Genomic DNA, 57,671 nt, shown 5'->3' on the forward strand with positions numbered 1-57,671 from the left:
CTGGTAGTCCGTCAGGCGCTTGGCCCGCATCACCGGTTCGACCAGTCGCGCCGGCAGCACCAGCCAGGCCAGGCGGACGCCCGGCGCCAGCGTCTTCGCCGCCGTGCCGACGTAGACGACGGAGTCCGGCGCGGTGCCCTGGACCGCGCCGACCGGCTGGCGGTCGTAGCGGAACTCGCCGTCGTAGTCGTCCTCCACCACCACGCCGGAGGCGTCCCGCGCCCAGGCGATCAGAGCGCGGCGCCGTTCGGGGGGCAGGGTGACGCCGGTCGGGTACTGGTGGGCGGGGGTGACCACGGCCGCCGCGACGTCCGACCCCGCCAGCGACGAGGGGTCCGCGCCGAGACGGTCCACCGGCAGCGGGACGACCTCCCGGCCCGCGAAGCGCGCGACCTCCCGATGGAACGGCAGCCCTGGGTCCTCCATCGCGAAGGCCCCTGGCGGCAGCACGCGCGCGAGGAGACCCAGCGCCTGGACGTAGCCGGAGGTGATCACGATCCGGCCCGGCGCCGCGTCCACGCCGCGTGCGCGGCCGAGGTAGTCGGCGAGCGCGGCGCGCAGCTCCGGGCGGCCGCGCGGGTCGCCGTAGCCGAACGCGGCGGGCGGGGCCTCGCCGAGCGCGCGGCGGGAGGCCCGCAGCCACTCGGCGACCGGGAAGGAGCCCATGTCGGGCCTGCCGGGCCGCAGGTCGTGCCGTGGCGGCGCGGGCGTGCCGCGGGTCGCGGGGCGCTCGGCGCGGGCCACGTCGGCGACGCGGGTGCCGGAGCCGTGACGGGCGATCAGATAGCCTTCCGCCGCCAGCTGGTCGTATGCGGCGCTGACCGTGCCACGCGCGATGCCGAGCTCGGCGGCCAGCGCCCGCGTGGCGGGCAGCCGGGTGCCCGCCGCGAGGCGGCCCGCGCGGACGGCCTCGCGCAGCGAGCGTTCCAGCGCGGTGCGGACGCCCTCGCCGGGGTCGCGTCCGGCGGCGAGGTCGAGGTGGAGATCGACTCCGAAAGTGGACCAGTCATTGTCCATGGAAATGGACCTTATCAGCGGTCCACTGCGCTTCTAAAGTCATACACATGACGACAACGACGAAGTCCCAGACCGCAACCGACGCCCCCCAGATCACCGTCCGCCTCGCCGCGGACAAGCTGGCCCCGGCCGCCATGCGCGCCATGTCCGGCCTGGACCGCGCCACTGCGGGCAGCGACCTGGAGGCCGGCCTCAAGGAGCTGGTCCGCGCCCGCGCCTCGCAGATCAACAACTGCGCCTACTGCGTCGACACCCACACCACCGACGCGCTGGCCGCCGGTGAGACGCAGCGCCGCCTCTTCCTGCTGCCCGTCTGGCGGGAGACGGGCCTGTTCAGCCGCCGCGAGCGGGCCGCCCTGGCGCTGACCGAGGCGGTCACCCGGCTCTCCGAGGGCCCGGTCACCGACGAGGTGTGGGCCGAGGCCGCCGAGCACTTCGAGGAGACCGAGCTCGCCGAGCTGCTCTGGCTGATCACCACGATCAACGCCTGGAACCGCATCAGCGTCGCCGCCCAGGCCTGGCCCGTCAACGAGTGACGGGCACCGTGCGCGGGCCGGCGTCCGTCGGGTCCGAGGCCTGAGCCGAAGGCCCGGCGGGTGCTTCACGGAAGGTCTTCGTGTGCCGCTCGTCCGGTCGGCCCTCGACCGAGAGGGGCATGGCACCGAGGCCGATCGCGCTGACGACGGTGTCGCCGATACGGCGCTCGCTCATGCGCGGGCCTCCTTGGCGACGGCGGGCAGCCAGTCGGCGGTCCGGGAGAAGGTGAAGCCGAGCCGCTCGGCGCGGGCGGTGTCGACGGCGTATGCGCGGTCGAACGAGAAGGGCGAGGCGGGCTCGCCCGCCGGGGTGATCTCGTAGCGCACACCGTCGCCGCCGCGGCCGCCGAGTACCGCGCACAACTCCCTGACGTCCAGCGCGCCGTGGGAGGCCGCGTTGACCGGGCCGGTGAAGTCGGCGGCGGCGGTCCAGGCCAGGAAGCGGGCGATCTCCGCATCGTGGATGAACGAGGCCGGTTGCGGCCGCGCGTGGACGAGCACCGACAGGCCCGCGTCGATGCGTTCGACGTAGTGGGCCAGCCGCCCGGTGAAGTCCGCGCCGCCGAGCACGTGCGCGGTCCGGACGGCGGCGAAGTCGAACGCCTGCTGCGCGGCCAGCACCGCCTCTGCCTGGCGCTTGCCCTCGCCGTAGTGGGTGCCCAGGAACTCGTCTTCATCCCAAGGCAGTTCGAGGTCGACCGGCTGCGACGACAGATCCACCACCGCCTCGGCGAGCGGTGCGCCGCCGGGGCGGCCGCGCTCGGCGTAGACCTCGACCGTCGAGGTCATCACGTAGCGCCGGGTCCGGCCCGCGAAGACGCGGGCGGCGATCCGGGCCTGACGCGGGGTGTAGCAGACCTGGTCCACGACGACGTCGAAGCGGCGGTCGGCGAGGGCGGCGCGCAGGGCGGCTTCGTCATCGCGGTCGGCCAGCAGTCGGGTGACGCCGGGCGGGGGCGGCGTCGAGCCGCGGTTGATCACGGTGACTGCCGCGCCCGCCTCGCGCAGCTCCTCGATCAGGCGTGGCCCGAAATAGCGGCTGCCGCCGATGACACCCACGTGCTTGCCGTTCAGGCTGATCGGACTGTTCATACAGGCCAGCCTGCCGGGCACAGGGCACAAGCAGTAGTGTCGAGATCAACATCTCGTCATCAGGAGAACTGTTGATCGACGTCCAGCGGCTCGCCGTGCTCCGTGAGGTGGCCCGGCAGGGCAGCTTCAACCGCGCGGCAGCGGAGCTGCGCTTCACGCCCTCCGCGGTCTCGCAGCAGATCGCCGCGCTGGAGCGGAGCTTGGGCGTCCCCGTCGTCGAACGCAGCACGCGGGGCGTGACGTTGACCGAGGCGGGCCGGCTGCTGGTCGAGGCCGCCGACGCGATCTCCGCCGAACTGGTCGACGCCCAGCAGCGCATCGACCGGCTGACCGCCGAGCGCGCCACGCTGACGGTCGCCAGCTTCGCGAGCGGCGGCCGCCACCTGCTGCCGCCCGCGCTGGCCGGGTTCGTCTCCTGCCACCCCGAGGTGGAGCTGACCATCCTGGAGTTGGAGCCCGAGGAGAGCCTGCCGCTGGTCCGCGAGGGCCGCGCGGACCTGGCCCTCGGCTACCACTTCGACGGCCCGCCGCCCGCTCGCCCCGGCGACCGCTCCGGCCTGGACTGGATACCGCTGCGCGCCGACCCGCTCCGCGTCGTCCTGCCCCGCACCCACCCCGCCGCCGATCGCACCGAACTGCACCTGGCCGAACTGGCCGACGAACGCTGGGTTCTGGGCTGTCTCAAGTCCGCCGCCCAGCTCGCCCACTACGCGGATCTGGTCGGCGTCGAGCTCGGCATCTCCTGCAATTCCACCGACTACGCCTTCGCTCAGTCCCTGGTCGGCGCGGGCGTCGGCATCGCCCTGATCCCGGAGATCGCCCTTTCCCATGCCCCGGACCTGGCCGTCGTCCCCCTCGCCGCTCCCAGCCCGGTCCGCCACCTCGGCCTCGCACTGTCCCGCCGCCGCCGCGGCTCCTCCGCACGCCTCGCGGACGAGCTGGCCGTACGAGTCGCCGGGGTGACGGCAGGTCAGCGGGAGGTCGTCACCAGCCCGGCCTCGTAGGCGAGGATGACGAGGTGGACGCGGTCGCGCGCGTCCAACTTGGAGAGCAGACGGGTGACATAGGTCTTGACCGTGGTGATGCTGAGGAAGAGCTGTTCGGCGAGTGGTTCGCGTTCTGGTCGCTCCGCTCGACGCGCTGGGGCTTCATCCTCGGTGTGGTCGGGCTGGTGGTCCTCAACTTCAACGCGGCGATCGCCGACGTGAACGACTGGGCGAACTTCTCTGCCCAGCAGCGGGCGCAGTTCGCGCCCTTCGGCTCGCTGGCCGCCAGCTTCACCAACAACGCCTGCATCGCCACGCTGTTGATCGCGGGAAGCCTGGGCGCGGTCGCGCTGCTGAGCGAGTACTCGACGGGCCAGATCCGCACCACCTTCGCGGCGGTGCCCGCCAGGCGAGCGCTGCTCTCCGCGGAGATCACCGTGCTCACGGTGGTCATGACGGGCTTCGGCGTACTGGCGACCGCGGCGTCCTTCTGGGTGAGCCAGGCCGTGCTGTCGAGCAAGCATGTCGGGATCTCGATCACCGAGCCGGGCATCTGGCGCGCCCTGCTGGCCTCCGCCCTGCTGCCGCCGGTCTGCGCGTTGACCGGTCTGGGCCTCGCGGCGCTGATCCGGCACAGCGTGGCCACGATCGTCGGGACGACGACGGTGCTGCTGCTGATCCCCAACTTCATGAGCGACAACCACTACTGGTCGGCCTGCCTCTACCAGGCGACGCCGTTTCGAGCCTGGCAGGTCCTGCACGACCTCATCGGCACGCCGGTCAACCCGCACATCCCCTTCCCGGCTCAGCCGAGCGGTGAGTGGTGGGTCTACCTCGGCTGGGCGCTGGGCGGGGTGCTGGTGACGCTCCTCTTCGGCAGCCGGCGCGACGTCTGAGCGGGTCCGGCTCCCGGATCGGCTCCCGGATCGGCGTTCGGCCCGGTCAGCAGCGCGTCGGCCAGCGGGGTGCGGGCGTAGAGGACCGAGCGGCCCGCGCGGTGCGCGGTGGCGAGGCCGGCCGCACGCAGCGCGGTCAGGTGCTCCGAGACGCTCGGCGCGGACAACCCGGCGCGGGCCGCGAGTTCGGTGGTGGACGCGGGAGCGTCGAGCCCGGCCAGCAGCTGGGCCCGCGTCCGGCCCAGTACCCCCGCTACCGCCGACCCGGCGTTCCCGCCCCGGGCGGGACGTTCCCAGAGGGTGGCGATTCCGTCGGCCGGATACGCGAGTTGCGGCGGAGCGTCGGGCACGGCCCGGGTCAGCACGCACGGCCAGGCGAAGACCGAGGGGATCAGCAGCAGGCCGGGCCCGGTTCCGGTACGGGAGATGACGCAGTTTCGGCCGCTGAGGGTGAGCCTGTCGTCCTTCCAGCTCAGGGCTGGATGCAGCTCGTCGAGCAGCCGGCCTGCCCCCTGCGCGGCGACCGTCCGGGCCCGGCGGGCGATGTCCGCCTCCAGCAGTGCGCGGATCCTGGCCCAGTAGGGCGCGACGGCGAGCTGCCAGTAGCTTTCGATCTCCGTCGCCAGCCGGGCGAGTCCGGCCCCGGGATCGCGCCGCAGCGCGCGTGCTCCGGCGGGCAGTCGGCCGCCGCGGCCCGCGGTGAGACCGTTGAGATCACGGTGGACCTGCTCGGTGGGCGTGGCCAGGATCGCCGAGACTTCCTCGGCCAGGGTGGGCGCGGGGGAGGCCGGGGTCGGGTTCAGGAAGTCGGGCAGGTAGCCCTCGGCCGGGACCAGCTCGGCCAGCCGCCCCCGGTCCAGCCCGGCGGAGGTGAGCCTCGGCCGCACCTGCGCGGCCCAACGGCGGTGCAGGGACGGCGTGTGGGCGGGATCGGCGGCGAGGGACCGCAGGCCGGTGACGATCTCCCAGAGCGGGGAGACCGCGAAGCGGGTCTGGGCGAGATCCCCGGTGGAGAACACCAGCTCTGCCTGCACGGTCGCCTCCGTCTGCCGGGCCGAGGATTCGGGCACAGCCTAATCCGTGGAACCGACGGCGGCGCGGGTTCCACGATGGCTCACGCATCACTCCTACGCGAAGGCGGTCGCTCCATGTCTGTTCCCGTTGACCCCACCACCCGGGAGAAGGCGCTGCGCCTGCGCGCCCTGGCCGACTCGTCCGTGCTGGTCCTGCCGAACGCGTGGGACGCGGGCAGCGCGGCGGTGATCGCCTCGGCGGGCGCGCCGGTCGTCGCCACGACGAGCGGCGGCGTGTCCTGGTCGCTCGGCCACGCGGACGGCCAGCGCGCGAGCCGCGAGGCGATGGTCGAGGCGGCGCGCCGGGTGGTGGCGGCGGTGGACGTACCGGTGACCGTCGACGCCGAGAGCGGCTACGGCGCGGAGCCGGAGGGCGTGGTGGCGACCGTGTCCGCGCTGGTCGCGGCGGGCGCGGTGGGCATGAACCTGGAGGACTCGCGTGCGGTGGGCGGCCCGCTCTTCACGGCCGAGGAACAGGGCGCGCGGCTGCGCGCGGGGAGGGCGGCGGCTGCGGACGCGGGCCTGCCGGAGTTCTGGATCAACGCCCGCACGGACGTCTTCCTCTTCGGGATCGGCGAGCCTGAGGGGCGGCTGAAGGACGTGCTCCAGCGCGCGGAGGTCTACGAGGCGGCGGGCGCGGACGGCGTCTTCGTCCCGGGACTCCTCGACCTCGACGTCCTGCGCGAGCTGTGTGCGGCGTCGCCGCTGCCGGTGAACGCGATGTTGGTACCGGGCGGCCCGACCGTCCCCGATCTCACCGCGACCGGCGTCCGCCGCGTCAGCGCCGGCACGGCGCTCACCCAATCCGCGTACGCGCTGGCGCGCCGCGCGGCCGCGGAGCTGCTGGGCGCGGGGACGCTGAGCGCACTGGACGGCGGGCTCGCCTTCGGTGAACTGAACGAGCTCTTCTGAGCAGAGGTGCGGTTGCACCGCCCCTGTGGGTTGCAACCGCAGGCGGGAGCTAACCCTTCGCGGCCTTCGCTGCGGCCTTCGCCTCCTGCTTCGTCGCGCGGACCTTGTCCAGGGACTCGGGTCCCGTGATGTCGGCGACCGAGCGGAAGCTGTTCTTCTCGCCGTAGGCGCCCGCCGCTTCGCGCCAGCCCTTGGGCTGGACGCCCAGCTGTTTGCCGAGCAGGGCCAGGAAGATCTGGGCCTTCTGCTTCCCGAAGCCCGGCAGCTCCACCAGTCGGGCGAACAGCTCGGCGCCGCTGCCCACGTCGCTCCAGACCTTCGTGACGTCCCCGGCGTAGTGCTCGTCCAGGTAGGCGCACAGCTGCTGGATCCGCTTCGCCATCGAGCCCGGATACCGGTGCACCGCCGGCTTCTCCGAGCAGAGCGCGGCGAACGCCTCGGGCTCGTAGGTCGCGATCGCGTGGGCGTCCAGATCGTCGCCGCCCAGGCGTTCCAGCAGGGTGTACGGGCCCGTGAAGGCCCATTCCATCGGCACCTGCTGGTCCAGCAGCATGCCGATCATCGCGGCCAGCGGACTGCGGGTGAGCAGCGCGTCGGCGTCGGGGTTCTGGGCGAGGCGGAGGGCGTTCGCCATCGCGGTCTCTCCTTCGTTCGGCTTCGCTCGACCGGATCCTGCGACCGGTGAGGGGTCACGTCCATTCTCGACGTCGGCCCTCGGTCCCGCCCGCCGCGACAGGCGGGACCGGCAGACGGTCGCCAGCACCGGCTGACCAGAGACAGCGTCGCCATGGGCGATGACGCGTTCGCCCCGCATGACCAGGAGCGGACCTGGCGCTCCTGTCCTACCGGGACGACGACGCGGACACGTATACCGTCGGCGCGCCCGCGCTCTCGCCCGCGCTTCCGCTCAGCGCATGCGCCGGGCCGGTCGCGGTGAGGCGGACGGCGCTGCCGGGAGCGGGCGGGGACGCGTCGGTGTAGGCGACGAGGCGGTTCGGCAGACCGGAGTCCGCGTCGGCGGACAGCTCGACCCGGTGGTCGTGGCCGCGGAACTGGCTGCCGACCACCTGCACCAGGAGGCCGCTGCCCGGCTCCTCGACGGGGGCCAGCCGCAGTTGGCGCGGGCGGAGCAGGACCTGCCCCGCGCCGTTCTCCGCCGGTTCGCCGGCGAGGGGCAGAGTGCCCAGCGCGGTGCTCGCGGTGCGGCCGTCGAGGTCGGCCGGGACGAGATTCGCCTCGCCGAGCGCCTGCGCGACCTTGGCGTCGGCGGGCCGGTGGAACAGCTCGTCGGGCGTCCCGGCCTGGGCGATCCGGCCGCCGCGCATCACGGCGATCCGGTCGGCGAAGGCGAGGGCCTCGTCCACGTCGTGGGTGACCAGGATCGCGGTGGCGCCCGCCTGGCGCAGCGCGGCGGCGACCTCGACCCGCAGGTCGATCCTGAGTGCCGCGTCGAGGGCGGAGAACGGCTCGTCCAGCAGCAGGAGTTCGGGCCGGGGCGCGAGCGCGCGGGCGAGCGCGACCCGCTGCTGCTGACCGCCGGACAGCTGGTGCGGGTGCCGGTCGCCCAGCCCGACCAGGCCCACCAGGTCGAGCATCTCGGCGACCCGTTCGGCCCGTTCGGCCCGCGCGGCCCGGGGCAGGCCGAAGCCGATGTTGGCGGCCACGGTCAGATGCGGGAACAACGCCCCGTCCTGCGGGAGGTAGCCCACCCGTCGTCGTTCGGCCGCGACCCGGCGACGGCCGTCGTCCAGGACGCGGTCCCCGACCGTGACCGTGCCGGAGGCGGCGGGGTGGAATCCGGCGACCACGCGCAGCAGCGTGCTCTTGCCACAGCCCGACGGGCCCAGCACGCAGGCCAGTTGGCCGTCGCCCACGGTCAGGTCCAGGCCGTCGAGCACGGCACTGTGTCCGTGCCGGGCGTGCAGGTCGGTGACGGTCAGGCCGCTCATCGCGTCGCCTCTCTGGGGATACGGGTTCCGCCGAGCGTGCGGCGGGTGAGCAGGAGCACGGCGGGGACGGACAGGGCCGTCATCACCGCGGCGTAGGGCGCGGCGGCGCCCCAGGCCAGGCCGGTGGTGTAGGTCCAGAACTGGGTGGCCAGCGTGTCGGTGCCGGTGGGAGCCAGCAGCAGGGTGGCGGTCAGCTCGGTGCTCGCGGTGAGCGCGACCATGGCGAAGGCCGCGCCCAGCCCCGGCAGGATCAGCGGCAGCGTGACCCGCCGGAGGACGGAGAGCGGCGCGGTGCCGAGCGAGCGCGCGACGTCCTCCACCCCGTGCGGGACCTGCGCGAGCGAGGAGCGCACCGCCGTCAGCGCGAGCGGGAAGAAGAGCACCGCGTAGCCGACGACCAGCAGCGGCGGCTGCTGGTACAGCGGCTGCGCGTACCGGATGGCGAAGAAGACCACGGCCAGTGCGACCGCGATCCCCGGCAGCGCCCGGGTCAGATAGGCGGTCCGCTCCAGGGCGCGCGCCAGGCGGGTGTCGCGCCGCCACGCGTACAGCGCGACCGGCACCGCTGCCGCGGTGGCCACGGCCGCCGCAGTGAGCGCGTAGCCGAGCGTGGTCGCGGTCAGCGCCCAGATCGACGCGGACGGCAGGGTGGTGGAGCTGCCGCGCACCAGCCAGTAGCCGAGCGCGTAGACGGGCACCCCGAGTGCGGTGCCGACCAGGGCGGCCATCGCCGCGAGCGCGGGCCGGGTCCACCCGCCGAGTGGCAGCGGCCGGCCGGGGCGCGCGGTACTGCCCTCGCGGACGACGCGGCCACCACGACGGGCGGTGCGTCCCTCAAGGAGCAGCACGAGCAGCGCCAGGGCGACCAGGACCAGCGCGAGCAGCGACGCCGACGCGGTGTCGAAGGCGGTCTCGAACTGCGTGTAGATGGCGGTGGCGAAGGTCGTGTAGCGCAGCATCGCGAACGCGCCGTACTCGCCCAGCAGATAGAGCGTCACCAGCAGTGCGCCGCCCGCGAGTGCGGGCCGGGCCTGGGGGAGGGTGACCCGCCACAGCACGGCGGCCCGGCCGTGGCCGAGGCTGCGGGCGACCTCCTCCGTGCTCGCGTCGCTGCGCCGCAGGACGGCGGCGACCGGCAGGAAGACCAGCGGATACAGCGAGGACGTCATCACGAGGGCCGCGCCCCAGAAGCCCTGCACCGTGGGGAAGAGCGAGACCCAGCAGTAGCCGTGGACGAACTCCGGCACCGCCAGCGGCATCGCGGCCAGTACCGTCCAGGTCCGCTTGGCGGGCAGGTCGGTGCGCTCGATCAGCCAGGCGGCGCCGAAGCCGAGCACCAGCGTGGCGAGGCCGACCACGGCGGCGAGGGAGACCGTGTGCCAGAGCAGCGTCACGATCAGCGGGCGCCCGAGCAGCCGCTCCGCGCTGTCCCAGCCGGACTGGGTCGCCTCCAGGGCGACGAAGAGCAGGGGGCAGGCGGTCACCAGCGCGACCAGCCCGGCCACCAGCGGCAGCACCCGACCGGCCCGCCACCGCTGCGACAGCGGTGACGGGCCAGGGTGCACGAGGGTGCGGGGTGGGCGGGTGCTGCGGGTGGTGCTCACGACAGCAGGCCGACGCTCTGCATCAGTTGCAGCGCGGCGCTGCCGTCGCCCAGGTCGGCGGCCGAGGCGACCGGCCCGGAGTCCTGCAGCGAGCGGGTGAGCCGGCTGTCCTGGACGCCAGCCAGCAACGGGTACTCGTAGCTCTCGGAGGTCGCGATGATCTGCTGCGCGGGCTTGGAGACCAGGTAGGCCAGGAAGGCCTGGGCGGCGGCCTGGTGGCGGCCGGAGCTCAGCACGGCTGCGCCGGAGACGTCGACCAGCGCGCCGGGGTCGCCCTTGGCGAAGGAGGCCAGGGCGCTGTGGACGTTGCCGGTGCCCTGCTCGTCGCGGAGCCGGTACCAGTAGTAGTGGTCGATGACGCCGCCGGAGACCTCGCCGCGGTTCACCGCGGCGACCAGGTCCTCGTTGGAGCCGTACACCTTGGCGTCCGCCTTGAGCGCCTCCAGCCATGTCTTGGTGGCCGCGACGCCCTGGTCCTTGATCATGCGGGTGACGATCGGCGTGAAGTCCGTCTCGCTGGGCGCGACGCCGAGCTTGCCCTTCCACGCGGGCGAGGCCAGGTCCTTGACCGAGGCGGGCGCCTGGGCGGCCGTCAGCTTGCCGGTGTTGTAGACGAACGCGGCCTGTCGGGCGGAGACCCCGACCCAGTCGCCCTGGCCGGCACTGTCTGCGGCGGGAACGGCGGCCAGCGTGGCGGCGTTCACCTTCGCCAGGCGGCCCTTGCCCTCGAGCTTGGTCAGCGCGGGCGGGTTCTCCGCGACGAACACGTCGGCGGGCGAGGCGGGGCCCTCCACCAGGAGTTGGTTGGCCAGTTCCGCCTCGTCGCCCGAGCGCAGCTGCACCTTGACCCCGGTTCGCGCGGTGAAGTCAGTGACCAGGGCGCTCATGGTCTGCTTGTGCTGCCCGCTGTAGACGGTGATCGACTGGCCGGTGAGTGAGCCACCCGAGGACGACGAGGACGCGGACGCGCCGGAGCTGCCGCAGGCCGTCAGGGACAGCGCCGACAGTCCCACCAGCAGCGCCACGGTGGAGCGCTGAACGGACCGCACATCGACAGACACAGAAAACCTCCGACAGGAGACGAACCCAGCAGGCTCACACGGCACGCCGGAAGACCGGCCGCCTCATGAGTAGGCAAGGCTTACCTTAGTAGGCCCGCTGTGATGGTTGCCCACCGAAGTCGCCCTGTATGCGAAGGAGATGGCACGGAGGCGTCCGCCTTGGTCGCACTTGTCCCGTTTGCCCCAGGGATTGCAGGGAATTGCGTTACCGCTTCGAGACCTGGCTGAGCCGTGATGCTCCGTGAACGACGCGTGGGGTGGAGGACCCGAGATGCTTCCGGGTCGTCCACCCCACGCGTCGGTGCGGAGCTGGTGGGGCTGCGAGCCTGTGGGGCCGGACCGTCAGTCCGTGCCCGCCTCCATCGCCGCGAGGTCGAGCAGCTCGTCGTCGGCGGCGGGCTTGCCCCGGGAGGCGATGGCCTGCGCGCCGCCCTCGGGGAGGGCGTCGAGCAGCGAGGTGGAGGCGGTCAGCGCCGCGACGTCCGACGCCGGGCTCCCGGCGCCGATCAGGCCGAGGGCGGTGTACTGCTCCAGCTTGGCGCGGGAGTCGGCGATGTCGAGGTTGCGCATCGTCAGCTGCCCGATACGGTCGGCGGGGCCGAACGCGGAGTCCTCGGTGCGTTCCATGGACAGCTTGTCCGGGTGGTAGCTGAGCGCCGGGCCGCTGGTGGCGAGGATCGAGTAGTCCTCACCGCGGCGCAGCCGGAGGGTCACCTCGCCCGTGATCGCGGCGCCGACCCAGCGCTGGAGCGACTCGCGCAGCCGCAGCGCCTGCGGGTCCAGCCAGCGTCCCTCGTACATGAGCCGACCCAGCGCGCGGCCGTCGTTGTGGTAGCCGGCGACGGTGTCCTCGTTGTGGATCGCGTTGACGAGCCGCTCGTAGGCCGCGTGCAGCAGGGCCATGCCCGGCGCCTCGTAGATGCCGCGGCTCTTGGCCTCGATGATCCGGTTCTCGATCTGGTCGGACATGCCCAGGCCGTGCCGTCCGCCGATCGCGTTGGCCTCCAGCACCAGGTCCACGGGCGTGGCGAAGGTCCGGCCGTTGATCGTCACCGGGCGGCCCTGCTCGAAGCCGATGGTGACGTCCTCGGTCGCGATCTCGACGGACGGGTCCCAGAACCGCACGCCCATGATCGGCTGGACGAGCTCCATGCTCGCGTCGAGGAGCTCCAGCGCCTTGGCCTCGTGGGTCGCGCCCCAGATGTTCGCGTCCGTGGAGTAGGCCTTCTCGGTGCTGTCCCGGTAGGGGAGGTCGCGGGCGAGCAGCCACTCCGACATCTCCTTGCGGCCACCGAGCTCGCTGACGAACTCCGCGTCCAGCCAGGGCTTGTAGATCCGCAGGGAGGGGTTGGCGAGCAGGCCGTAGCGGTAGAACCGCTCGATGTCGTTGCCCTTGTAGGTCGAGCCGTCGCCCCAGATCTGAACGTCGTCCTCGAGCATCGCGCGCACCAGCATGGTGCCGGTGACGGCGCGGCCGAGCGGGGTGGTGTTGAAGTACGCGCGCCCGCCGGAACGGATGTGGAACGCACCGCAGGCCAGCGCGGCGAGCCCCTCCTCGACGAGGGCGGCCCGGCAGTCGACGAGCCGCGCGACCTCGGCGCCGTAGGCGGTGGCCCGACCCGGCACGGAGGCGATGTCGGGCTCGTCGTACTGCCCGATGTCGGCGGTGTAGGTGCAGGGAACGGCGCCCTTTTCGCGCATCCACGCGACCGCTACCGAGGTGTCGAGGCCCCCGGAGAAGGCGATTCCGACGCGGTGACCGACAGGCAGGGAGGACAGCACTTTGGACATGTGCACGAGTATGCACTGAACCGCATGACCATGCAATCCCATTCCGCGAAAGCCGCGCCGTCGCGCCGGTCGCGCCGGTCGCGCTGGTTGCGGCGGTCGGTGCGTGCGGGATGTGCGATCGATTGGCCTCGGATATCGGGCAGCACTGCCCGGAATCCGGAGTTGTCGGGCTCTTGCCAGGGGCTGCCTGGTGCTGGTGACCGACCATGTGCCAAGCTCCGCCGCGACACGTCGGCGCGAGGCCAAAGGGACGAGTGATGGGCGATCAGGAGCCGCAGTTTTCCGAGCCTGCGGACGGGGTCGGCCGACGCACCTTCCTCGGGTACGTCCTCGCGGCCTCCACTCTCACCGTCGCGGCGACGCTCGGCGAGGCAGGCCTCGTGTCGGCGCGGGCCACGGCCGCCGTACCGTCCGCGCCCGAGCCGTCCGAGCTGTACGACCTCAACGACATGCTCACGGACGCGGCGCTGCCGACCGCCAACCTGATCACCATCCAGCTCGGCACGGACGGTACCGCCTCGCTCGCGCTGCCCCGCGCCGAGGTCGGTCAGGGCATCACCACATCCTCCGCAATGCTGATCGCGGAGGAGCTGGACCTGCCGCTCGACCGGGTGCGGGTCACCCTCGCCGACGCCCGCCCAGAGCTGCTCTTCAACCAGCTCACCGGCGCGTCCAACACCACCATCTCCACCTTCACCCCGATCCGCGTCGCCGCCGCCATCGCCCGCGGCAGGCTGCTCCAGGCCGCCGCCACCGCGCTCGGGGAGCCGCTCTCCGCGCTGACGGTCAGCGCCGGCGTGGTCACCGCGTCCAGCGGCGCGACCATGACCTACGGGCAACTCGCCGTCGCCGCAGCGGGGGTGGTCACGACGCAGGTGTCCGTCACGCTCAAGGCGCCCACGCAGTTCACCGTCATCGGTACGCCACAGAGCCGGATCGACGCCCTGGACGCGGTGACCGGCCGCAAGCAGTTCGCCATGGACCTCTCCGTGCCCGGCGCCCTGCCGACCATGGTCTGCCGCCCGCCGACGATCAACGGCACCGTCCGCTCCGTGCAGAACCTCGCGGCGGTGCTGGCCATGCCGGGGATCACCGATGTGGCTGTCGTCTCCACCGGGGTGGCCGTGCGCGGCGCGACCTTCGGGCAGTGCATCGACGCCGTCCGGGCGCTGCAGGTCAGCTGGGGCCCCGGCACCGAGGACGCCGCCTCGGACGCGACGGTGCTGGCCGAGTTGGCCGCAGCCGAGCTGCCCTTGGTCGTGCCGCCGCTGCCGCTGCTCACCCAGGCCGTGGACGCGCGCTTCACCTTCCACTTCGCCAGCAACAGCGCGCTGGAACCCAACTGCGCGATCGCCGACGTCCGGCCCGGCTCGGCGGAGATCTGGGCCGCGCTCAAGTCGCCCGTCGTCGCGCAGGAGCACATCGCCGCGCAGCTCGGCCTGCCCGTCTCCGCGGTCACCGTCCATGTGACCCAGGGCGGCGGCTCGTTCGGTCGCAAGCTCTTCTTCGACGCGGCACGCGAGGCCGCCGAGGTGTCGAAGGCCATGGGTAAACCCGTCAAGCTGATGTGGCACCGCACGGACGACTTCCGCCAGGGCCGCACCCACCCGATGGCCACCTCCAGGGTCCGGGCGACCTACTCGTTCGGCCAGGTGCTCAGCTACGAGCAGCGGCACACCTCGGTCGCCACCGACTTCAGCCACGGCCTCGGCGAGGTCATCACCGCCATGGCGGCCAAGCTGCCGGTCGGCGACATCGGCTTCTCGGAGACCATCTTCGAGCTGACCCAGCAGACCCCCTACCAGTTCGGCGTCACCACGCAGCTGCTCAGCGAGGTCGACAAGGGCTTCAACACCGGCAGCATGCGCAACATCTACTCGCCGAACGTGCGCTGCGCGCAGGAGCTCGTCGTCGACCGGCTGGCCGCGGGAATGAACCAGGACCCGTACCAGTTCCGGCGCGCCTTCCTGAAGGACGCCCGCGCCCGTGCCGTCCTGGACCAGGTGGCCCAGGCGGGCTCCTGGGGCCGCGCCATGGCGCCGGGCACGGCGCAGGGCATCGCGCTGCACCCGGAATACCACGGCTTCGTGGCCGTCCTGGCCGAGATCGACTGCACGCCGGCCACCACGGGCCGCCAGATCCCCGACGCGTACACCGGGCCGCGGGTCACCAAGGTGGTCTGCGCCGTCGACGTCGGGTTGGCCGTCAATCCGCGCGGGCTCGAGGCGCAGATGATGGGCGGCATCATGGACGGCATCGCGATCACCCTCAGTGCCGGGCTGCACCTGCAGAACGGGGTTTTCCTGGAGGGCAGTTGGGACAACTACTTCTACACGCGGCAGTGGAACACGCCGCCCGAGCTGCAGATCATCGTGATGCCGCCGACGACGGGCACGCCGGGCGGCGCGGGCGAGCTGGCGGTCGCGGGCGCGATGGCGGCCGTCGCCTGCGCCTACGCCCGCGCCACCGGCACGATGCCCACCAGTTTCCCGATCAACCACGGCGACCCGCTCGGCTTCACCCCGCTGCCCACCGTGCCGCCGATCCCGGCCTCACCCACCGACGGCCTCAGTCGCGCCAACTGAGCCTGGTCCCGCCGTCGCGGCTTCCTGCCTTCGCGCCTTGCCCTTTCCTGCTTTCCGTCCTGAGGAGTTCCCACGTGCCGCAGCACAGCTTCGTCCTGAATGGGCGTCAGGTCACCGTCGATGTCGCGGACGACGTACGGCTGCTCTGGGTGCTGCGCGACGTCCTCGGCGTCACCGGTCCCAAGTACGGCTGCGGGCTGGGCGTCTGCCAGGCCTGCACCAGCCATGTCAACGGCAAGGCGTTCAACCCCTGCAGCGTCCAGGTCTCCGACCTGCAGCCCACCGATGAGGTGACCACGATCGAGGGCCTGCCGGCGACCGTGGGCAAGCCGCTGCACCCGATGCAGGAAGCCTGGCTGGAGTTCGACGTCGCCCAGTGCGGCTACTGCCAGCCCGGCCAGATCATGGCCGCCGTGGCCAAGGTGCTCCAGGCCCGCGCCGCCGGCCACGAGATCGGCGAGGCCGACCTGGACCAGATCCGCAACATCTGCCGCTGCGGCACCTACCACCGCATCCGCGAGGCGATCACGGCTGCGGCGAAGAACTTCTGAGCGTGCCGGGGCGGTCGGAGTCCGCTCTGCGGGACGCGCGGCGGGGGTCAGTGCCTCGCAACGGGTTCGACGCGCCACGCGCGGGTACGTGCGGGCTGGTACTTCTACGTGGCCGGCCGCTCCGCGCACCCGGTGATCAAGCCCTATGGCGGCGCTCGGACGGCGATCGCTGCGCGGCTGATGAGACCTTGGGCGTCCGTGGTGGGTCGTAGTCTGGCCGGTATGGCGAAGAGTGGCGTGTCCGTGACCGCTGGGGCTGCTGGTGGGCCGGGCTTCAAGAAGGCGAAGGTGCCTGCGACGCACACGGGGTTGGTGCGGCAGGCGCGCAAGATCAACCGGGCGTTGGCGGAGGTGTATCCGTACGCGCATCCGGAGCTGGACTTCGAGAACCCGTTCCAGCTGCTGGTGGCCACGGTGCTGTCGGCGCAAACGACTGACCTGCGCGTGAACCAGACGACGCCGGCGTTGTTCGCGAAGTACCCGACACCGGAGGACATGGCCGCAGCAGACCCGGAGGACCTGGAGGAGATCATCCGGCCCACCGGCTTCTTCCGGGCCAAGGCGAAGTCGCTGCTCGGGCTCTCCGCCGCACTGCGCGACACCTTCGGCGGTCAGGTTCCGGGCCGCCTGGAGGATCTGGTCACGCTACCGGGCGTGGGTCGGAAGACGGCCAACGTCGTGCTCGGCAACGCCTTCGGCGTGCCGGGGATCACGGTCGACACCCACTTCGGGCGGCTCGCCAGGCGGTTCGGGTGGACCGAGTCGGACGATCCGGTCAAGGTCGAGCACGAGGTCGGCGAGCTCATCGAGAAGAGCGAGTGGACCATGCTGTCGCACCGCGTGGTCTTCCACGGCCGCCGGATCTGCCACGCGCGCAAGCCCGCCTGCGGGGCCTGCCCGATCGCGCCGCTCTGTCCCTCCTACGGCGAGGGGGAGACGGACCCGGCGAAGGCAGAGAAGCTTCTCAAGTACGAGAAGGGCGGCCAGCCTGGTCAGCGATTGCAGCCGCCCGCCGACTACCCGCGCGAGGCCGCGGCGCGTGCGACGTCCGCCGGAGCGGCTGAGGCCGGAGCGGCCGGAGCGGCCGGGTGAGCGCGGCGGCCGAGGTGGGGGTCGTCCGGGAGGGGCTCCCGGACTGGTTGGTTCCGGTGCGGGACGTGGCCGAGTCGGTCGAACCGGGGCAGCTGAGCCGGTTCCTCCCGCCCGCGGAGGGCGGGCGGCGGTCCGCGGTGCTGGTGCTCTTCGGGGAGCAGCCCGGCCGGGGACCGGATCTGCTGCTGATCGAGCGCGCCCGGCAGCTCCGCTCGCACGCCGGGCAGCCGTCCTTCCCCGGCGGCGCACTCGATCCGGAGGACGGGGATCCGAAGGGCGAGGGCCGGATCCGCGCCGCACTGCGCGAGGCCCGTGAGGAGACCGGTCTGGACCCGGCGGGTGTGCAGGTGTTCGGGGTGCTGCCGGACCTCTACATTCCGGTGAGCGACTTCGTGGTCACACCGGTACTCGGCTGGTGGCACACACCGGTCCCGGTCGGTCCGGTGGACGAGGGGGAGGTGGCCGAGGTCTTCCGGGTGCCGGTCGCCCAGCTCGCGGATCCCGCCAACCGCGCCCGGCTCCGGCACCCGAGCGGGTTCCGCGGTCCTGCCTTTCTGGTCGACGGCCACGTCGTGTGGGGCTTCACGGCCGGCGTCATCGACCGGCTGCTCCACCACGCGGGCTGGGAGCAGCCCTGGGACGGCGCCCGTGAGGTCGAGCTCGGCGACGCCTCCGTCTTCGCGTCCCGCGAGGAGCAGGAGCGCGCCCGCGCGCTGATGCGCGGCGGCGGTGAGGGTGGCTGACGGGAGCGTCCGGCCGGCGTTCGCGCTTGTCACGAGTTGTCCACAGGCTGGGGGAGGGGCCTGCGCCCGCTCAGGGGGGCGTGGCAAGGTATCCGGGTGAACGTCCTTGATGTCCTGCTGATCCTGGCCGCCGTCGGATTCGCCGTGAGCGGCTACCGGCAGGGCTTCGTCGTGGGCGTGCTGTCCGTCGTGGGGTTCCTCGGGGGCGGCGTGCTCGCCGTCCAACTGCTGCCGCTGCTGCTCACGCACCTCTCTCCGGGCATGGTCTCCTCCGTCGTCGCGGTGGTCGTCGTGATCGTCTTCGCCGCCTTCGGCCAGGCATTCACCACGCACTGGGGCTGGAAGCTCCGCGGCCGCATCGGACGCAGCCGCGCCCGCGTGCCGGACGCGGTCGGTGGCGCGCTGGTGAACGTCATGGCGATGCTGCTGGTGGCGTGGCTCATAGGCTCCGCCCTGGCCGGCACCTCGCTCCCGACCGTCGCGCACCAGGTCCGCAGTTCCGAGGTGCTGAGCAGTGTGCAGGACGCGTTGCCCGGCGATGCGCCGACCTGGTTCTCCGATTTCACCTCCACCCTGGCCCGCAACGGCTTCCCGCAGGTCTTCGACCCGTTCCAGAGCGAGCCCATCACCGACGTGCCGGCTCCCGACCCGGCGCTGGTCAACAGCGCCGCCGTGCGCACGGCCCGGCAGAGCATCGTGAAGGTCATCGGCACCGCGCCCTCCTGCAGCAAGGTGATCGAGGGCACCGGCTTTGTGTACTCCCCGCAGCGGGTGATGACCAACGCCCACGTCGTCGGCGGAGTCACCACGCCCACGGTGCGATTCGGCGGCCGGACCTACGAGGCGCGGGTCGTGCTCTACGACTGGCAGCGTGACATCGCGGTGCTCGACGTGCCTTCACTGCCCGCGCCGGCGCTCTCCTTCGCAGGGAGCGCCCGCACCGGCGCCGACGCCATCGTCGCCGGCTTCCCGGAGAACGGTCCCTTCAACGTCCAGGCCGCCCGGGTGCGAGGCCGGATCCAGGCCAACGGCCCCGACATCTACCACCGGGGCACGGTCAGCCGTGACGTCTACTCGATTCGCTCGACCGTTCGCCAGGGCAACTCGGGTGGTCCGCTGCTGACCTCCGACGGCGAGGTCTACGGCGTGGTCTTCGCGAAGTCGCTGGACGACTCGCAGACCGGCTACGCGCTGACGGTCGACGAGGTGCGCGCGGACGCGCAGCAGGGCGCGAGCCTGACCTCCGGAGTGAACACGCAGTCCTGCGCGCTGTAGGCCCCCGACGACTGGGCGCAGCCGCCTCCCGGCCTGTCCGATCTTCCTGGTACGGTCGGGCCCGAGCGTGAGAACACGTCACATACCGGGAGGACGACCAGTCATGATGGGCCACTCGCACGCGGTGAGCGGGGCACTGCTCTTCGCGGCCACCTCGCCCTATCTGCCTCCGCTGGTGATGCACGCTCACCTGAAGCCGCAGGAGATCCTGATGGGCACGGTGCTCTGTGCGGGCGCGGCCCTGCTGCCGGATCTGGACCACCACGACGGCACCATCGCCAACTTCCTCGGCCCGGTCAGCAAGCTGCTGTGCCGTTTCGTCGCCTGGATCTCCGGCGGCCACCGGCACGCGACGCACTCCCTCTTCTTCGTCGCGCTGATGACGGCGGGCACCTGGGCAGGCGTCAGCTACATCGGGCGCGGCTTCACGCTGGGCATGACGTTCTTCCTGCTGGCGATGGCCGTGCGGGCGCTCAACCTGTGCCCGCCGGGTCACGGCTTCAACGCCTGGGGCACGGTCGTGGCCATGGCGGCGATCGGCACCGGCGTCATTGCCAAGTTCATTCCCTCGGCGCCGGGTTGGCTGCCCTATGCGGTCGGCCTCGGCTGCGTGGCGCACCTGCTGGGCGATTCCATCACCAAGATGGGCGCGCCCTGGCTCTGGCCGATCAAGACCCGCTACGAGATCGAGATCATCAAGAGCAGTGGCAACAAGCTCGAGACCGAGATACTCGTTCCGCTGATGGGCGTCGGCACGATCGCGCTGCTCTGGTTCACCGCGCTCGCGCCGCACTCGCTGTAGCGGACGACGCCGGCGCCGCGCTGGTCAGCGCTGGCGCAGCCGGGAGGTGACCCAGCGGGCCCGACGGCCGAGGATACGTGGGATGCCGACGTGGCTCACGGGCTCCAGCAGCCCGACGGCCAAGCCGGCGGTCACCTCTTCGGGGGCGGCTCCGGAGGGAAAGCCTGGGGAGCTGGTCACCGCTGGGGTCTGCTGCGAGCGGCGACGGTTTCGGGGCGCGAGGGCGCGGTCGTGCATCCAGCTCATACAGCAAACGTGCCCGCGCAGGCGCGTCGGTAATCCCGAGCAAAGGTTCCAATTGGCCTATGCGCGTGGCGTATTTGCCTACTGACTGACCGTCGCACCGGGCTCGGTCAGGGTCCCGCGGCCGGGTCAGCCGGCTGCGGCCGGGTCCTTGAGCCAGTCCAGCAGCAGGCCGGAGAAGGCGTCGGGCACTTCCTCCTGCGGATAGTGACCGACACCCTCCAGTACCCGCCAGGCGTACGGGGCGTCCACGTAGTCGCCGGATCCCGCCGCCGTGTCGGCCAGCAGCACCGGGTCCTCCGCGCCGTGCACGTGCAGGGTCGGAACGTGCAGCGTCCGGTTCATGCGGCGGGAGAACTGCAGGCCGTCGGGGCGGCCCATGGACCGCATCAGCCAGCGGTAGGGCTCGATCGAGCAGTGCCGGGTGTTGGAGAGCTGCATCGCCTGACGGTAGGTCAGCAGTTCGTCCTCGCCCGGCTGGTGCTGCGGGGCGGTCCAGGCCCGCAGGTACTCGGCGACCAGGGCCGAGTCGTCCGCCGTCAGCTGCCGCTCCGGCACCCACGGGCGCTGGAAGCCCAGCAGGTGGTCGGCGGCGAGGATCTGCCGCCGGTCGGTCAGCAGGGAGCGCCGGAAACGGCGCGGATGCGCGCTGGAGACCACCACCAGCCGCCGGACGAGAGCAGGGCGCATGGCCGCCGCCGTCCAGGCCAGGAAGCCGCCCCAGTCGTTACCCACCACGGTCGCGTCATGCGCGCCCAGGGACCGGATCACGCCGGTGAGGTCGAGCGCCATGTTCGACGGGTCGTAGCCACGGGGGGTGCGGTCACTGCCCCCGACCCCGCGCAGGTCGGCCGCGACCGCGCGGTAGCCGGCGCCGGCGAGCGCGGTCAGCTGGTGCCGCCAGGTCCACCAGAACTGCGGCCAGCCGTGGACCAGCAGCACCAGCGGGCCCTCGCCCAGCTCGGCGATGTGGAAGCGCGCGCCGTTGGCGGCGACGTCACGGTGCGTCCAGGGGCCCTCGATCCGGGGATCGAAGGTGTCACTGCTGGAGGTGGCGGGATCGAAGGCCATGGGGAGAGAGTGTCACACCCGCGGCCCTCGACGGCGCAGCGTCTAGCGGGTGAGTACCTTGTGCCCGTCGGTCGTGGTGATCGGCGCCGGGTGCGGCTTCGCGGTCTTGAGGACGTCGACCGTCGCCTTGGTCGAGGCGATGGTCCGCTCCGGCGGGGAGAGCTTCTTGAAGAAGCGCACCGCTAGCAGTGCCGCGAGGGCGGCGATGAGGACGAAGGCGCCTCCCACGATCAGGAAGCACCAGGCCAGGCCGAGACCGGTGGCGTGCAGACCGTAGGCGGCGGCGAAGCTGAACATCGGGATGGAGGCGAGTGCGATCACGGCGGCCACGGCACCGGCTGTGCCGCCCATCGCGCCGCGGGTCACATCCTTCTTGATCTCCTGCTTGGCCAGCGCGATCTCGTCGTGCACCAGCGCCGAAAGGTCGGCGGTCGCGGAGGCGAACAGCTGACCCACCGTACGCTCGGTCCCGGTCTCGGGAGCGACCATCTCGCGTCTCCTCATCCTGTGACGTGCTGGCTGTTGCTCTATCAGATCATGCCGCTACTCGACGGTACGTCACCACCGGACACTACGCCGTCTCGGCGTCCTCTTCGTCGCAGAGACGCTGGTACTTCCGGTTGCGCAGGCGGAGCAGTACGGCGGCCGCCACGGCGCAGAGCAGCGAGCCGACCAGGACGGCCGCCTTGCTCCGCGCGATCAGCTCCGGACCGTCCTTGAAGGCGAGCTCGGCGATGAGCAGCGAGACGGTGAAGCCGATGCCGGAGAGGACCGCGATCGAGAAGAGGTCGGCCCACTCCAGCTCGGGGTTGAGCTCCGCCTTCGTGAACCGGGCCGCCAGCCAGGTGCCGCCGAAGACGCCGACGCTCTTGCCCAGCACCAGACCGAGTACCACGCCGAGCGGAGCGGCCTCGGTGAAGACCTGCCCGATCGAGTGCGCGCTGATCGAGACCCCGGCTGCGAACAGTGCGAAGACCGGGACGCAGAAACCGGCCGAGAAGGGGCGCACCAGGTGCTCGATGTGCTCGCCGGGGGAGTGTTCCTCGCCCGGGTCCTTGGTGACACGCAGCATCAGACCCATCGCCACGCCGGCCACGGTCGCGTGGACTCCGCCCTCGTGCATCAGCGCCCAGATCACCACCGCCAGCGGCACGTAGATGTACCAGCCGTGCACCCGGGCCCGGTGCAGGAAGTAGAAGAGCACCAGGCCGAGGAGGGAGAGCCCGAGGGCCCAGAGCTTGACGCCCGAGCTGTAGAAGATCGCGATGATCAGGATCGCGATCAGGTCGTCGACCACGGCGAGCGTGAGCAGGAAGGCGCGCAGCGCGGACGGGAGGTGCGAGCCGACGACGGCGAGTACGCCCAGCGCGAAGGCGATGTCGGTGGCCGTGGGGATCGCCCAGCCGCTCGGGTGGCCGCCCTGTGCACTGTTGACGAGGGCGTAGATGATCGCTGGCAGCGCCACACCGCAGACGGCGGCGACGACCGGCAGCGCGGCCGCGCGCGGGTCGCGCAGCTCACCTACCACCAGTTCGCGCTTGAGCTCGATGCCGGCGACGAAGAAGAAGACCGCGAGCAGGCCGTCCTGGGCCCAGGCCTCCAGCGGCAGGTCCAGGTGGAACGGCTTGCTGGGCCCGATGGTGTACTCGCTGACCGTCTCGTAGGCGTGCGGCCAGGCGTTCGCCCAGACGAGTGCCACGACGGCGGCGGTCAGCAGCAGGATGCCGCCGACGGTCTCCGCCCGCAGGGCATCAGCGAGGAACGCGCGTTCCGGCAGGGGCAGCCGGGCCAGGAACTGGCGGCGCGGCGGCGGCGTCGGGGCGCTGCTCACTCGTGGGTACCTCGCTTCTGTCGCATTCATCCGCTTTGTCACATGCTACGGAAATACGACGGAAGCGCGGCCCGTCCCTCGCCGAGGAGTGGCGGAGGAACGGGCCGCGGTCCGGGCCGATCGGCGCGTTGCGGCTCAGTCCTCGCTGGCGGCGGAGGGGAGCTTGCTCTGGATCAGGTCCATGACGGAGGAGTCCGCCAGAGTGGTGACGTCGCCGACGGCGCGATTCTCGGCCACGTCGCGAAGCAGGCGACGCATGATCTTGCCGGAGCGGGTCTTGGGCAACTCGCTGACCGTCAGGATCCGCTTGGGCTTGGCGATCGGGCCGAGCACCTTGGCGACGTGGGCGCGAAGCTCGGCCGTCAGCTCGTCGCTGTCGGTCGCCGTACCGCGCAGGATGACGAAGGCGACGATGGCCTGGCCGGTGGTGGCGTCGGTGGCGCCGACGACGGCGGCCTCGGCGACCTGCGGGTGCGAGACCAGCGCCGACTCGACCTCGGTGGTCGAGATGTTGTGGCCGGAGACCAGCATGACGTCGTCGACCCGGCCCAGCAGCCAGATGTCGCCGTCGTCGTCCTTCTTGGCCCCGTCGCCGGCGAAGTACCGGCCCTCGAAGCGGGACCAGTAGGTGTCGATGTAGCGCTGGTCGTCGCCCCAGATGGTGCGCAGCATCGACGGCCACGGCTCGGTCAGCACCAGGTAGCCGCCGGAGCCGTTGGGCACCTCGTTCGCCTCGTCGTCGACCACGGTGGCCGCGATGCCGGGCAGGGCCACCTGCGCGGAGCCCGGCTTGGTCTCGGTGACGCCGGGCAGCGGGCTGATCATGATGGCGCCGGTCTCGGTCTGCCACCAGGTGTCCACGATCGGGGTGCGGCCGCCGCCGATGTGCTCGCGGTACCAGACCCACGCCTCGGGGTTGATCGGCTCGCCGACGCTGCCCAGCACCCGCAGCGAGGACAGGTCGAACTTCGCCGGGATGTCGTCGCCCCACTTCATGAAGGTGCGGATCGCGGTGGGGGCGGTGTACAGGATGGTGACGCCGTACTTCTGCACGATCTCCCAGAAGCGGCCCTGGTGCGGGGTGTCCGGGGTGCCCTCGTACATGACCTGCGTGGCGCCGTTGGAGAGCGGCCCGTAGACGATGTAGGAGTGGCCGGTGACCCAGCCGATGTCGGCGGTGCACCAGTAGACGTCGGTCTCCGGCTTGAGGTCGAAGACGGCGTTGTGGGTGAAGCTGGCCTGGGTCAGGTAGCCGCCCGTGGTGTGCAGGATGCCCTTCGGCTTACCCGTGGTGCCGGAGGTGTAGAGGATGAAGAGCGGGTGCTCGGCCTCGTGCGCCTCGGGGGTGTGCTCCGTGGACTGACGCGCCGTGATCTCGTCCCACCACACGTCGCGACCCTCGGTCCAGGCCGTCTCCTGGCCGGTGCGGCGGACCACCAGCACGTGCTCGACCTGCGGGCACTGCTGAAGCGCCTCGTCGATGGCGGGCTTGAGGGCGGTCGCCTTGCCGCGGCGGTAGCCGCCGTCGGCCGTGATGACCAGCTTGGCGTCCGCGTCCTGGACCCGGGAAGCCACCGCTTCGGCGGAGAAGCCGCCGAAGACCACCGAGTGCGGCGCGCCGATCCGGGCGCAGGCCAGCATCGCGACCACGGCCTCGGGGATCATCGGCAGGTAGATCGCGACCCGGTCGCCCTTGGCGACGCCGAGCTCGAGCAGGGCGTTGGCGGCCTTGGAGACCTCGTCCTTGAGCTCGGCGTAGGTGATCGCGCGGGAGTCGCCGGGCTCGCCCTCGAAGAGGATCGCGACCCGGTCGCCCAGGCCCGCCTCGACGTGGCGGTCCACGCAGTTGTAGGCGACGTTGATCTCGCCGTCGGCGAACCACTTGGCGAAGGGCGGGTTGGACCAGTCCAGCGTCTCGGTGGGCTGCTTGGCCCAGCTCAGGCGCCGGGCCTGCTCGGCCCAGAACGCGAGGCGGTCAGCCTTGGCCTCGGCGTACGCCTCGGCGGTGACGTTCGCGGCTGCGGCGAGCGCTGCGGGCGGGGCGAACCGCCGCTCCTCCTTCAGCAGGTTCGCCAGGCTCTCATTGCTGCTCAACGCAACACTCCTCATCGAATTCATCCCGGTTTCGTGTGACAGCTCACCAGGTCAATGGGGGTGCTGACAAGGCCCTGGCCTAAATTGGTGTAGACCTTTGAGGGATTTGCGCCGCGCTCCGGCTCAGGCCGCCGTCCCCACCTGCGGTCGCACCGGCACGAAGGCCCGGCTGCCCGTCGACCACACGTAGCTCTGGGCCGTCGTGAGTTCGAAGTAGAGACCGGTCAATTGGATCGCCCCGGCGTCAGTCCTGCGGGCGACGCTCGGGTGGGCCCGCAGGTTGTCCAACTGCTGGACGACGTTGGTCAGGCAGAGCCGCTCCAGCGGGTCGGTGGACGGCGGCCGGCCATGGAAGCGGGCGGGCGTGTGGCGTACCCGGTGCAGGGAGTCCTGGCCGTGGCGGAGCCAACGGGTCAGCGGTGTGCCGGCCCGCCCGTCGCGGCGGTGTGCGCCGTGGAGCAGCGACTGCATGGCGCCGCAGCCGGAGTGCCCGCAAACGGTGATCGAGCGGACGTTCAGCACGTCCACCGCATACTCGACGGCGGCGAAGACGCTGTCGTCGGCAGCGGGCGGGACGAGGTTGCCGATGTTGCGCACGGTGAACAACTCACCCGGGCCGCTGCTGGTGATCACGTTGGGCACCATGCGCGAGTCGGCGCAGGTGATGAAGAGCTGATCCGGCGACTGCCCCTCCCGGGCCAGCCGCGCCAGCTCGGGACGGAGCAGCGGCGCGGTGTGCCGCTGGAAGTCCCGGACGCCCGTGAGGGCGTCCGGCGACGACGGCGGGGACGGCGGCGAGTGCTGAGGGGACAGCGGGCTGGTCTCGGTGCTCGGCGTGCTGTGCATGGGTCGCGTCTCCTGTGGGGTAGGACGGCGCGGCGGGTGTGCCACGGGTGAGCCAAGAATCGGTAAATGAAGAGTAATGAGCCCTTTACCGTCTGGGCAGTTCCAGCTGCCCAAGTTCACCCGTGCGAGTCAGGAGTTCCTCCTGGTCAGACCCCGAGCGGCTCGGGGAGCGGCAGCAGGTCCTCGCCGAGGAGGAACCCCGGGTCGACCTGGGCCGCGAGGTCGACGCCGGTCTTGGCGTTGCCCCAACTCTCGGCGTTGCGAAGGTGGAAGGCGACCAGCTGGGCCGTGTAGCGGGCCCAATCGCGCTGCGCGTGGGCGGCGTCCGCGGTCGCCTGCATGGCCTGCAGGACGGCGGCGTTGGCCGGCTCCAGCTCGGCGAAGGCCGGGGAGCGCCCCTGCTCCGTCCGGCGTACCCAGGCCGACTGCCCGAAGCCCGCGAGCAGCGCGTCGCCCAACTCCTCACGGAGGAAGGCCAGATCGTCCTCGTGCTGGATCTTGTTGCCGACGACGTGCAGCCGGACGTCGTAGTCCGCCGCGTAGTCCCGGTACTGCCGGTAGACCGACACGCCCTTCCGGGTCGGCTCGCAGACCAGGAAGGTCTGGTCGAAGCGGGTGAACAGCCCGGAGGCGAAGGAGTCCGCGCCGGCCGTCATGTCCGTGACCCAGTACTCGCCGGGGCCGTCGATCAGGTGGTTGAGGCAGAGTTCCACCGCCCCGACCTTGGAGTGGTAGCAGGAGACCCCGAGGTCCTCCTCGGTGAAGGCGCCAGTGGCCATCAGCCGGAGGGATGCGCCGTCCACGGTGACCGGGCGGGCGCAGAGCTGATAGACCGGGTTCTCCTCGACGATCCGCAGCAGCCGGGAACCGCGTCCGGGCGGAGTCGTCTTGATCATTGACGCCGCGTCGGCGATCCGGGGGTTCTCCCCGCGCAGGTACTCCTTGATGGCCGGGAGCTGGGCGCCGAGGGAGGGCAGTGCCGCGCACTGGTCCTCGCTCAGCCCGAGGGCCGCGCCGAGGTGCTGGTTGACATCGGCATCCACCGCGATCACCGGGCTCCCGGCGGTGGCGAGGTGTCGGATGAACAGGGAGGACAGCGTGGTCTTGCCACTGCCGCCCTTGCCGACAAAGGCGATCTTCATGGAGTGCTCCGGACGGGGACCCGTGAGACGGGAGGGCTTATTGGGAACCGTTATCGTCACCGATAGTGGTCATCGTAGCCATGCGTAGCGGCCTGGAGATCCGCTTTCACAGATCCTTGACTCTTTCGGGTGACGCACCCCACGTCGCCGCGCGCGCTCCCCGGCCCCGTGCGTTCCGTAATGTCATTCCGGTGAGCACGAGCACTCCTTCATCCCCGTCCGGCCCGACGTCCGGACCGGCCGACCCGCTGGCGCCGCTGGGCGAGCTCCCCGGCGTCGCCGAGGCCGTCGCCGAGACGCGCCGGGCCGTCGACCGCCTCTATGGCCACCGGGTCATGCGACGCCGCGCCGACGAGGTCACCTCCGAAGCCGCATTGCGCGGAGCCAGGGCATCGGCCGCGCTCGATGGCGCGGACTGGCCGCTGGAGGAGGTGCGCCGTCGTACCGACTTCGGCCGGGACGTCGAGGCCCGGACCATCGGTGGTGCGCTTCGTCTGGGCGTCGAGAGCGGACAGCTGCTCGGCACCTGGCGTCATTCGCCGCTGCAGGTGCTGGCCCGGCTACACCTGCTGGCCGTCGGCGACGCGGACGGCCCGGCAGTGGGGCGGCCTCGGCAAGCCGGCGAGCCCGTGGAGGAGCTGTTCCGGCACCAGGTGACCGCCACGGAGAAGGTCGAGACGGAGCTCCCCGCCGACCTCGCGTTGCCCCCGGCTCCCGCAGCTGCCGAGGTGTCGGCACGATTGGACACCCTGGCGCAGCTGTTGGCCAGCCGCGGCGGCACGAAGCACCCGAACGAGCGAACGGCACCGGCCCTCGTGGTCGCCGCCGTGGTGCATGGCGAGCTGCTCACACTGCGGCCATTCACCAGCGCGAACGGCCTGGTCGCGCGGGCCGCGACGCGGATCGTGCTGATCGCGGAGGGGCTGGACCCGAAGGCGATCTGCCCGATGGAGGTCGGCCTGGCCGAACTGGGCACCGACGCCTACCGCGCCGCGCTCACCGGCTACGCCTCCGGGACCGCCGCCGGCATGGCCGCGTGGATTTCGCACTGCGCGCAGGCGACGCGCCTCGGCGTCCGCGAGAGCACCGCGGTCTGCGAGGCCATGCAACGCGGAATGGCCTGAGAGCCGAAGCCCGAGGGCCGGTCCCAGGACATCCGCACAGGGGCTGGGAAAGGGTTGCGGCGGCATCCATGGATGCCGCCGCTGGCACAGGGTCCGAGTGACCATGCGTACGCCACTATTTGCCCATCCGGCGGGGATCTCTGCCCGTTCGCCGGGTGCGGCGGCCCAGATCGCGGGTCGGCTGCACGTGGGTGCCCGGAGGCTGTGCGCGGTCCGTGTGGCCTGACGCTCGACGGAACCTTCCGACATTGCCGTCCGAGGTGTTCCATCTGGTCTCGCGGGCCGTACCTCCTTTGTAGCGCGGATCACAACGAAGCGGAACCCGGGGGCGCAGTTCTTTACCTTTCGCCCAGGCTTGCCGGGGCACTGGGCCCCCATGTCGCCGGTCCACCGGTCCACCGGTCCACCGCGTCTCCGGACCATCGGAGTGTCAGATCAACGGCGCCCTGCGGCGCTGGGACCTCGCGGGTCAGGCCGGGCCCGAGCCGGGCCGCGTGGAGCGCCGCGCCGCGTACCAGACCAGCCCGGCCGCCGTGACCGCCGCGCCGAAGGCCGCCGCGGCGAGCACCGGGCGGCTGGTCACCGCGAGCGAGCCGCTCCGCTCGCGCAGCTGCACGGGGCGGGTGAAGACCAGCACCGGCCACTCCCGCGCCGCCGCCTCGCGGCGCAGCGCGCGGTCGGGGTTGACCGCGTAGGGGTGCCCGACGGCCTCCAGCAGCGGAAGGTCGGTCGCCGAGTCGCTGTAGGCGTAGCTGCGCGAGAGGTCGTAACCCTCGACGGCGGCCAGCCGCCGGATCGCGACCGCCTTGTTGGCCGCGTAGGCGTAGAAGTCGATCTCGCCGGTGTAGCGGCCGTCCGCTTCCGCCATCCGGGTGGCGATGACGTGGTCGGCGCCGAGCATCTCGCCGATCGGCTCGACGAGTTCGGAGCCGGAGCTGCTGACGATCACGACGTCGCGGCCGGCTGCGTGGTGCTCCTCGATCAACGAGGCGGCCTCGTCGTAGATCAGTGGATCGATCAGATCGTGGAGCGTCTCGGCGACGATCTCGCGGACCTGGGCCACGTTCCAGCCGCGCGCGAGCGAGGAGAGGTACGCCCGCATCTTCTCCATCTGGTCGTGGTCGGCGCCGCCGGCGAGGAAGACGAACTGGGCGTAGGCGCTCTTCAGCACCGCGCGGCGGTTGATCAGTCCGCCACGATAGAGCGGGCCGCTGAACGCGAGCGCGCTGGACTTGGCGATCACCGTCTTGTCCAGGTCGAAGAAGGCGGCCTGACGGGCGGGGCGGGGCTGCGAGTGGTTATCCACGAGGTCGAGGATAAGTGCCAACCATTCGGCTCAAGGCCCGGCGCGTGGGTTTGCTTGAGAAGGGCTTCGGGTACACCATGGAAGTCACGGATCGTTCGCGACCGTGCTAACCCAGCTCGACTCCTCCCCCCCCGAGTCGGGCTGTGGAGGACGACCCCCGCTCTCCCCCCCGGCGGGGGTCGTCGCACGTCCTGGGCCGGGTGGCGGCAGGTCTCCGTGGTGTGATTTCCGGAAGAACTCCCCTCAGAAGAGTTGCGGCAGCGATTTTCGATCAGTTCTACGCGCGACTCACTGCTGAGTGGGTTCCTGCACTTCGTTCCGGCGATGCGTCAACTTCTTGACACATAATGCACTCCCGCGTGTGGCGGAGTTTTCCACACCCCCTCGGTTGTCCACAGATTTCCCCCCGGACCACACGCCTCTTGCGAATTCCGCGCACTGTTGTTTCCGCGCCGCACAGGGCGCGTCCAGCACTCCGTGAGGGGTCCAGCACTTCGCGAGGGGGAGCCGTCATGGCCGCACGCCCGCCCGTCGATCCACCCACTGGTCCACCCGACCTCCCGCCCAACTTCCCGCCCAACCTTCCACCCGGCGGACCACCCGCCGATCCGCCCACCGACGCCGCCGGCTTCGGAATCGGCCGGTCCGGTCCGCTGATCGTCACCGAGAACGACGAGCTGATCGAGGCGCTGCTGAAGCTCTGCGCTGCCGCAGGCGCCACGCCGCAGGTCGTCTGCGGAGCGCCGCCGCCGCGGCAGGCCTGGGACCTTGCCCCGCTCGTGATCGTCGGCGTCGATGTCGCCGAACGGATGTCGACACTCGCCCGCAGGGCCGGCGTCCTGCTGGTGGGGTCGGATCTCGACGACAGCGAGATCTGGCAGAAGGCCGTCACCATCGGCGCCGAGCACGTCGTCTTCCTGCCCGACAGCGAGGCCTGGCTGCTCGACCGCGTCGCCGACGCCGCCGAGGGGGTCGGTCACCCGGCGCTGACCGTGGCGGTGCTGGGTGGGCGTGGCGGCGCGGGGGCGTCGACGCTCGCCTGCGCCCTCGCCGTCACCGCCGCCAGGGACGGTCATCGGACCCTGCTGATCGACGTCGATCCGCTCGGCGGCGGCCTGGACGTGCTGCTCGGCGGGGAGGAGACCGCGGGCCTGCGCTGGCCCGATCTGGCCGGCTCCCGCGGTCGGGTCAACGCCGTCGAGCTGGAGCACGCGCTGCCCCGGCTGCACCGCCTCTCCGCGCTCAGCTGGGATCGCGGCGACACACTGACCATCCCGGTCGAGGCCGTGCGGACGGTGCTCGGTGCCGCCCGGCGGCGCGGCGGCGTGGTGGTGCTCGATCTGCCACGTCGGATCGACGAGGCCGCGGCCGAGGCGCTGGAGCAGGCGGATCTCGGCCTGCTCGTGGTTCCCGCTGAGCTGCGGGCGATGACCGCCTCCAGCAGGGTCGCGGCCGGGGTCGCCCTGCGGCTCGGCGATCTGCGCGCGGTGGTCCGCGGTCCGTCGCCGAGCGGCATGACGGGGGAGGAGGTGGCTCGCGGGCTGCGCCTGCCGCTGGCCGGGGAGCTCGCCGCCGAACCGGGGCTGGCTGCCGATCTGGAGTGCGGACGTCCACCGGGCGCTCGGCCCAAGGGGCCGCTCGGCCGGTTCTGCACAGCGTTTCTGACCGAGGCTCTGGCAGGTGCCGGGCTGACCGACGGCGGGGGAGTAGCAGCATGACCAGGAGCACGAGCGCGGCCTGCGGCACGGGCGTCAACCGCGTCACCCACCCGGCCACCGGTCGCTCCGCAGGCGCCGGTAGCTCGGGGGCAGTCTCGGTGGCCCTCCTCGACGCCGTCAGGCTACGGCTCGCCGAGGCCGGCGCCGAGCCGACGATCACCGACGTCGCGGCCGCCCTCCGGGCCCAGGGCCGCCCCTACGGGGACACCGAGGTGCTGGAGATCGTCCGGGAGCTGCGCGCCGAGATGGTGGGCGCCGGTCCGCTGGACCGGCTCCTGACCGATCCTGAGGTGAGCGACGTCCTCGTCAACGGCCCACGCGACGTGTGGGTCGATCGCGGTCACGGCCTTCAACGTGCCCGTGAGGTGCGCTTCGCGGACGAGTCCGCGGTGCGACGGCTGGCGCAACGCCTCGCCCACACGGCGGGCCGTCGGCTCGACGACGCCCGGCCCTGGGCCGACGCCCGGCTGCCGCAGGGGGTTCGCCTGCACGCGGTGCTGCCCCCTGTCGCCGTCGGCTGCACGCTGATCTCGCTCCGCGTCAGCCGCCCGCGTCCGTTCACGCTGGAGGAGCTGACGGCTGCGGGCTCGCTGACCGCCTGGGGCGCGGCCCTGCTCCACGCGCTGGTCCGCGCCCGGGTGGCGTTCCTGGTCTCGGGCGGCACCGGCACGGGAAAGACCACCCTGCTGGCGGCCCTGCTCGGCCTGGTCCCCGCGCACGAGCGCCTGGTCGTGGTCGAGGATTCGGCGGAGCTGGTGCCAGACCACCCGCACGTGGTCCGCCTCGAGGGCCGTCCTCCGAACCAGGAGGGCGCCGGCGGGGTGGCCCTGCGCGAACTGGTCCGTCAGGCGCTCCGGATGCGCCCCGACCGACTCGTCGTCGGCGAGGTGCGCGGCGAAGAAGTCCTGGAGCTGCTGGCATCCCTGAACACCGGTCACGAGGGCGGCTGCGGCACGGTCCACGCGAACACCGCCGCCGACGTCCCCGCCCGGCTGGAGGCCCTCGCGGCTACGGCCGGGCTCGGCAGGGACGCCCTGCACAGCCAGCTGGGCTCCGCGTTGGACGCCGTGGTCCACCTTGTCCGAGGACCGGGAGGTCAGCGGCGAGTGGCCGAGGTCTGTGTCCTGGAACGCGGCGACGGCGGTCTGGTGACCGCCGTCCCTGCCGTCAGGTTCCCGCCTGCGGGAGGGCAGGAGCCGGGCCCCGGCTGGTCGCGCCTGGCCGAGCGCTGCGGCGGGCTGCGGGCGCCGTGGGGCAAGGCGCAGTGAGGGCGGGGCCGATGCCGGTCGGTCTCCGGGGGCTTCTCAGCCGTCCCGAACTGCCCGCTCCTCCCAGGCTGCTCGTCCCGGCCAGGCCGTTCGGGCTGTCCTGGCCACTGCTGCACGCGACCATGGCAGGTGCCGTGATGTGCCTGCTCGGATGGGGAGCGTGGTGGCTGGCCCGCCGCGACGAGGCGGTGCGCCGACAACGGCAGCTCTACCCAGGAGCACCGGCCCGGTCTGCCGGGCCCTGGCTGCAGCGCACTCGTCGGCTCCGGACGAGGGTTCCTGTCGAGCTGGGCCTGGTGCCGCTCGGCGCGGCGGCGGCCTGGCTGACCGACTCCCCGGTGCCGGGGCTGGTCGGCGCGGCGGCCGTATGGCCGGTGCTGCGCCTGCGGCGCCGTCGGCGCGCGGCCCGGGAGCGGGAGCGCCGCCGGACCGCCGTGGTGGAGCTCTGCTCGGCGCTGGCCGGGGAGCTCCGTACCGGGGCGACCCCGCATCAGGCGGTCGAAATGGCCGTCGAGGGTCTCCCGCACGGCGACGCCCTCGACTTGACCGGCCTGCTTGCCGCGGTGCGGCTCGGCGGGTCCGTCGAGGCGGCCCTGGCCCTGCTGGCGGAGCTGCCGGGGGCCGAGGGGGCGGCAGGAGCCGCCGCCTGTTGGCGGGTCACCTCATCCAGTGGGGCGGGCCTGGCCGCGGGTCTCGACCGCGTGGCCGAAGGCCTGCGCGCGGAACGGGCGCTGCGCGACACGGTCCGCGCCGAGTTGGCAGGTCCCCGCTCCACCGCAGTCCTACTCGCCCTCCTGCCGCTGTTCGGGCTCGGCCTGGGCGCGGCTCTTGGAGCAGACCCGCTGCGGGTCCTGCTCCACACCACGCCGGGGCTGGTCTGCCTGCTGCTCGGCTCGGCGCTCGAGTGCGCCGGCCTGGCCTGGACGGCCAGGATCGCCCGTACGGCGGAGGGCGTGACGTGACCGGCACGCTGGTCTGGGCTGCCGCGCTGCTCAGCGGAGGCACGGCGCTCGCGGTCGGTCTGACGGTGCGACGACGACTGCGCTGGATCCGCCGACGGGCCCGGGGGTTCGGCCTGGCGGCCGGGGCGCGGGCCGTGCCGGGATCCGCGTCGGGAGCCGTGTCGGGTTCGGCGTCCGTCCTCCGGGCGGCGCGCGGTCCGGAGCGGGACCGGCTGGTGCCTCGGCTGGCCTCGGTCGTCCTCGGCGCGGGGGCCGTGGCGCTGGTGGGTGGGCAGGCCGGCTGGGTGCTCGGCGTGATGCTCGCGGCGCTGGGGCTGCGGTTCCTGCCTGCACCGCCAGGCCGGGTCGAGCAGGAGAGGCGTCGGGCGGCGGCCGCGCTGCGGTCCCAGCTCCCCTTGGCGGCAGATCTGCTGGCCGGCTGCCTGGCCTCCTGGTGCCCGCCGGACGCGGCCCTCGCAGCGGTAGCCACGGCGGTCTCCGAACCCATCGCCGGCCGCCTGGCCGCGGCCGCCGTCGAGCTCTCGATAGGAGCGGACCCGGAGGCCTGCTGGCAGCGCCTGGGCGGCAGCGAGCCCGCCCTGGCCCCGCTGGGCCGCTGCCTGGCCCGCGCTGCCGCCAGCGGGGCGCCCCCAGCGGCAGGTCTGGCCCGCCTGGCCGACGCTGAACGTGCGTCGGCCGCACGCGAGGCCCAGGCACGCGTTCGCCGCGCCGGAGTCCTGGCCACGGCGCCGCTCGGGCTCTGCTTCCTGCCGGCTTTCGTCCTGGTTGGTGTCGTCCCTGTGGTCACCGGTCTCGCCGGGAGCTTCCTCGGCCGCCTCTGAGGCGTGCGCCGCGTTCGCTCACCCCGTCCTGAACCACCGGCCCGCGCTCGCCATCCCGCGCCCGTCCCAGCCCTTCTCCTGCCCCAGCTCTTCTCCTGCCCCCGCCTGAATCCTGCCGCGCCCTGTGCTCTGCCGCGCCCTGTGCCCGGCCCAGCCCCGCGCCCGGCCCGCGCTGTGCCCGGCCCAGCCCCGCGCCCGGCCGCGCTGAGCCCTGCCCGCCCTGTGCCCGGCCCGTCCTGAATCCTGCCCCGCGCTGAGCCCACCCCGCCGTGAGCCCGGCCGCCCTGAATCCTGCACAGCCCTGATTCCTGCCCCAGACATGGAGGAACCCCATGCCCATGCCCACGTCCGCAACCCGCACGCCGCCGCCCAAGAGCACCCCTCCCCCGAGCACCCCGATGGGGCACATCCGCTTCGTGGTGCTCTGCCTGCGGCGTCCCCGGGCCACGCTCTCGCTGCTTCTCTGCGTGGCGCAGGTCTGGATCCTGCACGGCGCCCATGTCGTCCGCTGCCGGCTGCGACGCTTGGCCCCGGACGCGGGCATGACGACGGCCGAGTACGCCGTCGGTACGGTCGCGGCTTGCGGCTTCGCCGCGCTGCTTTACAAGGTGGTCACCAGCGGGGCCGTCTCTTCGGCCCTTCAGGGCCTGATCAGGCGAGCCCTCGGTGCCGTCTGAGCGCGCCCAGCGCGAGGCCGGGTACGCGACCGCCGAGGCGGCGGTCGCACTGCCCGCGTTGGTCCTGGTCACCGCGCTGCTGTTGTGGGCCGTGCTGGTCGGTTCGGCCCAGGTGCGCTGCGTGGACGCCGCGCGTGAGGCCGCACGAGCGGCCGCGCGGGGTGACCCGCAGGCCGTCGCGCTCGGCCAGGCTGCGGCCCCGCCGGGGGCCTCGGTCTCGGTGAGCACGGGCGGCGACCTGGTCCGGGCCGAGGTCTCGGCGGTCAGTGGCGGGCCTGGCGGTCTGCTCTCCGTCCGGGTCGCCGCCACCGCAGTGGCCGAGCGCGAACCGGGCGAGCCCGGGGCCCGGCCATGAGTGGCGACCGGAAGCGAACTGACGCCGGGTCGGCGACGGTCTGGCTCGTCGGCCTGCTCCTGCTCGTCACGCTCGCGGCCACGGCGGCGCTGGGAGTCGCCGGCGCCGTGGCGGCCCGGCACCGGGCCGAGTCGGCCGCCGACCTCGCCGCACTCGCGGCGGCGGGACGGCTGTTGCTCGACCCGGGGGAGGCCTGCGCCCACGCGGCGTCCATCGCCTCTGCGCAGGGCGCCACACTTCGCGCCTGCATCATCCGCGCCGATGCCTCCGAGGACAGCGTCGAGGTCGAAGTCACCGTTCCCGCCCCGGGCGGCCTCGTCCCCGGCCTTCCTCCGGCCCGAGCCCGATCCCGCGCCGGCCCGGTCACGGCCCCGATGTGAGCCCTCCGGGCACGTCGTCGGCTTCCGGGGCACCTGCCAGCAGGAGGGTCAGCAGGCGGATCGCACCGGGCTTGTCCAGGGGGTCGTTGCCGTTGCCGCATTTCGGGCTCTGGATGCAGGACGGGCAGCCGCGCTCGCACTCGCAGGCGGTGATCGCCTCCAGCGTGGCGGAGAGCCACTCGCGGGCGCGCTGGAAGCCGCGTTCGGCGAAGCCGGCGCCGCCCGAGTGGCCGTCGTAGACGAAGACCGTGGGCAGGCCGGTGTCCGGGTGCAGGGGCACCGAGACGCCGCCGATGTCCCAGCGGTCGCAGGTCGCGAAGAGCGGGAGGAGGCCGATCGAGGCGTGCTCAGCCGCGTGCGCGGCGCCCGGCAGCTCCTCGGGGAGCAGGCCCGCGTCCTCCAGTTGATCCTCTGTCACCGACCACCACACCGCGCGGGTCCGCAGGGTGCGGGGCGGCAGGTCCAGTTTGGTCTCGCCGAGGATCTCGCCGGTGAGCAGCCGCCGCTTGAGGAAGGAGACGACCTGGTTGGTCACTTCCACCGAGCCGAAGCTCAGCCGCGCCTCCCCCCAGGCGACCTCGCGGTCCGTTCCCAGCACCGTGATGGCAGTCGTGTCGCGGGCGACGGTGCTGTAGGACGGGTCGGCCTCGGCGACCAGGGCCACCGACTCCTCCAGGTCCAGTTCGCGGACCAGGTAGGTGCGGCCCTGGTGCAGGTGGACCGCACCCGTGTGGACGGAGGTGTGCGCGGAGCCGGCGTCGACCGTGCCGAGCAGCCGTCCGGTGTCCGCCTCGACGACGCGGATCGGCGTGCCGCCCTCGCCGCGGATGTCCACCAGGTCCGCCGCGCGCTCTCTGCGAGTCCAGAACCAGGTCTTGTCCCCGCGCCGCCGCAGCATCCCGCGCCGCTCCAGCTGCGGCAGGAGCAAGGGCGCCGAAGGGCCGAAGAGCTCCAGGTCCTCGGGCTCGGTGAGGGGTAGCTCCGCGGCGGCCGCGCACAGATGGGGCGCGAGCACGTGCGGGTTGTCCGGGTCCAGCACCGTCGACTCCACGGGCTGGCGGAAGAGCGAGTCGGGGTGGTGCACCAGGTAGGTGTCCAGCGGGTCGTCGCGGGCGATCAGGACGGCCAGCGCACCCTGTCCCTCCCGGCCTGCCCGGCCCGCCTGCTGCCACAGCGATGCGCGGGTGCCGGGGTAGCCGGCCAGCAGCACCGCGTCCAGCCCGGCCACGTCGACGCCGAGCTCCAGCGCGCTGGTCGAGGCCAGGCCGAGCAGCGCTCCGGAGTGCAGGGCACGCTCCAGCGCGCGCCGCTCCTCGGGCAGGTAGCCGCCCCGGTACGCCGCGACCCTGCGCGCCGCCGCGTGCCCGGCGGCCTCTGCCAGCCGCTCCTGGGCGATCACGGAGACCAGCTCCGCGCCGCGCCGCGAGCGGACGAAGACCACAGTGCGAGTGCGGTCCAGCACCAGATCGGTCAGCAGGTCCGCCGCCTCGGCGGTAGCCGAGCGACGCACCGGGGCGCCGTGCTCGCCGGACAGCTCGGTCAGCGGCGGCTCCCAGAGCGCGAAGACAGTCGCGCCGCGCGGCGAGCCGTCCTCGGTCACCTCCGCGACCGGCAGCCCGGTGAGCCGCGCCGCGCTCTGCCCCGGATCAGCCACCGTCGCCGAGGCCAGCAGGAAGACGGGGTTCGCGCCGTAGCGGGCACACAGCCGCCGCAGCCGCCGCAGCACCTGTGCGACATGCGAGCCGAAGACCCCCCGGTAGCTGTGGCACTCGTCGATGACGACGAATCGCAGGGCGCGCAGGAACGATGCCCAGCGCGCGTGGCCGGGCAGGATGCCGCGGTGCAGCATGTCGGGGTTGGTCAGCACGTACGAGGCGTACTGCCGAACCCACTCCCGTTCCTCGAATGGAGTATCGCCGTCGTACCCGGCCGCGCGGATCCGCGACAGCGGCGAGTCGGGCCCCGCGGCGGTGCGCAGTTCGCCGAGCCTGCGCAACTGGTCGGCGGCGAGCGCCTTCGTCGGGGCCAGGTAGAGCCCGGTGGCGCCACGTCCGTTCTTGGCCTCGGTGCCGTCGAGCAGGGCGCTCAACACCGGGGCGAGGTACGCCAGCGACTTGCCCGAGGCGGTGCCTGTGGCGATCACCACATTCTGTCCGCTTATCGCCAGATTCGCGGCTTCGGCCTGGTGCGACCACGGCCGGGCGATGCCGGCGGCGGCGACCGCGTCCAGCACCTCTGTCCGAAGGCCGGTCGGCCAGTCCGCATACTGGGCGGGCCGGGCGGGAATGTGCTCCGTATGGGTGAGCCGATCTTGCCGCCCCCGGGTGCCCACGAGGCGGTCGAGAGCGGCCTCGGGCGGGTCCGGGTGCGGCGTCATCAGCTTCAAGTCTGTCATCACAGCGATGGAGATTCGCCCCAAGGCGTCGTGCTGGCCTCGCGATAAGTGGTTGAATGCCATCGCGGCCGTGCAACGGGGCCAGGGCCCCGCCATCGGCATGGAAGCAAGGCAAGGTGCTGGAGGTTCCGTGGACCTGTCCCTGTCGACCCGTTCCGTCGGCGACCGCACGGTCGTCGACGTGGGGGGCGAGATCGATGTGTACACCGCCCCGAAGCTGCGCGAGCAGCTCGTCGAGCTCGTCAATGAGGGTCACTACCACCTGATCGTGGACATGGAAGGTGTGGACTTCCTGGACTCGACCGGGTTGGGCGTGCTCGTCGGCGGGCTCAAGCGGGTACGCGCCCATGAGGGTTCGCTTCGTCTGGTCTGCAACCAGGAGCGCATCCTCAAAATTTTCCGGATCACCGGACTGACGAAGGTGTTCCCCATCCACGGCTCCGTGGACGAGGCCGTCGCCGCCAACGACTGAGCGGTGGTGCGCCCGGGAGCGGTCGGCGCGGTAGAGCGGACAACAGGTCCGCAAATCCGCGCGACCGCCGCTCCCGGGACCGGTCCGAAAACTTGAACCTTTCGAGGGGGACGCATATGGCCACCGTCGAACTGCGCTTCAGCGCGCTCCCGGCGCACGTGCGCACGGCGCGGCTGGTCGCCGCGGCGGTCGCACGACAGGCCGGGGTGGACGAGTCCGTTCTCGACGAGGTCCGCCTCGCCGTGGGCGAAGCATGCTCGCGGGCCGTGGGCCTGCACGTGCGCAACGGAGTCTCGCACCCGGTCAGGGTCAAGCTGGTCCAGCAGGAGAAGCGCTTCCTGATCGAGGTCGGCGACGGCGTGCCGACGCCCGCCACCTCGCACGCCGACAGCAGCGGCGCCGACGCACTCACCCATGCCGCCAACGCCCATGCGGGCGCCAACGGCCAGGGGAACGGCAACGGCGACCATGGCAACGACGACACCATGGGCCTGGCCGTCATCAGCGGCCTGGTCGACGACCTGGTCATCGGCCATGACGAGGACGGCGGCCTGATCCGCATGAGCTGGCCGGTCGCCGATCCGGCGGAGCACCTGAACTAGGGCCGGACAGGCCCCAGCCCGATCCGGCCCCGCCCGACGTGGCGGGGCGGACGGACGCCGCCTCGCGGCACATTGGACACGGAGCAGGGCGGCCCGGCCATCCCGGCCCGCCCACTCTCGGCGTACCCCGCGGTGCGCTTCACGCGAGCTTCAGCCGTGCGCTCTGACGCGCGCATCCGACGCGCCCATTCGGCGTGCGCCGCCGACCTGCGGAGGTGCACACGCAGGCGCCCACGCCGACGGCGAGCCTCGCGTGCTGCGCGCATCTCCGCCGCACCCTCGCCGCCCCTCCTCTGCCCCTCCCGCGGGACGAGGCGACGTCCCCCTCGATGACGTCCGGCAGGGCAACGGTGGATCCCACCCGCCTCCGGTAGTGACGTGCCGCTCGGGCGTCCCGATCGAATATTCCGTCACATCACGTGCCGCCTGTACCAATTGCCGCACATACCCTGTTTTGATCATGCGCCCGATTCCTACAATCGCCGCCTGCCACCTTGCCCGCGCTGCCGAGCGGTCCGCGCCTCCCCGGGTCCCATGACGCGGGGAACCCGCCCGGCGCACGAGCCAGACGTCAAGGAGGACGAATGGCCGGGCTCTACCTCTCCGGCGCTCCATCAGGGGTGACCGCCGTGCTCACCGGTTCGGACCGGGTCGTGGTCGTCATTGTCGCCGTCGTCGCCGTAGCCGCGCTTGGTGTCGCGTGGTTGCTGGTCCGTCAGGTACTGGCAGCGGACCAGGGCACGGACACCATGAAGCAGATCGCCGCCGCCGTGCAGGAGGGCGCCAACGCCTACCTCGCGCGCCAGTTCCGCACTCTCTCCGTCTTCGCCGTGCTCGTGCCGTGCCTGCTCCTGCTGCTGCCCGCCGACAGCTGGTCGCAGCGGATCGGGCGTTCCCTCTTCTTCCTGGTCGGCGCGGCCTTCTCCGCCGTGACCGGCTACGTCGGCATGCGGCTCGCCGTGCGTAGCAACGTCCGCGTGGCCGCCGCCGCACGGGCCGCTACGCCGGTCGCGGGGGCGGAGGGCGAGGCCCCCGACGTCCGCGCGGTCTCCCACCGGGCCATGCGGATCGCCTTCCGTACCGGCGGCGTCGTCGGCATGTTCACCGTCGGCCTCGGCCTGCTCGGGGCCTCGGTCGTCGTCCTGATCTACAAGGAGAACGCCCCCAAGGTGCTGGAGGGCTTCGGCTTCGGGGCCGCGCTGCTCGCGATGTTCATGCGCGTGGGCGGCGGGATCTTCACGAAGGCCGCCGACGTCGGCGCCGACCTGGTCGGCAAGGTCGAGCAGGGCATCCCCGAGGACGATCCGCGCAACGCCGCGACCATCGCCGACAACGTCGGCGACAACGTCGGCGACTGCGCCGGGATGGCCGCCGACCTGTTCGAGTCCTACGCCGTCACGCTCGTCGCCGCGCTGATCCTGGGCGTGAGCGCCTTCGGCGACGTCGGTCTCGCCTTCCCGCTGCTGGTGCCGGCGATCGGCGTGGTCACCGCCGTCCTCGGGATCTACGCCGTCTCGCCGCGCAGCGGCGACCGCTCCGGCATGACGGCGATCAACCGCGGTTTCTTCATCTCCGCGGTCGTCTCGCTGGCACTGGTCGCCGTGGCCGTCTTCGCCTTCCTGCCGGGCAGCTTCTCGGCCCTCAAGGGGGTCTCCACCGCGATCTCCTCGCACAGCGGCAATCCGCGCGTCTTCGCCCTCGTCGCCGTCGCGATCGGCATCGTGCTGGCAGCCGCGATCCAGCAGCTGACCGGCTACTTCACCGAGACGAACCGGCGCCCGGTGCGGGACATCGGAAAGACCTCGCTCACCGGTGCGGCCACCGTCATCCTCTCCGGCATCTCCGTCGGCCTGGAGTCGGCGGTCTACTCGGCGGTCCTGATCGGCGCGGCCGTCTACGGGGTGTTCCTGCTCGGCGGCGGTTCGCTAATGCTGTCGCTCTTCGCCGTCGCGCTCGCCGGTACGGGGCTGCTGACGACCGTCGGCGTCATCGTCGCGATGGACACGTTCGGGCCCGTCTCCGACAACGCCCAGGGCATCGCCGAGATGTCGGGTGACGTCACCGGGGCAGGCGCCCAGGTCCTGACGGAACTGGACGCGGTCGGCAACACCACCAAGGCGATCACCAAGGGCATCGCCATCGCCACCGCCGTCCTCGCCGCGACGGCCCTGTTCGGCTCCTTCACGGACGCCATCAGCACCGCCGAGGCCCAGATCGGCTCCGCCGCCCACGGGTTGAGTCTGAGCCTGGACATCTCCCAGCCCAACAACCTGGTCGGGCTGCTGCTCGGCGCGGCCGTCGTGTTCCTGTTCTCCGGTCTGGCCATCAACGCGGTCTCCCGCTCGGCCGGCGCCGTGGTCTACGAGGTGCGCGAGCAGTTCCGGACCAAGCCCGGGATCATGGACGGCAGCGAGACCCCGGACTACGGGCGGGTCGTCGACATCTGCACCCGCGACGCGCTGCGCGAACTGGCCACGCCCGGCCTGCTCGCCGTCCTCGCACCGATCGCCGTGGGATTCCTGCTCGGCGTCGGCCCACTCGGCTCGTACCTGGCCGGCGCGATCGCCACCGGCACGCTGATGGCGGTCTTCCTGTCCAACTCCGGCGGCGCCTGGGACAACGCCAAGAAGCTGGTCGAGGACGGCCACCACGGCGGCAAGGGCAGCGAGGCACACGCCGCGACCGTCATCGGCGACACCGTCGGCGATCCGTTCAAGGACACCGCGGGACCGGCCATCAACCCGCTGCTCAAGGTCATGAACCTGGTCTCGCTGCTGATCGCCCCCGCGATCGTCAAGCTCGGTTTCGGCGCGCACGCCAACACCCCGTTGCGGGTGGGCATCGCGGTGCTCTGCCTGGCCGTGGTGGTCGGCGCGGTCTGGGTCTCGAAGCGTCGCGGCATCGCGGTGGGGGCGGAGCCGGCGGCCGAGGCGAGTGCAGCGGGCGCGACGATCCCGGAGCAGGGACAGGGGGTGGCCTCGGCGACCCGCTGAACCCCGCCGATCCCGTCCCCGTCCTCCGCCGCGTTCCCGTGCCCGTCCCTGGCTCAGCTCACCGGTTCAGCTCACTGGCTCAGGTCACTGAGGGGAGGTCACGGGGTCGTCCGACATTCGCCGGCCGCCGCCCGCATGGGCGTTGGTGGCGATCGCAGGAATGATCCGGGGCCAGAGCGCACGCGGCAGGTCGTGGCCCATGCCGGGCAGCGTCAGCAGTTTGGCGCCCGGCACGGCCGCGGCCGTCGCGTGACCGCCGCTCACGTCCACCAGCGGGTCGGCCTCGCCGTGTACGACCAGCGTCGGGACCGCCACCTCCTTGAGCCCCGGCGTCCGATCCGGGGAGGCGAGGATGGCGGTGAGCTGGCGGGCGAACCCGTCGGCGCGGCTGCTGCGGTCGTACGACGCGGCGACGTAGGCGCGCAACTCCTCGTCGTCGCGCGGGTAGTCGGGCGAGCCGATCACGCGTGACGCGACCATGCCTGCCTCGATCGCGGCCTCGCGCCCGTCGGCGCGAGGCCGCATCAGCACTCGGGTGGCGTCCGGTGTGGAAAGTCCGCTCTCCGGGTCACCCGGGCGGGACATGATCGAGCAGAGGCTGAGCACGCGCTCCGGACTGTCGATCGCCAACTGCTGCGCGATCATCCCGCCCATCGAGGCCCCGACGATGTGGGCCCGGTCGACGCCCAGCGCGCCGAGCAGGCCGATGGCGTCCCTGGCCAGATCCGCGAGCAGGTACGGCGCACTGGCGGGGTCTCCGCCAAGGACGGCTCCCAGGTCCGGCTGCGGTCCGTCGTCCAGGTGGCTGGACAGGCCCGAGTCGCGGTTGTCGTAGCGGACGACGCGGAAACCGTGGTCGGCGAGCTGGCGGCAGAGCCGCTCGTCCCACGCAGTGAGCTGCGCGCCCAGGCCCATGATCAGGAGCAGCGTCGGCCGCGCGGGGTCTCCGAAGGTCTCGTACTCGAGCTCGAGTCCGTTGACGTGAGCGCGGGGCATTCGGCCCTCCTGGTGGTTCATGACAGATGCTGATGGACGTACCGGCTGGTCGGCACGGTATCGGGACAACTGTGCGGCGGAAAGGGGCGAGCGTGTAGGTTCCCAAGCTGGGTTCGAAGCGTGGGAAGGGGACCCGGTGAACTGGACGGATCGGTCGATGGAGCGTCGGCGCGGAGGCCGCGGGGCGACTGTGGCCGCGGTGACGGTGGTCGTCGCGCTGGGCGCGGCCGCGTGCAGCGGCAGTGACAGCACGGCGCAGTTGGACTCCTGGGCCAAGAGCGTGTGCGGCGGTGTCGCTGCCCCGATCCAGGCAGTACAGGCGGCCCAGGACGACACGGGGAAGATCATCTCGGGTGAGAGTCCGGCCGCGCTGCAGACGCGACTCTCCGCCGACTTGGGCAAGCTGGCCGCCGGCAACCAGCAGATCGCCCAGGCTGTCCAGGCGGCGGGCGCGCCGCAGACGACCGACGGTGCACAGACCCAGGCGGAGGCGGTCAGTGAGCTGAACCAGGCCGCCGGCGGGTACACCAAGGTGCAGGCGACGGTGAGGGGTCTCTCGGTCACCGACCAGGCTCGCTTCGCGGCGTCCCTGCGAGGCATCTCCGACCAGGTCCAGCAGCTTTCGACGCTCTCGTCGAGCGCACTGCAGAAGCTCCAGACCGGAGAGCTGGGAGCGGCGCTCAAGCGCCAGCCCGGCTGCGCCGCGCCTTCCGGCACACCGACTCCGTCGGCGGGCGACTCGACGTCCTCGGCGCCGTCGGCCTCGTCCTCCACCTCGGCGAAGGCCTCGTCCAAGCCGCACACCTCGGCTTCGCCGAAGCCGTCCGGTTCCGGCCACTAGCCGCGAGCGGCGAGCCGCTTGCCACCGGCCACTGACCTCGGACGGCTGCGGCCGGTGCTCCGGCTCCGGCCAGGCGCTGCGGAGGCGACGCCGCGCGGCAGGAGCTCGGCCGATGCGACGGACGAACCCGGAGCCGGGGGCCCGGGAGCCGCGTGCCGGGTACCGGCGTTGAGAGCCGAGGATCGGGCAGACATCCGCGGGGGAGGACCCGGCCGAGGCCCAGTGTGTGGCCGGTCGGGACACGACTCCGGAGCCGACTCAGGCCTGGTCAAGCCGGTACGTACGGAGCGTGGGCGGACCAGAGCGGGAGCCGAGGACCGGGCGTCGGCGCGGCGCAGAGCCACGGGCCGCGGCCGCCGCCGCTGCCACGTCATCGCGCGTGAGCGCGTCCGGTGGCCGGTCCCGCGGCCGGCCCCGTGGCTGGTCGGGGAAGCCGGGGGTGGGGTTGCTCGTGCCCATCAGGTGGTGGAGGGGCGGACTCGGAGAGAATGAGCGGGTGAACAGCTCCGCCGCTTCCACTCCGTCCAGCGCGACTTCCGCCTCCGTCCAGGCAGATCGTGTCGCCGAGGTCCGCCCCGGTTTCGCTCTGCCCACGCTCGAGCCGGCGCGGATCGCGCGGCTGCGCGAGGCGTTCCTCGACGCCGACTACACCGCCGACGGCTGCCTCGAACTCCTTGGCGCCGCCGCATACGCCGCGCTCGCGCGGAGCGAGAGCGTGCCCGCGTTGCGGGCCACGACGGGGGTGGGCGCGCTGCAGACGCTGGTGCGTCTCTTCCTGCTCCAGCGGGCCGTGTCGTATCCCGCCGCCGCCGCGGCCCTGCCGGTCGAGGAGGCGCTCGCCGACGGCTGGCTGGTGCGGACGCCGGAGAGCGACGTGCGCGCGACCGTCGACATCCGGCCCTACGCCAACGACATCGCAGGTGAGCAGGCCGCCGCCGAGGCGTGGATCGTCTCCGACCTGGGCTGCGCCGTCGGTGGCGCCGGGGGCATCGGCTCGGGGGCCGCCACGGACCAGGGCGTGCCGCGCGGCGAGCTCGTGCTCGGCGTCGGTGGGGCGTCGACGACGCTCGCCAACATCGCCGTCCGCCGTCCGGTCCGTCGCGCGCTGGACCTCGGCACCGGATCCGGGATCCAGGCCCTGCACGCAGCCCGTCACGCGGGCCGGGTCGTGGCCACGGACGTCAACCCGCGAGCTCTGCACTTCACACGCCTGAGTGCAGAACTCTCCGGCCTCGGCGACCGCGTCGAGGTCCGCGAGGGAAGCCTCTTCGAGCCGCTCCAGGAGGGTGAGGTGTTCGACCTCATCGTCTCCAACCCACCGTTCGTGATCTCACCGGGGGAGCGCTTCACCTACCGTGACGGCGGCATGGCCGGCGACGACCTCTGCCGCAGCCTGGTCACCCAGGCGGGCGCGCACCTCGAACCCGGCGGCTACTGCCAACTGCTGGCCAACTGGCAGCACGTGCGCGGCGAGGACTGGCGGGACCGCGTCGCCTCCTGGCTGGCCGGAACCGGCTGCGACGCGTGGATCGTCCAGCGCGACGTCCAGGACGTGACGACCTACGCGGAGCTGTGGCTGCGCGACGGCGGTGACCATCTCGGCCCGCGCGAGGCCTACGAGCAGCGCTACGCGGACTGGCTGGACGCGTTCGAGGCGGCGAAGGTCGAGGGCGTCGGCTTCGGCTGGATCACGATCCGCCGCCTGCCGGAGGGCGCGCAGGGCGCCAAGCCGGTCGTCGTCGCGGAGGAGTGGCCGCACGCGGTCGAGCAGCCGCTCGGACCGGTGACCGAGCAGTGGTTCGCGCGCCAGGACTTCCTGCGCGCCCAGGACGATGCCGGTCTGCTCGCCGCGCGCTACCAACTGGCGGACGAGGTCGTCCAGGAGCAGGTCGGCGCGCCGGGCGCGGAGGACCCGGAGCATGTGATTCTGCGTCAGAACCGGGGCATGCGCCGGGCGACCAAGGTGGACACGGTCGGCGCCGGATTCGTCGGGGTCTCCGACGGCACGCTGAGCGCGGGCGACATCCTCGATGCGATCGCGCAGCTGCTGGACGAGGACCCGGTCGTACTCCGTGACCGTGCGCCCGAGCAGATCCGGCTGCTGGTCGAACAGGGATTCCTGCTGCCGCTCTGATCCGTCGTGGGTCGCCGGCGGGGCGTCCTGCCGCCCCGCCTTCGGCGTTCACCGCACGTTTGCCTTCGCGACTGATGCCGTAGGCCGTACGTTGCCGCCGCGCTGGAAATCTGAGGCCCGCAACCGATCACTTGATCGATCATCAGAGCGGCAGAGCCGGCGGGGGCGGGGCGAACGTGGGGACTCCACTTGGTCTGTTCACGGGGGCGTGGTTTTCCCTGTTCGGCGGCGCGGTGCTGTGGTGGTGCGCTGCAGAGGTGCGCGCTCGGCGCACCCTGCGGCGTGTTGGCGTGAACGGGATGGCCCGTGTGGTCGTCGACCCCGACGAGGCCGGTGACCACGCGGACACCGCACCGCTGCTCAGCTTCCAGGTCGAGGGCCACGGCGAGGTCGTCACCCGTCCCCGTGGCTGGACGTCCATCCGCAGGGTGCCGACCCTCGCGGTCGACGCGCTGGTCCCGGTCTCCTACGACCCGGCGCAGCCGACGCTGGTCGTCCTGGACGGGACGCCGCAGGGGCGCAGCGACCTGTTCTGGCTCTGCCTCGGGCTGGCCTTCGCCGCCTGCGGTGTGATGCTGCTCGCAGCCGCGCTCTGATCCGGCGGCCCGAGCCCACACGAGCGGCCGCACGCGCACGCGAACCCGATCCGACCGATTCACCAGGTCCGATCGGCCCCGGCTGGCATCCTGTGACCGCTGGTCCTATCAGATGGGTGCATGGCCGTGCGTCCGGATGGGCAGAGACACGCCGAAAGGATCAGGTTCTGCGTCGCGGGCCTCGCGGCCGGTCCTATGATCCGGCTTGTCCGGCCCGTCCCTGCCAGCGTCGGCGGACTTGCTCGCGCATCCGTGTGACCACGTACGACCCCGTCCCGAACAGCGGGAACCGAGCCCTTCGGGTTACCGTTCGAGTGACAGCGGAGGACCCCCGTCAGTGACATGTCGGGATCCGTCCGTTTGACAAGGGGCACTGGGATGCGGTCACACTCCGCATTCAGGACCGTATTCAGGACTGTTACTCAGGGCCGTGTCGCCGCGAGCTGTGACGACCACCCCACTCGACCGGGAGAGAAGAGCGAAGGTGTCCCCGACCAGCGAGACCGCACGCGAAGGACGGCGACTCGTGATCGTCGAGTCGCCGGCCAAGGCGAAGACGATCAAGGGTTATCTGGGCCCTGGATATGTGGTCGAGGCCAGCGTCGGACATATCCGCGACCTGCCCGGCACGGCGGCCGAGGTTCCCGAGGGCTACACCGGCGAGGTCCGGCGGCTCGGCATCGACGTGGAGCACGACTTCGAGCCGATCTACGTGGTGAATCAGGACAAGAAGGCCCAGGTCTCCAAGCTCAAGTCGCTCCTCAAGGACGCCGACGAACTCTTCCTCGCCACCGATGAGGACCGCGAGGGCGAGGCGATCGCCTGGCACCTGCAGGAAGTGCTGCGCCCGAAGGTGCCGGTGCACCGGATGGTCTTCCACGAGATCACCAAGGACGCGATCCAGGAGGCCGTGCGCAACCCCAGGGAGCTGAACAAGCGCCTGGTCGACGCCCAGGAGACGCGCCGCATCCTCGACCGCCTCTACGGCTACGAGGTCTCCCCGGTGCTGTGGAAGAAGGTCATGCCGAAGCTGTCGGCGGGCCGCGTCCAGTCCGTCGCGACGCGCCTCGTCGTCGAGCGCGAGCGCGAGCGGATGGCGTTCCGCTCCGCCTCGTACTGGGACCTGACCGCCGTCTTCGCCACCGCCGACGCGGTCTCCGGCAAGGCCGCCGCCGCCGGCGACCCGGGCACCTTCGGCGCCCGCCTCAGCTCCGTCGACGGCCGCCGCGTCGCGACCGGCCGCGACTTCGACTCGGTCGGGCAGCTCAAGGCCGGCTCGGGCTCTGCCGGGCAGGTGCTGCACCTGAACGAGGAGGCCTCCCGCACGCTGGCCGCCGCGCTCGCCGACACCGACTTCCAGGTCCGCAGCGTCGAGTCCAAGCCGTACCGCCGCTCCCCGTACGCGCCGTTCCGCACCACCACGCTTCAGCAGGAGGCCAGCCGCAAGCTCGGCTTCGGCGCCAAGCGGGCGATGGACGTGGCGCAGCGCCTGTACGAGAACGGCTTCATCACCTATATGCGTACCGACTCGACCACGCTCTCGGAGACGGCCGTCAACGCCGCCCGGGCGCAGGTCGAGCAGCTCTACGGCCGCGAGTACCTGCCGGACGCGCCGCGCGTCTACCAGGGCAAGGTCAAGAACGCCCAGGAGGCGCACGAGGCGATCCGTCCCTCCGGCGACCGCTTCCGCACCCCGGCCGAGACCCGCCTCTCCGGCGACGAGTTCAAGCTCTACGAGCTGATCTGGATGCGGACCGTCGCCTCCCAGATGAAGGACGCCGTCGGGCAGTCCGTCACCGTCAAGGTGGGCGGCGCCTCCGCCGACGGCCGGGACGCCGAGTTCTCCGCCTCCGGCAAGATCATCACCTTCCACGGCTTCCTCAAGGCCTACGTCGAGGGCCGCGACGACCCGGACGCCGAGCTGGACGACCGCGAGCGCCGGCTGCCGCAGGTCGCCGAGGGCGACGGCGTGACGGCCGAGGAGATCAACCCCGACGGTCACGCGACCAAGCCTCCGGCCCGCTACACCGAGGCCTCGCTGGTCAAGGAGCTGGAAGACCGCGAGATCGGCCGCCCGTCGACCTATGCCGCGATCATCGACACGATCATCGCGCGCCGCTACGTCTTCAAGAAGGGCACCGCGCTGGTCCCCTCCTTCCTGGCGCTGGCCGTGGTCCGGCTGCTGGAGGAGCACTTCGGCCGCCTGGTCGACTACAACTTCACCGCCAAGATGGAGGACGACCTCGACGCGATCGCACGCGGCGAGGCGGAGTCAGTGCCGTGGCTGCGCCGCTTCTACTTCGGCGCGGGCGAGGTCCAGGCCTCGGCGTCGTCCGCGGCGGACGCGGGCAACGGCGACGGCGACCACCTGGGCGGCCTGAAGGAGCTCGTCACCGACCTCGGGGCCATCGACGCCCGCGAGATCAGCTCGTTCCCGCTGGCCGACTCGGACATCGTGCTGCGCGTCGGCCGCTACGGCCCGTATGTCGAGCGAGGTGAGCAGCGCGCGGACATCCCGGACGAGCTGGCGCCGGACGAGCTGACCGTCGAGCTGGCCGAGGAGCTGCTGGCGAAGCCGAGCGGCGAGCGCGAGCTGGGCAACGACCCGGTGACCGGCAATGCGGTCGTGGCCAAGGACGGCCGCTACGGCCCGTACTTCACCGAGATCCTCCCCGAGGGCACGCCGAAGACCGGCAAGAACGCCGTCAAGCCGCGGACCGGCTCGCTGCTGAGTTCGATGTCGCTGGACACGGTGACGCTGGAGGACGCGCTCAAGATCTTCGGTCTGCCGCGCGTCGTCGGCGCGGATGCCGAGGGCGTCGAGATCACCGCGCAGAACGGCCGCTACGGCCCGTACCTCAAGAAGGGCACGGACTCGCGCTCGCTCGAGACCGAGGACCAGATGTTCTCGGTGACCCTCGAGGAGGCGCTGGCGATCTACGCCCAGCCCAAGGCACGCGGCCGCGCTGCGGCGAAGCCGCCGCTGAAGGAACTCGGCGTGGACCCGGTGAGCGAGAAGCCGGTCGTGGTGAAGGACGGCCGCTTCGGCCCGTACGTCACCGACGGTGAGACCAATGCGACGCTCCGCCGGGACGACTCCGTCGAGGAGATCACCCCGGAGCGCGGCTTCGAGCTGCTCGCGGAGAAGCGCGCGAAGGGCCCGGCGAAGAAGACGGCAGCGAAGAAGGCCCCGGCCAAAAAGGCTCCGGCGAAGAAGGCTGCCGCCAAGAAGGCTCCGGCGAAGAAGGCTGCCGCCAAGAAGTAGTTGCACCTCAAGGGGCGCGGGCTTCTGCACAGACAGCCGGTTGCCTCTCCGGGGGCGCGGGGCTCTGCTCGATTGACTGCATGCGCGACAAGCCACCGATGTGGTGAGTCCCCAAACGCGCAGGGCCATCGGCACGGGGGCACCTCCCGGCCGAAGGCTGGGGGAGGGTGGTTCCTCGCGCACGCAGTTCATCGAGCAGAGCCCCGCGCCCCTGGAGATGCAACTGGCTCGCCCGCCTTGGTGAGCGGTAGGTCACAGGCGTGTCATGAACCAGGCCGAGGCCGCATCCGCGGTCCGAGGCTCCGGTTAGGCTGGCCGCATGAGCGCCGAGTCGCAGGAGCCCAGCAGTGAGGCCCCGGAAAGCCCCAGCACGCCGTCCGTCGGCGTCAGCCTGACGGAGCGCGCACGCGCCCTGCTGCGTGTGCGCGGCTACCGCCGTGCCTGGCGCGCGCAGGCGACCGGCACGTTGGGGGACCGCCTCGCGCTGCTGACGCTGCTCGGGCTGACCGTCCTCGCCGTCGTGGGCGCCCAGGCGCTGGGCGGCGGATACTCCGGCATGCTGCTCGGCATCGCCGCCGCCTTCGGGGCGCGGCTGGCCGGCACGCTGCTGCTCGGCGCCGTGCTGCTCGCCCCGCTCGCGCAGCTGACGCAGCGTCTGGACCGACGCCGGCTGCTTCTCGGCACGGAGGCGCTCCGCGCCGGGCTGATCGGCTGCTCCGTGTTCTGGGTCACCTGGATCGGCAGTAAAGCCTGGATCTGGCTGCTCGTCACCGTCTTCGTCTCCGCGGCACTCGAACGTGTGGTCACCGTCACCCGTGAGTCCTTCGTCGAGTCGCTGCTGCCCATCGCGGCGCCCGGCCACCCGCCGGTCGACCAGCGGCCGGTCCTGCGCCACATCGACCTGTGGACCAGCTACGCCGCCGTCCCGTACGGCGCGCTCGCGCTGGTCCTGCTGACGCTGCTGAACCAGGGAATCGGCCAGGGCATCGCCTGGCTGGCCGCCCACCCGCTCGCGCTCGCGGGCTTCGGCGCTGCCGCGCTCTTCGTCGCCGCCGGCGTGCTCTCCTTCGGTCAGGAGCTGCCCGAGGCCGGGGGCGGGGAGGGAGTTCGGCGCTTCGAGCCGCGCTCCCCGCTGACGAACCTGCGCGCTCCCGCCGACGTCACCCCGGGCCTGGGCGCCCGCGGCCGCACTGGCTCCTCGCTGACGTTCAGCTTCGCGGCCTGCTCCACCGTCGCCGCGGTCGCCGCAGCCGTGTCGGTCGCCTTCGTGCACGCGTTCGACCTGCTGGCTGGCGAGATCGGCTACGGACTGCTCGTGCTTGCGCTGACCGCCGGTCTGCCGCTCGGCCTCCGGGTCAGCCGCAGCGTGCTGCCGACGCTGAGCCGACGTCGGCTGCTGCCGCTGGCCATGGCCACGTCCGGGCTGGCACTGGTGCTTGGCGGCCTGGTCCGCGACTACGTCCTCGCCCTTGTGCTCTTCGTGCTGGCGGGCATCGCGGGCGGCGTCGCCTTCCGCACGGCCCGGGCGCTGCTCGCGCTCGAGACGGAGGAGGCGCGGCTGCCTCGCGTCGACGAGCACCTTCACGCCATGCTGCGTGTCTCCGTCGCCCTCGCGCTGATCGCCGGGCCGCTGATCGGCGCGGCCTTCGGTCCTGAGCAGTTCGGCGGGACCACGCTGACCTTCGACCACGGCGGTGCGGGCCTCGCGGTCTCGGTCGCCGGGCTGCTGCTGGTCCTGGCGGGCGTCGTGACCCTGCTGCGCGCGGACGACCGCAAGGGCGTCGCGCCGCTGCCGCGCGACGTCTGGGACGCCCTGCGCGGCGGCGCGCAGCCTTCCGCGCACCGGGCGGGCACGGGCTTCTTCATCGCCCTGGAGGGCGGCGACGGCGCGGGCAAGTCCACGCAGGCCCAGGCGCTGGCGGAGTGGATCCGCAGCAAGGGCCACGAGGTGGTGCTGACCCGTGAGCCCGGTGGCAGCGCGGTCGGCCAGCGGTTGCGGGCGATGCTGCTGGACGTCGGCAACACCGGCATCTCGCACCGTGCCGAGGCGCTGATGTACGCGGCGGACCGGGCCGAGCACGTCGACTCGGTGATCCGCCCGGCGCTGGAGCGCGGCGCGGTCGTGATCACGGACCGCTACTCGGACTCGTCCGTCGCCTACCAGGGCGCGGGCCGCGACCTCGCGGGCGCTGAGATCGCGCGGCTCAACCGCTGGGCGACCGACGGCCTGGTCCCGGATCTCACCGTGCTGCTCGACGTCGCCCCCTCGGCGGCGCGGGAGCGCTTCACCGAGGCCCCGGACCGGCTGGAGTCCGAACCGGAGGTCTTCCACCAGCGGGTGCGGGCCGGGTTCCTGGCCCTCGCGGCCGCCGATCCCGCGCGCTACCTGGTCGTCGACGCCGGCCAGCCCCCGCATGCCGTCACGACGGCGATCCGGCACCGGCTCGACCGCGAGCTGCCGCTCTCCGAGCAGGAGAAGGCGGCGCTGGCCGAGCAGGAGCGGCTCGCCCGCGAGGCCGAGGCGCGACGGATCGAGGAGGAGGCCCGCCGCAAGGCGGAGGAGGAGCGCGCCGAGCGCGAACGCCAGGAGACGCTGGAGCGGCTCCGGCTCGAAGCCGAAGAAGCGGAGAAGGCCCGCCAGGCCGAGGAGGACCGCCGCGCCGCAGAGGTGGCGCGGCAGGCCGCCGAGGCCGCCCGCCGTCAGGCCGAGGCGGAGGCGGCCCGTCGTGCGAACGAGGAGGCGGAGCGTCGCCGCGCCGAGGAGGCCGCGCACGCTGCCGCGCTGGCTGAGGCTGCGCGGCTCGCCGAGTTGGAGCGCCAGCGCGCCGAGAAGCGCGCGGAGGAACGCCGCCGCGCGGAGGAAGCCCTGCGCCGCGCCGAGGAGTCCCGCGTCGCGGCGGAGGCCGCCGCGACCGATCCGGTGGACAGCGCCGAGGCCCAGCCCGGACCGCACGAGCCGACGACGGACCCCGCGCCCGGCCACATAGCCGCGGACGAGACGGCCGTTCTCCCGCTCGTCGGGGAGGAGCCCGACGGCGGTAACGCGGCCGGCCATGCCGACGCCGCACCTCACGGCGACGGAAGCGGAGACGCGGTCGAGGCCACGGCGTCCACCGCGGCGAGCGATACCGCGTCCGACGGCGTAGCCGAGGCCCGGACCGAAGCCAGTGCCGGCAGCTCGGCAGAGGCCACGGCGGTCATGCCCGTCGTGGCTGAGGCTGGGCGTGGAGCCGAGGTTGAAGCCGAGGCCAGTGCCAGCAGCTCAGCGGAGGCGACGGCCGTCATGCCCGTCGTGGCTGAGGCTGGGCGTGCAGCCGAGGTTGAAGCCGAGGTCAAGGCTGCCGAGGGGACCGACACGGCAGGCTCCCCGCTGGCACGTGGGCGCAAGGCTCGGGCGGCTCGGGCGCAGGCGGCGAAGGCCGCCGATCCGGCAGCGCCCACGGGATCCACCACGCCCACGGCGCCCTCCGCGCCCTCCGCGCCCTCCGCGTCTGCCGAGGAGACGATGGTGCTGCCGCCGTTCCCGGCGCAGCCCCCGGTGGTCGGCACTCCCGCGGCCGAACCCGAGCTGCCGAAGGCGCGTCGGACCCGGACACCGCGCAAGGCCGCAGCCGAGCCCACGAGTCCCAAGGCCACGAGTCCCAAGGCCATTTCTCCCACGGCCACGACTCCCATGGACGAGACGACGGTCATGCCGGTCGTCCCGCCGATCGACCAGCCGCCACTGCCGCGTTCCTGGCGTGAGGCCGCGCCGCGCAACGCGGAGAGCGTCCAGGACAAGGTTCCCGACTGGCTGTTCCGGCCGGAGCCGGGCCGGCCAGGGGCCGAGGCGCCCACCGCCCAGATCCCGGTCGTCCCCGCCGCCGCGCCGGACGCCGCCGACACCCCGGCTGCGGGGGGCCGCTACGACTGGGCCGAGGAGACACCGCTCGACGATCTCCCCACCCTCACCGACCAGCTGCTCGGTACTCGCGAGGAATGGGCCCATTGGCACGCCGAGCACCCGGAACAGCCCGGTCGCCCGGATGAGGAGGGCGGTCGCGAACCCGGACCCGGCAAGCGGAGCTGACGCGGCGGCCGTCGGCTGTCAGTGCCGACGGCTAGGCTGCCGGGAGCGTGAGAGAGACAGAGCCCGGCGGGTCTGCGCGCGTCAGGGCGACAGCGCACGTCCCAAGGATCCCGGGCATCGGACATGCACGAGGGGTCCGAAATACAGAGAGCGGCGGCGTGACGTGAGCGTGTGGGACGACCTGGTCGGCCAGGACCAGGTGGTGGAGCAGCTGGTCTCCGCCGCCCGGGGTGCGCGCGCAGTCGTGGCAGGGGAGGACACGAAGGCGTCGGGGATGACGCATGCCTGGCTGTTCACCGGCCCGCCCGGCTCGGGACGGTCCACCGCCGCGCGTGCCTTCGCGGCGTCGCTGCAGTGCACGTCACCCGACATCGACCTGGGCGGCGTGCCCGGCTGCGGCTTCTGCGACGGTTGCCACACCGCGCTGATCGGCAGCCACGCCGACGTCAACACCGTGCGCACGGACGGGCTCAGCATCGGCGTGAAGGAGACGCGCGAGCTGGTCCGCAACGCGTCGATGTCGCCGGCCGGTCGGCGCTGGCAGGTGATCATCATCGAGGACTCGGACCGGCTCACCGAGGGCGCCGCCAACGTCCTGCTCAAGGCGATCGAGGAGCCTGCGCCGCGCACGGTGTGGCTGCTCTGCGCGCCGAGCGTCGAGGACGCGCTGCCGACGATCCGCTCGCGCTGCCGTCTGCTCGTGCTGCGCTCGCCTGCGGTCGGCGCGGTCGCGGACGTGCTGATGCGCCGAGACGGTGTGGAGCCTGAGCTCGCGGCGTTCGCGGCGCGTGCGTCGCAGGGGCACATCGGACGCGCGCGGCGGCTGGCGCAGGACGAGGCCGCGCGGTCGCGTCGCGCGGAGGTGCTGAAGCTGCCGCTGGTCGTGGCGGATCTCGGCGCGTGCCTGGCCGGGGCCCAGGCGCTGGTGGACGCCGCGACGGCTGAGGCCAAGCAGGTGGCCGAGGAGGTCGACACCAAGGAGACCGAGGACTTGCGTGCCGCGCTGGGTGCGGCGGCGGGCGTCGGCGGGCGGATGCCGCGAGGCACGGCGGGCGCGATGAAGGAGCTGGAGGACCGTCAGAAGCGACGCGCGACGCGCATCCAGCGCGACAGTCTGGACCTCGCGTTGCTCGATCTCGCGGGCTTCTACCGGGACGTGCTGGCCGTCCAGTTCGGTGCGGGCAGTGCGGGCGGTGCCGGCGGCGGGCTGTCCAACGAGGACCTGCGCGCGAGCGTGGAGCGGCTGGCGTACCAGTCCACGCCGGAGGCCACGCTCCGCCGCCTCGAGTCCGTGCTGGCCTGCCGCGAGGCGATCGAGCGGAACGTCGCGCCGCTCCTCGCCGTCGAGGCCATGACGGTCGCCCTCCGCGCAGGCTGAGCCCAGGCACGCGTGCCTGCAATCGCGCAGGTCGGCGCGGTTCCCTTCGCTCATTCGGGTGGCAATGGCCCGGAGAGTGATCACAGTTCCTCCGGTGGGGGATCCGGTCAGGATGACCTTGTGGTGGAGCGCAGCGCTGATCGCTGCCGGGGCGACGGTCGGAGTCGGGCTCGCGGGGAGTGCGCTCGGCGCATGGCGGGAGGAACGAGCCGGGCAGGTATACGAGTTGACGCCTCGCTACCTTGGGGTCGCCCTCCGGGCCGGCGCTGCCGCGCTCGCCTTGGCCTGCGCGCTGGCGGGCGGTGTGCTCGCGGCCGGCGGTGACGCTCGCACGGTCGCCGACTCCCGGCCCGTCCGGGCCGGTTCAGCGCACGCCTCCTCGGGCTCGAGTGCTCAGGCCGCAGCGGGGGCCCCGGGCTCCGCCTCGGACCGCGTGCACGCCGCCCCGGCCGCCCCGGCCGCGTCGTTGACCTCGGTCGGCGAACCCTCGGGCGGACGCCTGCTGCAGGGCAGCCTGACCGGCGTGCCGGGACAGGTCAGGCTCTGGCTGCCGGCGCAGTACACCGCCCACACGGGAGCCACAGTCGGCCTCCAGGCGCTGGTCGTCCGCGCGCCGGAGGGGGAGCTCGCGGAGATCTGGGAGGGTCTGGCCGGCGCGGTGGCCGCCGGACACGCGAACCCCTTCGTGGTGGTCGCCCCCGACGACCCCTGCGCACTGGCCGGTGACGACTCCGCCCTGCGCCGCGCGGTGGCCGCACGGTTCCACGTCGCCACGCGGGCGCGGTCCTGGGCCGAGCTGGGCGTGGACGCGGGCTCCTCCTGCGCCGCGGCCGCCGAGCTGGCACACCCGGACGCCTACGCGGGCGCTGCCGCCCTGGGCGGTACGCTGCCGCATCCGTCCGGTGCGGCGGTCCCCGCCGGCGTGCGGCTGCTGCTCGCGCAGGCGCGTCGGGACCTGCCGGCCCAGGCGGAGGCCAATCGTCTGCGGTCCGCGCTGCTGGGTGCGCCCGACGCCGGGATCCGCCTCTCCGCGGTGGTCCGCGACATCTCTCCTGACCGTGAGCGCTTTCGTCTGGCCAGAATGGCGGCAAACTATCTGACCGAGGAGTTCGCCACCGGCGCGCACCGCTGACGCGTCCTCACCACAATTCTCACGAGCACCAACCGCACTGTCAGCACCAGTACCACCGTCCGCAACAGCAGCACCACCTGATCGGCATCACCCGCGCCGATCGCCGCGTCCACCTTGGGGAGAGCATGAAGAGAACGCGCGTGTCCAGGGCCGTCGCGGCACTGACCGTCCTCGGCCTGGCAGCGCTCGGCGTCACCGGCTGCACCTCCTCCGCCCCGGCGTCCAGCAGCTCCGGCGGCAGCGGCGCTTCCTCCGCCTCCAGCGGACCCTCCTCCGCCGACACCGCACCGAGCAGCAGCGCCGTCGCCACGCTCCAGCCGCTGCCCACCGAGATTCCCGGGAACCTCCAGCCGTACTACGGTCAGCACCTCGCCTGGCACAGCTGCGACTCCGGCTTCGAGTGCACGACCTTCAAGGTCCCGATGGACTACGCGAACCCGGGCGGCGGCGACATCACCCTGTCCGCCGTGCGCAAGCAGGCGACCGGCCAGGGCATCCCCCGGATCGGGTCGCTGCTGGTCAACCCCGGCGGGCCCGGCGGCTCGGCCGTCGACTACGCCGAGTACGCGGCGCTGAGCTTCCCGACGGTCGTCCGCGCCGCCTACGACATCGTCGGCGTCGATCCGCGCGGCGTCGCGCGCTCCTCGCCGGTGAAGTGCCTGTCCGACCCGCAGATGGACGCCTTCACCGCCGTCGACACGACCCCGAACAGCCAGAACGACGTCGACAAGCTGGTGGCTGCGGACAAGAGCTTCGCCCAGGCCTGCCAGGCGCACTCCGGCAAGCTGCTGTCCCACGTCAGCACGGTCGAGTCCGCCCGCGACATGGACGTGCTCCGCGCCCTGCTCGGCGACGCCAAGCTGCACTACCTCGGCAAGTCCTACGGCACCTTCCTCGGCGCGACCTACGCGGGGCTCTTCCCGTCCCGGGTGGGCACGATGGTGCTGGACGGGGCGATGAACCCGTCCCTGAACGCGCTCCAGCTGAACAGCCAG

Annotated in this window: 48 protein-coding genes and 1 pseudogene (2 of these 49 cut by a window edge); 29 read left to right on the top strand and 20 right to left on the bottom strand. The window is 72.5% G+C overall.

Annotated features, from left to right (window positions below; genetic code table 11):
- Positions 1-1,017 carry the 5' portion of a PLP-dependent aminotransferase family protein gene (locus tag ABIA32_RS27860; protein ID WP_370101159.1) on the bottom strand. The gene continues 390 nt to the left of window position 1, outside the view, so the window shows 1,017 of its 1,407 coding nt (coding positions 1-1,017); its start codon is at positions 1,015-1,017; its stop codon lies beyond the left edge, outside the window.
- Positions 1,018-1,064: 47 nt separating this feature from the next.
- Here ABIA32_RS27860 and ABIA32_RS27865 point away from each other — a divergent pair, with 47 nt between their 5' ends.
- Complete coding sequence (locus tag ABIA32_RS27865; RefSeq protein WP_370101162.1) at positions 1,065-1,553, top strand: carboxymuconolactone decarboxylase family protein; 489 nt, start codon at positions 1,065-1,067, stop codon at positions 1,551-1,553.
- Between the two features lie 84 nt (positions 1,554-1,637).
- Here the strand turns inward: ABIA32_RS27865 and ABIA32_RS27870 are convergent.
- Positions 1,638-1,728, bottom strand: a pseudogene (locus ABIA32_RS27870) (aldo/keto reductase); the annotation flags it as partial.
- Positions 1,725-2,645: an NAD-dependent epimerase/dehydratase family protein gene (locus ABIA32_RS27875; RefSeq protein ID WP_370101165.1), complete on the bottom strand. Its 921-nt coding sequence runs from the start codon at positions 2,643-2,645 to the stop codon at positions 1,725-1,727. The gene ABIA32_RS27875 and the pseudogene ABIA32_RS27870, both read right to left, overlap by 4 nt.
- 71 nt (positions 2,646-2,716) lie before the next feature.
- On the opposite strand from ABIA32_RS27875, the gene ABIA32_RS27880 reads away from it, so the two are divergent.
- Complete coding sequence (locus ABIA32_RS27880) at positions 2,717-3,649, top strand: LysR family transcriptional regulator (RefSeq protein ID WP_370101167.1); 933 nt, start codon at positions 2,717-2,719, stop codon at positions 3,647-3,649.
- On the opposite strand, the gene ABIA32_RS27885 is transcribed toward ABIA32_RS27880, so the two are convergent.
- Positions 3,616-4,155: a response regulator transcription factor gene (locus ABIA32_RS27885; RefSeq protein ID WP_370101170.1), complete on the bottom strand. Its 540-nt coding sequence runs from the start codon at positions 4,153-4,155 to the stop codon at positions 3,616-3,618. The two genes, ABIA32_RS27880 and ABIA32_RS27885, sit on opposite strands and share 34 nt — an antisense overlap.
- Between ABIA32_RS27885 and ABIA32_RS27890 the strand changes: the two genes are divergently transcribed.
- Entirely contained in the window at positions 4,138-4,527 is a 390-nt protein-coding gene (locus tag ABIA32_RS27890; protein ID WP_370101173.1) for a hypothetical protein, read from the top strand. The genes ABIA32_RS27885 and ABIA32_RS27890 overlap by 18 nt on opposite strands.
- Here ABIA32_RS27890 and ABIA32_RS27895 read toward each other — a convergent pair.
- Positions 4,461-5,597 (bottom strand): DUF5937 family protein, encoded by a 1,137-nt coding sequence (locus ABIA32_RS27895; RefSeq protein ID WP_370101176.1) that lies wholly within the window; start codon positions 5,595-5,597, stop codon positions 4,461-4,463. The two genes, ABIA32_RS27890 and ABIA32_RS27895, sit on opposite strands and share 67 nt — an antisense overlap.
- Before the next feature lie 78 nt (positions 5,598-5,675).
- Between ABIA32_RS27895 and ABIA32_RS27900 the strand changes: the two genes are divergently transcribed.
- On the top strand, positions 5,676-6,512 hold the full coding sequence (locus tag ABIA32_RS27900) for an isocitrate lyase/phosphoenolpyruvate mutase family protein (RefSeq protein WP_370101179.1): 837 nt from the start codon (positions 5,676-5,678) through the stop codon (positions 6,510-6,512).
- A gap of 49 nt (positions 6,513-6,561) precedes the next feature.
- On the opposite strand, the gene ABIA32_RS27905 is transcribed toward ABIA32_RS27900, so the two are convergent.
- The 5 genes from ABIA32_RS27905 to argG all read right to left on the bottom strand — a co-directional run bounded on the left by ABIA32_RS27905 (position 6,562) and on the right by argG (position 12,917).
- The gene (locus ABIA32_RS27905; RefSeq protein WP_370101182.1) at positions 6,562-7,146 is read right to left on the bottom strand and encodes an HhH-GPD-type base excision DNA repair protein; all 585 of its coding nucleotides are present in this window, start codon (positions 7,144-7,146) and stop codon (positions 6,562-6,564) included.
- 208 nt (positions 7,147-7,354) lie between these two features.
- A complete protein-coding gene (locus ABIA32_RS27910) occupies positions 7,355-8,461 on the bottom strand; it encodes an ABC transporter ATP-binding protein (protein WP_370101183.1) in 1,107 nt (368 codons plus the stop codon).
- Entirely contained in the window at positions 8,458-10,065 is a 1,608-nt protein-coding gene (locus ABIA32_RS27915; protein WP_370101186.1) for an ABC transporter permease, read from the bottom strand. Before ABIA32_RS27915 ends, ABIA32_RS27910 begins: the two co-directional genes overlap by 4 nt.
- Positions 10,062-11,126, bottom strand: a complete 1,065-nt coding sequence (locus tag ABIA32_RS27920; protein ID WP_370101189.1) for an extracellular solute-binding protein — start codon at positions 11,124-11,126, stop codon at positions 10,062-10,064. Before ABIA32_RS27920 ends, ABIA32_RS27915 begins: the two co-directional genes overlap by 4 nt.
- A 342-nt stretch (positions 11,127-11,468) precedes the next feature.
- Positions 11,469-12,917, bottom strand: coding sequence for an argininosuccinate synthase (gene argG / locus ABIA32_RS27925; protein WP_370101192.1), 1,449 nt, complete (start codon positions 12,915-12,917; stop codon positions 11,469-11,471).
- A gap of 257 nt (positions 12,918-13,174) precedes the next feature.
- On the opposite strand from argG, the gene ABIA32_RS27930 reads away from it, so the two are divergent.
- The 6 genes from ABIA32_RS27930 (at position 13,175) to ABIA32_RS27955 (ending at position 19,965) form a co-directional block, all read left to right on the top strand.
- A complete protein-coding gene (locus ABIA32_RS27930) occupies positions 13,175-15,502 on the top strand; it encodes a molybdopterin cofactor-binding domain-containing protein (RefSeq protein ID WP_370101195.1) in 2,328 nt (775 codons plus the stop codon).
- Positions 15,503-15,576: 74 nt separating this feature from the next.
- On the top strand, positions 15,577-16,053 hold the full coding sequence (locus tag ABIA32_RS27935) for a (2Fe-2S)-binding protein (protein ID WP_370101198.1): 477 nt from the start codon (positions 15,577-15,579) through the stop codon (positions 16,051-16,053).
- A 222-nt stretch (positions 16,054-16,275) separates the two neighbouring features.
- Positions 16,276-17,145, top strand: coding sequence for an endonuclease III (gene nth, locus ABIA32_RS27940; protein ID WP_370101201.1), 870 nt, complete (start codon positions 16,276-16,278; stop codon positions 17,143-17,145).
- A complete protein-coding gene (locus ABIA32_RS27945; protein WP_370101204.1) occupies positions 17,142-17,888 on the top strand; it encodes a CoA pyrophosphatase in 747 nt (248 codons plus the stop codon). The genes nth and ABIA32_RS27945 overlap by 4 nt, the downstream gene beginning before the upstream one ends.
- 96 nt (positions 17,889-17,984) lie before the next feature.
- Positions 17,985-19,163: a MarP family serine protease gene (locus ABIA32_RS27950; RefSeq protein WP_370101207.1), complete on the top strand. Its 1,179-nt coding sequence runs from the start codon at positions 17,985-17,987 to the stop codon at positions 19,161-19,163.
- A gap of 103 nt (positions 19,164-19,266) precedes the next feature.
- Positions 19,267-19,965, top strand: coding sequence for a metal-dependent hydrolase (locus tag ABIA32_RS27955; protein ID WP_370101210.1), 699 nt, complete (start codon positions 19,267-19,269; stop codon positions 19,963-19,965).
- A 24-nt stretch (positions 19,966-19,989) separates the two neighbouring features.
- On the opposite strand, the gene ABIA32_RS27960 is transcribed toward ABIA32_RS27955, so the two are convergent.
- The 7 genes from ABIA32_RS27960 to ABIA32_RS27990 form a co-directional block, all read right to left on the bottom strand.
- Complete coding sequence (locus ABIA32_RS27960; protein WP_370101213.1) at positions 19,990-20,211, bottom strand: hypothetical protein; 222 nt, start codon at positions 20,209-20,211, stop codon at positions 19,990-19,992.
- 126 nt (positions 20,212-20,337) lie between these two features.
- Positions 20,338-21,279, bottom strand: coding sequence for an alpha/beta fold hydrolase (locus ABIA32_RS27965; RefSeq protein ID WP_370101215.1), 942 nt, complete (start codon positions 21,277-21,279; stop codon positions 20,338-20,340).
- Between the two features lie 42 nt (positions 21,280-21,321).
- A complete protein-coding gene (locus ABIA32_RS27970) occupies positions 21,322-21,768 on the bottom strand; it encodes a phage holin family protein (protein ID WP_370101218.1) in 447 nt (148 codons plus the stop codon).
- An 82-nt stretch (positions 21,769-21,850) separates the two neighbouring features.
- Positions 21,851-23,140, bottom strand: coding sequence for a Na+/H+ antiporter NhaA (gene nhaA, locus ABIA32_RS27975; protein WP_370101221.1), 1,290 nt, complete (start codon positions 23,138-23,140; stop codon positions 21,851-21,853).
- A 105-nt stretch (positions 23,141-23,245) separates the two neighbouring features.
- Entirely contained in the window at positions 23,246-25,204 is a 1,959-nt protein-coding gene (gene acs, locus ABIA32_RS27980) for an acetate--CoA ligase (RefSeq protein WP_370101224.1), read from the bottom strand.
- Between the two features lie 123 nt (positions 25,205-25,327).
- Positions 25,328-26,050, bottom strand: coding sequence for a carbonic anhydrase (locus tag ABIA32_RS27985; RefSeq protein ID WP_370101226.1), 723 nt, complete (start codon positions 26,048-26,050; stop codon positions 25,328-25,330).
- A gap of 146 nt (positions 26,051-26,196) precedes the next feature.
- Positions 26,197-27,192: an ATP-binding protein gene (locus ABIA32_RS27990; protein ID WP_370101229.1), complete on the bottom strand. Its 996-nt coding sequence runs from the start codon at positions 27,190-27,192 to the stop codon at positions 26,197-26,199.
- A 191-nt stretch (positions 27,193-27,383) separates the two neighbouring features.
- Here ABIA32_RS27990 and ABIA32_RS27995 point away from each other — a divergent pair, with 191 nt between their 5' ends.
- Positions 27,384-28,316 (top strand): oxidoreductase, encoded by a 933-nt coding sequence (locus tag ABIA32_RS27995; protein WP_370101231.1) that lies wholly within the window; start codon positions 27,384-27,386, stop codon positions 28,314-28,316.
- A 469-nt stretch (positions 28,317-28,785) separates the two neighbouring features.
- On the opposite strand, the gene ABIA32_RS28000 is transcribed toward ABIA32_RS27995, so the two are convergent.
- A complete protein-coding gene (locus ABIA32_RS28000) occupies positions 28,786-29,634 on the bottom strand; it encodes an HAD-IB family hydrolase (RefSeq protein WP_370101291.1) in 849 nt (282 codons plus the stop codon).
- A 500-nt stretch (positions 29,635-30,134) separates the two neighbouring features.
- On the opposite strand from ABIA32_RS28000, the gene ssd reads away from it, so the two are divergent.
- From ssd to ABIA32_RS28035, 7 genes are all read left to right on the top strand, one after another.
- Positions 30,135-31,340, top strand: coding sequence for a septum site-determining protein Ssd (gene ssd / locus ABIA32_RS28005; protein WP_370101234.1), 1,206 nt, complete (start codon positions 30,135-30,137; stop codon positions 31,338-31,340).
- Positions 31,337-32,608 carry a TadA family conjugal transfer-associated ATPase gene (locus tag ABIA32_RS28010; protein ID WP_370101237.1) on the top strand — a complete coding sequence of 424 codons (1,272 nt, stop codon included), beginning with the start codon at positions 31,337-31,339 and terminating at the stop codon, positions 32,606-32,608. The genes ssd and ABIA32_RS28010 overlap by 4 nt, the downstream gene beginning before the upstream one ends.
- A gap of 11 nt (positions 32,609-32,619) precedes the next feature.
- A complete protein-coding gene (locus ABIA32_RS28015; protein ID WP_370101240.1) occupies positions 32,620-33,570 on the top strand; it encodes a type II secretion system F family protein in 951 nt (316 codons plus the stop codon).
- Positions 33,567-34,391, top strand: a complete 825-nt coding sequence (locus ABIA32_RS28020; protein WP_370101243.1) for a type II secretion system F family protein — start codon at positions 33,567-33,569, stop codon at positions 34,389-34,391. Before ABIA32_RS28015 ends, ABIA32_RS28020 begins: the two co-directional genes overlap by 4 nt.
- Positions 34,392-34,789: 398 nt before the next feature.
- Positions 34,790-35,068, top strand: a complete 279-nt coding sequence (locus ABIA32_RS28025) for a DUF4244 domain-containing protein (RefSeq protein ID WP_370101294.1) — start codon at positions 34,790-34,792, stop codon at positions 35,066-35,068.
- Positions 35,058-35,423, top strand: a complete 366-nt coding sequence (locus tag ABIA32_RS28030; protein WP_370101246.1) for a TadE family type IV pilus minor pilin — start codon at positions 35,058-35,060, stop codon at positions 35,421-35,423. The genes ABIA32_RS28025 and ABIA32_RS28030 overlap by 11 nt, the downstream gene beginning before the upstream one ends.
- Positions 35,420-35,803, top strand: a complete 384-nt coding sequence (locus ABIA32_RS28035; RefSeq protein ID WP_370101249.1) for an Rv3654c family TadE-like protein — start codon at positions 35,420-35,422, stop codon at positions 35,801-35,803. Before ABIA32_RS28030 ends, ABIA32_RS28035 begins: the two co-directional genes overlap by 4 nt.
- On the opposite strand, the gene ABIA32_RS28040 is transcribed toward ABIA32_RS28035, so the two are convergent.
- Positions 35,787-38,198 (bottom strand): DEAD/DEAH box helicase, encoded by a 2,412-nt coding sequence (locus tag ABIA32_RS28040; protein WP_370101252.1) that lies wholly within the window; start codon positions 38,196-38,198, stop codon positions 35,787-35,789. The genes ABIA32_RS28035 and ABIA32_RS28040 overlap by 17 nt on opposite strands.
- Positions 38,199-38,328: 130 nt before the next feature.
- Here ABIA32_RS28040 and ABIA32_RS28045 point away from each other — a divergent pair, with 130 nt between their 5' ends.
- From ABIA32_RS28045 to ABIA32_RS28055, 3 genes are all read left to right on the top strand, one after another.
- Positions 38,329-38,670 (top strand): STAS domain-containing protein, encoded by a 342-nt coding sequence (locus ABIA32_RS28045; protein WP_037602057.1) that lies wholly within the window; start codon positions 38,329-38,331, stop codon positions 38,668-38,670.
- Between the two features lie 116 nt (positions 38,671-38,786).
- Positions 38,787-39,272 (top strand): ATP-binding protein, encoded by a 486-nt coding sequence (locus tag ABIA32_RS28050; RefSeq protein ID WP_370101255.1) that lies wholly within the window; start codon positions 38,787-38,789, stop codon positions 39,270-39,272.
- A 584-nt stretch (positions 39,273-39,856) separates the two neighbouring features.
- Positions 39,857-42,265 (top strand): sodium-translocating pyrophosphatase, encoded by a 2,409-nt coding sequence (locus ABIA32_RS28055; protein ID WP_370101258.1) that lies wholly within the window; start codon positions 39,857-39,859, stop codon positions 42,263-42,265.
- Between the two features lie 84 nt (positions 42,266-42,349).
- Here the strand turns inward: ABIA32_RS28055 and ABIA32_RS28060 are convergent, their stop codons facing one another.
- A complete protein-coding gene (locus ABIA32_RS28060; protein ID WP_370101261.1) occupies positions 42,350-43,261 on the bottom strand; it encodes an alpha/beta fold hydrolase in 912 nt (303 codons plus the stop codon).
- Between the two features lie 136 nt (positions 43,262-43,397).
- On the opposite strand from ABIA32_RS28060, the gene ABIA32_RS28065 reads away from it, so the two are divergent.
- The 8 genes from ABIA32_RS28065 to ABIA32_RS28100 form a co-directional block, all read left to right on the top strand.
- Positions 43,398-44,102: a hypothetical protein gene (locus ABIA32_RS28065; RefSeq protein ID WP_370101264.1), complete on the top strand. Its 705-nt coding sequence runs from the start codon at positions 43,398-43,400 to the stop codon at positions 44,100-44,102.
- 586 nt (positions 44,103-44,688) lie between these two features.
- Positions 44,689-46,236 (top strand): methyltransferase, encoded by a 1,548-nt coding sequence (locus ABIA32_RS28070; protein WP_370101297.1) that lies wholly within the window; start codon positions 44,689-44,691, stop codon positions 46,234-46,236.
- A gap of 176 nt (positions 46,237-46,412) precedes the next feature.
- Positions 46,413-46,832, top strand: a complete 420-nt coding sequence (locus ABIA32_RS28075) for a DUF3592 domain-containing protein (protein ID WP_370101266.1) — start codon at positions 46,413-46,415, stop codon at positions 46,830-46,832.
- Positions 46,833-47,316: 484 nt separating this feature from the next.
- Positions 47,317-50,097, top strand: a complete 2,781-nt coding sequence (gene topA, locus ABIA32_RS28080) for a type I DNA topoisomerase (protein ID WP_370101269.1) — start codon at positions 47,317-47,319, stop codon at positions 50,095-50,097.
- 319 nt (positions 50,098-50,416) lie between these two features.
- Positions 50,417-54,166, top strand: coding sequence for a dTMP kinase (tmk, locus tag ABIA32_RS28085; RefSeq protein ID WP_370101271.1), 3,750 nt, complete (start codon positions 50,417-50,419; stop codon positions 54,164-54,166).
- 163 nt (positions 54,167-54,329) lie between these two features.
- Positions 54,330-55,544 (top strand): DNA polymerase III subunit delta', encoded by a 1,215-nt coding sequence (locus ABIA32_RS28090; protein WP_370101274.1) that lies wholly within the window; start codon positions 54,330-54,332, stop codon positions 55,542-55,544.
- Between the two features lie 112 nt (positions 55,545-55,656).
- On the top strand, positions 55,657-56,676 hold the full coding sequence (locus ABIA32_RS28095) for a hypothetical protein (protein WP_370101276.1): 1,020 nt from the start codon (positions 55,657-55,659) through the stop codon (positions 56,674-56,676).
- A 125-nt stretch (positions 56,677-56,801) separates the two neighbouring features.
- Positions 56,802-57,671, top strand: partial view of an alpha/beta hydrolase gene (locus ABIA32_RS28100; protein ID WP_370101279.1) — the 5' portion only. It continues 750 nt past the right edge of the window; only the first 870 of its 1,620 coding nucleotides appear in the window; its start codon is at positions 56,802-56,804; its stop codon lies off the right edge, out of view.

The sequence above is a fragment of the Streptacidiphilus sp. MAP12-20 genome, from assembly GCF_041262525.1.
Classification (GTDB): Bacteria; Actinomycetota; Actinomycetes; order Streptomycetales; family Streptomycetaceae; genus Streptacidiphilus.

Coding starts and splice junctions, on each gene's coding strand:
- ABIA32_RS27865 (WP_370101162.1), top strand. CDS start 1,065: ATGACGACAACGACGAAGTCCCAGACCGCAACCGACGCCCCCCAGATC.
- ABIA32_RS27875 (WP_370101165.1), bottom strand. CDS start 2,645: ATGAACAGTCCGATCAGCCTGAACGGCAAGCACGTGGGTGTCATCGGC.
- ABIA32_RS27885 (WP_370101170.1), bottom strand. CDS start 4,155: ATGCTTGCTCGACAGCACGGCCTGGCTCACCCAGAAGGACGCCGCGGT.
- ABIA32_RS27900 (WP_370101179.1), top strand. CDS start 5,676: ATGTCTGTTCCCGTTGACCCCACCACCCGGGAGAAGGCGCTGCGCCTG.
- ABIA32_RS27905 (WP_370101182.1), bottom strand. CDS start 7,146: ATGGCGAACGCCCTCCGCCTCGCCCAGAACCCCGACGCCGACGCGCTG.
- ABIA32_RS27910 (WP_370101183.1), bottom strand. CDS start 8,461: ATGAGCGGCCTGACCGTCACCGACCTGCACGCCCGGCACGGACACAGT.
- argG (WP_370101192.1), bottom strand. CDS start 12,917: ATGTCCAAAGTGCTGTCCTCCCTGCCTGTCGGTCACCGCGTCGGAATC.
- ABIA32_RS27930 (WP_370101195.1), top strand. CDS start 13,175: ATGGGCGATCAGGAGCCGCAGTTTTCCGAGCCTGCGGACGGGGTCGGC.
- nth (WP_370101201.1), top strand. CDS start 16,276: ATGGCGAAGAGTGGCGTGTCCGTGACCGCTGGGGCTGCTGGTGGGCCG.
- ABIA32_RS27955 (WP_370101210.1), top strand. CDS start 19,267: ATGATGGGCCACTCGCACGCGGTGAGCGGGGCACTGCTCTTCGCGGCC.
- ABIA32_RS27960 (WP_370101213.1), bottom strand. CDS start 20,211: ATGAGCTGGATGCACGACCGCGCCCTCGCGCCCCGAAACCGTCGCCGC.
- ABIA32_RS27965 (WP_370101215.1), bottom strand. CDS start 21,279: ATGGCCTTCGATCCCGCCACCTCCAGCAGTGACACCTTCGATCCCCGG.
- ABIA32_RS27970 (WP_370101218.1), bottom strand. CDS start 21,768: ATGGTCGCTCCCGAGACCGGGACCGAGCGTACGGTGGGTCAGCTGTTC.
- nhaA (WP_370101221.1), bottom strand. CDS start 23,140: ATGAATGCGACAGAAGCGAGGTACCCACGAGTGAGCAGCGCCCCGACG.
- ABIA32_RS27985 (WP_370101226.1), bottom strand. CDS start 26,050: ATGCACAGCACGCCGAGCACCGAGACCAGCCCGCTGTCCCCTCAGCAC.
- ABIA32_RS27990 (WP_370101229.1), bottom strand. CDS start 27,192: ATGAAGATCGCCTTTGTCGGCAAGGGCGGCAGTGGCAAGACCACGCTG.
- ssd (WP_370101234.1), top strand. CDS start 30,135: ATGGCCGCACGCCCGCCCGTCGATCCACCCACTGGTCCACCCGACCTC.
- ABIA32_RS28010 (WP_370101237.1), top strand. CDS start 31,337: ATGACCAGGAGCACGAGCGCGGCCTGCGGCACGGGCGTCAACCGCGTC.
- ABIA32_RS28015 (WP_370101240.1), top strand. CDS start 32,620: ATGCCGGTCGGTCTCCGGGGGCTTCTCAGCCGTCCCGAACTGCCCGCT.
- ABIA32_RS28025 (WP_370101294.1), top strand. CDS start 34,790: ATGGGGCACATCCGCTTCGTGGTGCTCTGCCTGCGGCGTCCCCGGGCC.
- ABIA32_RS28035 (WP_370101249.1), top strand. CDS start 35,420: ATGAGTGGCGACCGGAAGCGAACTGACGCCGGGTCGGCGACGGTCTGG.
- ABIA32_RS28040 (WP_370101252.1), bottom strand. CDS start 38,198: ATGACAGACTTGAAGCTGATGACGCCGCACCCGGACCCGCCCGAGGCC.
- ABIA32_RS28050 (WP_370101255.1), top strand. CDS start 38,787: ATGGCCACCGTCGAACTGCGCTTCAGCGCGCTCCCGGCGCACGTGCGC.
- ABIA32_RS28055 (WP_370101258.1), top strand. CDS start 39,857: ATGGCCGGGCTCTACCTCTCCGGCGCTCCATCAGGGGTGACCGCCGTG.
- ABIA32_RS28060 (WP_370101261.1), bottom strand. CDS start 43,261: ATGCCCCGCGCTCACGTCAACGGACTCGAGCTCGAGTACGAGACCTTC.
- tmk (WP_370101271.1), top strand. CDS start 50,417: ATGAGCGCCGAGTCGCAGGAGCCCAGCAGTGAGGCCCCGGAAAGCCCC.
- ABIA32_RS28095 (WP_370101276.1), top strand. CDS start 55,657: ATGACCTTGTGGTGGAGCGCAGCGCTGATCGCTGCCGGGGCGACGGTC.